Consider the following 57,671-nt stretch of genomic DNA (forward strand, 5'->3'; position numbering starts at 1 on the left):
TGGATAGTCAGCAATGACTAATGAGCTTCCTTGGTGTGGAATATGTTGCCAGATCTCTTCTGTAACGAATGGCATGATTGGATGCAATAGTCGCAAAATTTGATCCAATGTATGCACTAAGATACTTTTCGTTGTTTGTTTCGAAACTGCATCATCTCCATATAAGATTTCTTTACTCATTTCAATGTACCAGTCACAGAAATCATCCCAAATGAAGTTGTACAATTGACGTCCTGCTTCGCCAAATTCAAAATGATCGAACAAATCTGTTACTTTAGACACTGTTTCATTCAGACGAGTTAAGATCCAACGATCAGCCACCGTCTTTTCACCAGTTAGATCAATATCTTCTACAGTCATGCCTTCGATATTCATAATGACGAAACGAGAAGCATTCCAAATTTTATTAATGAAGTTCCATGAAGCATCCATTTTTTCATAACTAAAACGAACATCTTGACCAGGTGCTGACCCATTTGACAAGAACCAGCGTAAGGCATCTGCACCATATTTTTCGATTACTTCCATCGGATCGATCCCGTTACCTAGAGATTTACTCATCTTACGCCCTTGTTCATCGCGGATCAGTCCGTGGATCAACACATTGTCAAATGGACGACGATCGGTAAATTCTAAACTTTGGAAAATCATTCGGCTAACCCAGAAGAAGATGATGTCATACCCAGTAACTAATGTGCTTGTTGGGAAATAACGTTGGTAATCTTCACTTGTCTCGTCTGGCCATCCCATAGTTGAAAAAGGCCATAAAGCAGAGCTGAACCACGTATCTAAAACATCTGGATCTTGTTGCCAATTCTCGCTATCTGCTGGTGCTTCCATCCCAACATACATTTCACCGGTTTCTTTATGGTACCATGCTGGAATTTGGTGTCCCCACCATAATTGACGAGAGATGACCCAATCATGAACATTTTCCATCCAACGTAAAAACGTCTGGTTGAAACGTGGTGGGAAAAATTCTACAGCATCTTCTGTTTCTTGATTTTTCATCGCTTTTTCAGCTAACGGTGCCATTTTAACGAACCATTGCGTTGATAGTCGTGGTTCCACAACTACGCCTGTACGTTCTGAATGACCAACGCTATGGATCATTTTCTCGATTTTGATCAGACGACCGATTTCTTTTAGATCAGAGACGATTGCTTTACGTGCTTCAAAACGATCCATTCCTTGATACTTACCAGCTAGTTCATTCATCGTACCGTCTTCATTCATGACGTTGATCCGTGGCAGATCATGACGATTACCTACCTCAAAGTCATTCGGATCATGGGCAGGTGTGATTTTTACGACCCCTGTTCCAAATTCCATATCTACGTATTCATCCGCAACGATCGGGATTTCTTTATTTACTAAAGGTAAAATAACCTTTTTACCAATCAGTTCTTGGTATCGTTCATCCTCTGGGTGAACGGCGATCGCAGTATCTCCAAGCATCGTTTCTGGACGAGTCGTCGCAATCTCAACCACACCAGAACCATCAGCAAGTTCATAACTCATGTGGTAAAACGCACCTTCGATATCTTTATGGATAACTTCGATATCTGATAAAGCAGTACGTGCTTGAGGGTCCCAGTTGATGATGTATTCACCACGATAGATCAAATCTTTTTCATAAAGAGACACAAATACTTTACGTACAGCTTCTGATAACCCGTCATCTAGAGTAAACCGTTCGCGGCTATAATCTAAAGATAAGCCCATTTTAGCCCATTGTTCACGAATATGGCTTGCGTATTCTTCTTTCCATTCCCAGACTTGTTCAACAAATTTTTCACGTCCTAGATCATAACGAGAAATACCTTGCTGACGAAGTTTTTCTTCCACTTTTGCCTGTGTGGCAATTCCTGCATGGTCCATTCCTGGTAACCAAAGAGTATCATAACCTTGCATGCGTTTTTGGCGAATCAGCATGTCTTGCAAGGTCGTATCCCACGCATGTCCTAAGTGAAGTTTCCCAGTTACGTTTGGCGGCGGGATCACGATTGAATAAGGTTTTGCTTTCTTGTCGCCACTTGGTTTGAACAAATCTTGGTCCAACCAGTTTTGATAACGGCCAGCTTCAACTTCTTGCGGATTGTATTTTGTTGATAAATTTTTTTCTTCCGTCATACTGATTTCCTCCTTAAAAATAAAAAAAGTCCTAAAATACTTTCGTATTTTAGGACGTATTGATTTACGCGGTACCACCTAATTTGTAATAGTTTCTCCTATTACCTCTCCATGTGAGTTAACGATCACGACTCGTTTATCCCTACTAAAAGATTCAAGATAAAAACTCCCAAGCTACCTTCACCAGCTGCTACTAAGAACGTCCCACCCATTCGTTCTCTCTCTAAAAGTACCTAAACCAGCTACTCCTCTTGTTCAACGTTATGCTTCATTTTACAATGGTTAGAAATTAAAGTCAATAAAAGGTCGTGAGCAAAGCGTTTAGATTTGAGCAGTAGTGATGAAAAAGAGAAAACAGTTCCCCATGTTTTTCTTTTTCAGAGCTAGTGTTGAAAATCTGCTTTGCGAACGCCGTCTATCAGGTCGAAGAAAGCCTTTAATTTGAGCAGTAGTGATGAAAAAGAGAAAACAGTTCCCCATATTTGGCACTAGTATTAAAAATTATTCGCGGACATCATAGCTAAAGGTTTAAGATAGCGCTTTATTTTTATTGGATAAAGCAACGCGTCTGTTAGGCAAATACTTCTGAATATTTTTCATCAAAATAGATAAGTGTTTGCAATTCTGTCGTTAAATCAATGTATTGGATATTTACGTGTTCGGGAACTTTTACTCGATCTGGTGCAAAATTCAAAATTGCTGATACTCCGCCCTGAACAATTTGATCAATTGCAGATTGTGAATATTTGCTTGGCACCGTCGATATTGCGACTGTCACATTTTTTTCTTTTGCTATTTCCGCAAAACGATCGATCGGATAAATCATTTCCTCATCAATCACTTGTCCAACAATCTCTGGATCATTATCAAACACACAGACGATATTCAAATTTTCATTTCTTCTAAAATTATTGTGTTTCAATGCTTTACCAAGATTTCCGTATCCTACCAAAGCAATCCGTTTTTCCTCATCGGTATTTAAAATACGATCAAATACCTCAATAAGATAAGGGACATCGTACCCATAACCACTGCGCCCTAATTCTCCTAAATACGAAAAATCTCTGCGGATCGTTGCAGAGGGTACTTGCGTGATTTTACTGAATTCATTTGATTTGATACGGCCAACGCCAGAATCATTAAGCATATTCAAATAACGCAAGTACAAAGGCAGTCTTTTAGCTGTCGCTTTTGGCAACGTTTCTGATTTTTCTCCCATAGTCAAAGCTCCTTGTTAATTTATTCACATACTCAGTTTAGCATTTATTCGCTGTGTGAGCAACATTTGCAAAAAAATAAACGTTCTCTTCCTTATGACAAGGTTAACTAAAAGAAAGAATGTGGAAAAAATCTAAAAAATCAGGTTTGCTGCAGATTCTAATTTCCAATATACGGCGTCCAAAAGTCAGGTTTTTCGGAAATAAAAAAAACGAGCGTGAGACAAAAGTGAGAAACACTTTTGTCTCGACCTCATTCTAAAATCAAATTTTATTTATTGAAAACTGATTGCTTTTTTACTTGTGATTATTCTTCGCCTATTAGCTTTTTACTATAGTAAATCAGAAAATTCTTCCGCTGCTTTTTCTGTCGTTTCCGTATGGATCGTTTCGATTTTCAATCCAGCTAATGCTCGCTCGATCATTTCATCGATTGCTAAACGTTCTTCATACTGATGGACTTTATCCAAACGAGGACGTGTTTTAGGTTGTGGTGGTGCAAAAATCGTACAGCAATCTTCAAATGGTTGGATCGATAATTCAAATGTATCGATACGTTCAGCCACTTCAATGATCTCTAGTTTGTCCATAGTTGCTACCGGACGAATGATCGGTGTATTCGTGACTTCATTGATTGCTACCATACTCTGCAAAGTTTGAGACGCTACTTGGCCAAGTGATTCGCCATTCAGGATAATCAAACCTTGGCGAATGCGTCGGACTTCATCTGTTAAACGTAACATCATCCTACGCGTAATCGTCATCCAATAACCTTGTGGTACACTTCTCTTGATTTCTTCTTGGATCTCCGTAAAAGGTACTTCAATAAAAACGATTTTTCCAACATATGGAGTCAGTTTTCCAGTTAGATCTTTTGCTTTTTGTAAAGCTTGCTCACTTGTGTATGGTGGACTAGCAAAGTGGACAGCCTCGATTTCCACGCCACGTTTCATCGCAAAGTAACCAGCAACTGGAGAGTCAATACCACCTGAAAGCATCAGCATCCCTTTTCCACTTGTTCCTACTGGTAACCCACCTGCACCTTTGATGGTCTCATAAGATAAATAGGCGCCATCACGGCGTATCTCTACACGTAAGGGAATATCTGGTTTACGCATTTGTACTTGGATATCTGGAAAAATATCAAAGACAGCATTTCCTAGAGTTTGATTCAATTCGTTACTTGTCAATACAAAGTCATGATCACTACGTTTTGCAATGATTTTAAATGTTTCGTTGCCTGTGTAGATTTCCTTCATGATTTCTTGAACAGCTGCTTTTAGTTGTTCCACATCTTTTTCGATCCGGATACTCGGTGAAAAATTTTGGATACCAAAAATCTTTGCTAATTTAGGAATAACTAATTCACTATCTGCACCATTCAATAATAAATGCATTCGATCTCGGTCAGCATGGATCTTGATCTCTGGAAAATCACCAAGGGCTTGACGTACATTCTGTGCTAATTGCATGATAAAACTTTTTCGGTTTTTCCCTTTTGTTGACAGTTCACCATAGCGGACCATGATTTCACTATATTTCACAAAAACACTCCTCAAGAATTAATTGATTGTTGAAAACTTTTTATATAATTGTTTGAATATGATCATAAATTGTTCAACTTCTGCCATCGAATTACTTTCGTCTAAACTGATACGTACTGCTGAAGTCGCTAAATCATTTGGAACATGCATGGCATGCAACGTACTGCTTGCCATATGTTTGCGGGAAGAACAAGCACTAGTTGTTGAAATGAAGATCTGTTTTTCTTCTAACGCGTGTACCAGTACTTCTCCACGAATGCCTTTTAACGAAAAGCATAGAATATGTGGTGCGTAATCTTCTCCTTCGGAATAGATCGTGACCTTTTCATATGTTCCTAGAGCATCAATCAATGCATGCTTTAAATTTTTTGTGTGATCTGGCTTTTGTGCTTTGATATCTAAAGCAAGTCTCAATGCTTTGGACATTGCAACGATAGCTGGTACATTCTCTGTGCCGCTTCGCTGATTTTTTTCTTGGCCACCTCCGGTCAAAAGCGGTGCTAAACGCCGACCTTTTTTCCAATAAATAAAGCCTATTCCTCGTGGTCCATGAAATTTATGTGCGGAGAAAGTGGCAAAATCAACACGGTCTGTCAACCAAGTGGAAAGTGGTACTTTACCGATTGCTTGCACTGCATCCACATGAAAATGAATCTTAGGATGATCTTTCAGTAATTCGCTGATCTCCATGATAGGTTGAATAGAACCCACTTCATTATTGACAGCCATGATGGAAATCAGTACAGTCTCTTTGCGGATCAATTTCTTTAATTCTTCTACAATCACAAAACCTTTTTTATCAACTGGAGCCACACTAACTTCTACTCCTAAAGATTTTAACTGTTCAGCAGTTTCACTTACTGCTGGATGTTCGATTCCTGAAATGATCATATGGTTTCCATACTCACGCTTTTCGATCATTGTTCCTTTAAGTACCCAGTTATCTCCTTCTGTTCCGCCAGAAGTAAAATAGATTTCATCGGGTGTTACTTCAATCAACTCAGCAATTTGTTTTCTTGCTTGCTGTAATAAACGATTGGCTTGATTACCTAAATCATGTAAACTTGACGGATTCCCAATTATCCGCTGACTTGTTTTTACGTAGGCATCTAAACTTTGCGGAAAGATTGGGGTTGTTGCACTATTATCAAAATATATCATAAGAAACCCCTCTTTTTTGAAATTCTCATCTATTATAACGGTTGTCTTATCTGCTTTCAAGAGTGGGATGAGATTTCATTTTTTTGAAACTTACTAAAAAAGCAACATCAGCTTATCCGCTGACGTTGCTTTCATTGTTTATTCGTTGATTCTGATTAGACTAGATCAGGATGATTGAAATAAAAATCTTCAATTCGTTTAAATGCACCAGGTTCAACACGTTCCAATGCTGTACCGATCTCATCTAGGGCTTCTTGGTAATGGTATTCTTTATTAAACATAAAGTAGCTCTTATCAATTGCTTCTTTCACTTCTTCATGAGTATGGCGGTAACGGTTGGCATATTGCAACATTTGTTCAGTTAGCGCAGCAGCATCGACTAAATCATGTGTCTTTTTATCTAGTAATTCTAAGTCTTCTTCACATAAAGCAACTAAACGATTGACTTCTTCCATGTTCACTCTGATTTTATTCAGTACCACACTTAGTTCTTCAATACGTTCTGTCGCCACAAAGAAAAATTCTAGATAATCATTTGGTAAGCCGGGTAAACGTTGTTTTTCAACAAAACGTTTCAGACTACGCAATTTAAATTCAAATGTATCAATTTTTTCTTGCGCTTCTTTTTCACCTTTTCTTAGTTCATGTAAAGAGTCATCGATTTCTACTTGTTGATTCTCAATATCTTCTAAGATTTTGAAAACTTTTTTGTAGAATGTACGTACTTCAGAATAAGGGACCGTGTGTTGTTGGATCTGTGGTTTCATTTGCTCATTTTGTCGTTCAATTTCTTCCACTTCTGTTTGGAACCCTCTTACTCGGCCGATCTCATTATGATTTAGTGCATAACTTTGCGCAGTATGATCTAACTCGATCAGTAGCTGACGATTATTTTTTGTCGCATGTTTGATGTATTGTTCGATCGTTGATTGGTTTGTTGCCACATAATTTTGGGCATCCATCTCACGTTCTAAAATATCATATAATGCGTCGATCATATTCGCAGTTTCGCGGTTTTCGAATTCTACCGTTTCCACTTCGGTCTTTTCAAGGTTCGCTAATGAACCTTGGATCCGATTCCGTACTTTATCAATTTCTCCAACAAGGTCTTCTTCTGGAAAAACATACTGTTCCTGCATTAATTTTTCGTAAGTATCATCGATTTCTTCAAGTTGCTCTGGGAAAGTGGTAGCCAGATCTTCATATAATGGTGGGATTTTTTTCATCAAAGCATCCACTTCATACGTATGTTTTTCTGCTTTATCCAGAACTTCTCGCGCTTCTACGGGATCACCAGAGGTATTCAATGTGACGAATTGAGTAAACTCACTTTCGATCATTTTGACTTGCTTTTGCAACTCTGGGAATGCTGGACCGTATGATTGCTCATCTTCTTTGATCGTTTCCTTCAACTCTTCGTAGATATCAAGCGCTTGTTGGACAGCTAATGAATTGCGTTCTTCTGTTTCACGAAGTTCTTTTAATCCTTCACGGATCTCAGATACTTCTTTTTCCATTTGATTCATCGTATTCTCTGCTTCAACAACAGCTTTTTTACCTTTTAGGAATCGGAAACTTTCATTTAGATTCTCAACTTCAAAAATTTGACTTTCTAACTCAGCAAATGAGGAAGTAGATATGTCATTCCATTTTTGACTCCACTCACGAAAGGTATTTTGGCTTTGCCCAACCAGATGCATTTTTTTGACATCATCGACTTCTTCAATCACAGGCAAGTCAAATAATTCTTCCTTGCGCTTTTCTAAGGCATCCAATCGATCTTGGTTTTTTTTCTTCATCAAGTAACTAACCAAAAAGACGACAATGGCGACTATAATGATTGCAATGACGATCCCGATGATTACATTATTTCCCATTTAAGGTTCCTCCGTTTTCAATATGCATCTATTTTTTATGCTCAGACGAACATCCGCTTCGCATAAAACGAATAAATACGTCTTTCGTGCAAAAGACATCTACCGTAAATTATAACATACTATTTTCAAGCATTCACTAACTTAAGCGAAAATCTTTATTCAGTCATTCGTTTTTTACGAACAAAAAGCAGGATATCTGTTAATTGTTTTCACAGCTATCCACTAACTTTTCTTTTTCGCTTGCTCGATCTGCCGTTGGATCTCTTTTGCTATCTTTGGCTCTGGTGCATAATTTTGTTCCCAATCTGCAGGTTTTAGCACTTTGTTCGTCACTGGATGATAATGTGGTTGGCCATCAGGAAATAATTTCCCCATATTTGCTTGATGAACGATATCAAATATATTGGTTGGATCTACTCCTAATAATGAAAAAGAACCATACGTAAAGTATAAGATGTCTGTTAATGCATCGACTTGTTCGATCAACGGTTCTTTTCCCCAATTCGTTTTTGTATACATTTTTCTTTCTGCTTTATCTAGTGCATCGTGTAGTTCATTGACAGCTTGATGTAATTTTTGGGGATCATTTTCAGCAGTAGCTGCCACCATCTCTACCAATTCTTCAATTTTAAATCCTGCACGGTAGCTCGCTTCTTTACTTGTAAAAGCTGTGGGAGATTCTGGTGATCGTGGATCAAAGATCCGATGAAAATCCTCTACTTTTTGAAATGGTGTTTCTTCCGTCATGATTCTTCTCTTCCTTTTATCTTCATTTTCAATAAATCAGTCCAAAGTGCTTGAGCCCTTCATATATGCCATTTTTCTCGTTTGTTTTGGTCACAAAATCGGCTGCAGCTTTTACTTCATCCTGTGCATTTCCCATCGCAACACCGATCCCTACACCTTTCAACATATCGATATCGTTATAATGATCGCCAAACGCCATGATCTCAGACATCTCAATTCCTTTTTCTTTTGCAAATGTTTTGATACCAGAAAGTTTTGAGCCACCTTTTGGAATGATATCGACTGTATAAGCATTTGAACGTTGGAACGAACACTCAGAGAAATACTTTTCTAGTTTTGCCTGTTCTGACTCTTGACTCAATAAAATACATTGATAGATCGGTTCGTTCAAGATTTCTAGTGTTTCATATCTTTTTTTCTGGCGGTGTGGACTAAATAGTTGCAGCCCTTTCTTCATCAAACGAACAGGAAATTTCTTAGGTAAAAAACTAACGATGCGCTTGATCAGCAGGGATTGTCCTAATAGCATCGTCGTCGAACCTGCTAGCTGATACCGCCCTCCAAAAATAATCTGTCGATGATTCTTATCTGCAAATCGTACAATCTTCTTTAATGTGGATCGATCGAATGGTTGATCCACTATCGTACGATCTGCTGTAAATACTAATTGTCCATTGTAAACAACATACATGTCTAACTCTAATTCATCAATGATTTCTTTAATCCTTATCGGACTACGACCAGTCGCTACACCGCATAATATACCGTTCTTTCGAGCATAATTTATTGCTTTTTTTGTTGACTCTAGTGCTTTAGACTGGTTGTTGACCAAGGTACCATCAATATCAAAAAAAATCGCTTTGATCATCTAATGCCCCTTTTCTAAAATAGATCCATTTGTTTTGGATTCAATCCTTGTGGTTTTATCTTCAATATTTTTTGTAGAGCCAATGCATTTTCCGCCGCATCGCCACCTGAATTATTATTAAAAATAATGCCGATGTCCTTCGTCTGCTGCTCAGCTGATCGAATAGCAGAAGCTAATTCGATCAATTCTTCTTCAGAATAACGATAAAGCGTACGCTTTTTTCGCCAATCTTTGTCATTCGCTTGCCAACCTTGACTATTTCTTCCGTGAAACCGAAAAAGTGTAAACTGAGCGTTGGTTACATAAGGATCGAATGGCACAGTAGTTTGAAGTAATTGCGGTTCATCAATGATTGCTAATGAAAAATCAGCGCGTGTCATAAAACTTCTGGTACGTTCAACTAGTGCTTGACTATACCAAGAATAATCACGTAGTTCGATAGCAATGGGGTAGTCATTGAACCACTTTCTAAGTTTACGCAGATACTGGACACTTTCTTTGGTACATTTGAACGACGCCGGAAACTGTACCAAAAAACAAAATAACTTTCCACTGTCATACATCGGTTGCATGGTATCTAAAAATTTCTCTACCATTTCTTCTTCTGTTTGGTAATATTCCTGCCAATCGCTTTGCCCACTGATTCCTTGATAAACTTTTACGACAAAACGGAAACTTTCTGGTACTTCTTCGACCCACTTCTCAACTGAAGTTTTCCGTGGAATCCCATAATAAGCGGTATCTAATTCCACTAAAGGCAAGAAACCTGCATACTCATAAAGTGTATTATTTTTCTTACCTGTTAATTTATCATGTTCTTTGAACGAAGTTAGTCCAATACGTATCATTTCAAGCCATCCTTCTTCTAAGTTTCATTCAACGTTCTTATGTATCACTACGTAATAAAGCCTATTGTTCTTAACTTAACACCTTGATAGCAAAACTCTTTTATATAGTATACAATAAGCTTTAAAGCCTATGCAAAATTATTCGTAAGGAAGTCCATAAATATGAAAAAAATACTTATTTTACACACTGGTGGAACCATTGCTATGAAAGAAAACATCTTGACAGGGGGTGTGAGTCCAGATGTTGTTAATCCCTTATTGGATGCAGAAATCACTGTACCAGAAAATGTCGATCTCGTGATGGAAGATATTTTTAATCTTCCTTCGCCGCATATCATGCCAAAACACATGCTGATCTTAAAGAAACGGATCATGGAAGCCATTGATTCAGATATTAGGGGTGTTGTTATTACCCACGGAACAGATACCTTGGAGGAAACAGCCTTTTTCTTGGATACGACAATCGGAGACCAGATTCCTATCGTGGTCACAGGAGCCATGCGGTCTAGTAATGAACTTGGAAGTGATGGTCTGTATAACTTCGAAAGTGCCATACGCGTAGCAAGTTGCGATGAAGCAGTTGAAAAAGGAGTCTTAGTGGTCATGAACGATGAAATCCATTCTGCTCGCTATGTCACAAAGACTCATACAACCAATGTGGCTACTTTTAGAACACCGACTTTAGGACCCATCGGTTTAGTGACCAAACACCGTATTTTATTCATGCAAGAACTGTTAGACTCTACACGACTCGATATTTCTTCGGTCAATGGAACGATTCCTATCGTTAAAGCCTATGCTGGCATGCAGGGGGATCTTTTAGAAGCACTTGCTCATGCCAAAGTAGATGGCTTAGTGATCGAAGCTTTAGGCGCTGGTAACTTGCCACCTCAAGCACTGACGGCATTGAAAAAATTATTGATACAAAAAATCCCTGTCATCCTTGTTTCACGTTGTTTCAACGGGATTGCAGAACCCGTTTACGACTACGAAGGCGGCGGTAAAGAATTAGCCGATATGGGTGTCATTTTCTGTAACAGCATCAATAGCCAAAAAGCCCGATTAAAGTTACTGATTGCGCTAAATTATGGTTTGAAAGAACAAAAGTTAGCGGATTTTATCACTAACTAACCACTTTACAGCAAAAACTCTGAAGGATTGTACATAATAAAGTACGTCCTTTCAGAGTTTTTATCCATTAAAAATATAAATATTATGCCTCTTTGTTTCTCCACGTAATATTAGCTTCACAATACACTTGATCTTGCATCCGAATCTCGTGTCTTGTTTGGACACCATCTTCTAGAGCAATCTGTTCATAATGACTTTCGATCTCATTACCGTATTCAACTTCTTTATCAAAACGGATCAATACTTTTTCAGGAATATGCGTAGTTAAAAAATCATAACCTAAAACATCAATGATCCAATTGAAGTACATCGCATTGTTCACATGCTGATTGCTATCGATATCATAAAAACGAACACGATAAGGTAACATAAAGCCAGCCTCTACTTTTTCAATTTTCTCTTGACGTTTGATTTTCTTGATTTTTTCACTTTCAAATGGTGCAATGATTTCTTCATTTACACTACTCATTTTACGGTTAACAAAATCCATCAATACGAAAACAGATTCGATCTTAACCAGTTCTTCTCCTTGTTCATCATGAATCCAAAAATTACGATAACAAAAGAATTTATTGTATTCCATTGCCTGAGTAGTTACAGAAATGATTTCGCCAACTTTTGGGAGTCTATTGATCATGATCGAATAATTCGTGATGACCCAAGTAAGTCCAAAACTCTTGACGAAGTCACTTCCTCGGCCTAATGCATCACTTTGATCTTCAGACGTTTTGATTACTACTCCAAGCATTGACGGAAACGTCATTGTTTGATTTATATCGCATTCATAATATGAAACTTCATGTTTTTTTGTGTATCTCTTTGCCAAAAAAACACCCTCCTCTTATCTTTTATCGAGTAATTGTTCTACTTGTGAGCCATAGGTTTCTCCAAACATATTTAGATGAGCTAATAAATAATACAACTGATAGACAGGTAAGCGTTTTTCCCAGCACTCTTCCAAAGGATAAGTGAATTGATAACTTTCTAAAAATTCTGGACGAAAACCGCCAAATAACTGACTCATTGCAATATCTTGCTCACGATCACCATAAGATACTGCAGGATCAATGAAAACCGGTGTTCCTTGCTGATCAAAGAACACATTACCACTCCACAAGTCTCCATGCAATAGGCTAGGCACAATCTTTTTGTTCGCTAAACTTTCAAGTACATATTGTTTGAAGACTAAAAATTTTTGTTGCCGTACTTGATTCCATCGATTATTTTTTTGTGCCAAAGCAATTTGACTCTCTAATCGGTTTTTGAAAAAAAACGTCCACCAATCTTCCTCAAACGTATTTATTTGGGGCAATATACCTAAATAGTTGTTCTTTCGATAACCGAATTGCGGTGCAGTTACCTTATGCAGGTTGGCTAAAGTAGCTGCCAGTTCTTCCTGGCTACCTTCTCCTGGTTCGATCCATTCCATCAACAGGTAGGCGCCATCTTGTATTTCTCCTAGCATGTAAGTTTCTGGTACACGTACATAAGGTGCTAATTCTTTTAATCCAGCTGCTTCAACTTCAAAAAATTCTTTACCGATGTTCGGATGAATTTTTAAAAAATAAGAACATTGCCCCTCAATCCGATAAGTTTGATTGACATCACCACCAGTTATTGGGATGATTTTTCCTTCTAACTTGATTTCTGACAAGACCGATCGTACATCCATTTCTACTCCTCCTTACATGCTTAGGAAAACAGACTTCTGCTTTTATATATGCTATATGAATTATACCATAGACGATTAGAAAAGAAGGAAATCAGCATGTAGTCAGCTAGTTCTAGAAAAAATGATCCACTCAAAAAACACACTGCTTTTTTAGCTCTTTTAGAAGGAAACCCACTAAAAAAGGAGAAGGAATCTACATTTTTCCCTCTCCTGTTGAATCTATTGGAATTTAAGCTAGTGCGCCCATTGGATCCCATGGAGCCAAGACAGTTGGTTCTTCATTAAATGCAGCTAGTTGTTCTTTTGTCAATAAATCTTTACGAACGACGATTTGATAAGTGTATTCGTCCATCCATTCATCACTCATCACAAAGAAGCCATTCGTTCCGACTTTTTCACCCCAGCTATTTTCAACTTTCCATTTTGTTGATTGTCCATCAACAATGTCGACCCCTGTCAATACCATCGCATGAGTCATTAAACTTTCTCCATAATCAAGTCTTTCTGCTTTTGTCATTGTAAAGTCAATATCAAATAGGTCATCCATGCTATAAACATCTAATGCCATGATTCCACTATCTCTTGTAGAAGATTGACCCACATCACAACCAAACCAAACTGACTCTCCTTGTTCCAGTTGACTGATCGCCAATTTTTTAAATGTTTCCATATCAACGTTCAAGTATTTTACTTCTGTTCCGTCAACGACATTTCCTAACATTTCAACTGTGTAAGAGCGATTGAATGGTTTGTCTTTGGTAGGTGCATTGATGATACTTACATAGTCTTCCAATTTTACACCAATGTATTTGTCATAGAATGTTTGTGGTGTAAGATTTTGATCGATGTGGTAATTTTTGTCTTCATCACGGTACTCAAAATCGAATTCTTTTGGAGGTGTACCTAAAGAAGTTGCCAAGAAATTATAGACATTTTCTAGCATTTTTTCTTTTTTAGCTTGAATCGTTTCTTTTGTTTCTCCATCAGCAATCATTTTGCGCAAAGCAACTGCATCTTTACGTAATATCTTGTTTAGATAATTATTCAATTCACGAGAATTAGAGCTATTTGCACTCTCTGGCATCACTGATTTAGGAACAACGCCATATTTTTGGAATAGTGAAACGATCATATCCCATTGTCCGCCATCTTGCTGAGGTGTAGTAAGTAAAAAGGCAACTTTTCGACTATCCAGTGCTTCTTTTCCAGTAGCAATGATATTTTCATAGAAATAGTTTGCTTTTTCATATTTATCCCAGAAAAATGTGTAGTTTTGAGATAATTCAAAATCTTTTAAATTGAACTGATTCAATAATTTATGACGGAATGTATTTAATGCTGCAAACATCCAGCAGCGTCCTGATTGCTTTTGATTCGCAACTTTTCCTGTTGCTAGATCAATAGAAAATACAGGTGTATTTGTCACATGTGCAGAAACATTCTCTGCAGAAGCAGTGATTCCGTTTTTTACCACAGCTCTTTGTAATGCTTGTTTCTTGTTGCTTGCTTGAAACTGTTGTTCAAATTTTTTTGTCATATCCGAAGTAATAGCTTTCATCCAATCATCCTTCCAATCCAAAATGTACTTATCATTCTACTCTTAAGTTCTTTGAATTACAATGTCCTCTCAACTCATTTTCTTCAAAGAATTTTCATTCATCGGCACAAAGAATACTACTGTGAACAAAGAGGTCGAGACAAAAGTGTTTCTTACTTCTGACCCAACCTCTTTTTGAAATTTCCGAAAAATCTGACCTTTGGACGCCGTTTATTTGAGAGAGGCTGGGACAGAAGTGTTTAACTCTGAGAAATAAGAAGAAATGAACGAAAATGCTTTTCAAATTTTTGTGAACTTCGGCTTATTTCCGAAGGAGTTGCTTCTGCTCCCGCCGTTTATTCGAGAGTCTGTAGCAAAACCGATTTTTAGATTTGTCCCACATTCCCTCATTACAAAAGTATTCTTTAACACAGGTTCATGCTCATAGATATGTAGCAGAAGTTATATGACTAGAACGTTGGACACCTTTTTCTGCTTCCTAAAATGGACCATTTGGCTGATAACGATACTGCAACCCAGACTAGCGATAGCCTATTATTTTACCGTAAGGAGTTAGTTTATGAAGCTAGATTTTCATTAACATAGTAACGCTATTTTTCTATTGTGATTATTTTACATTTCCGTTGGAATCCAGAAAAAAGCTGAGAAAAAATATTCATCCTTCATCAGCTTTTTTACTGGATCATCTTAAAAACTTTTTCTGACTTGAATTCATTCCTCATATTCAATCAACTCAGCAATTTTCATTGTTCAATTTAGTCCGATTTCAACCTAAGTATTCCTGTAAAAAATTCAGCGTATTCGCAAAAACTTCATCGGCATAACCCTCTCCATGTTGGCTACCAGCAATAAGTTTGCTTTCACTAGGAACCTTTTGTTCAGCCAAACTTTGTTGCAATTTGTACACACCACTCAACGGTACCAATTCTTCTAAAGAATTGGCCAAAAAGATCGGCCCACTCTCAGCTGAGACCCGTTGCAATGGATCTGCTTGCTGTAGCAAAACTTGATCCTGACCGACATAATTTAATATAAACCACTTATAAAAAACATCGTTGGTTCCCCCTTGATCGATCTGACGACTTTCCTGTTGATCAAAATTGGGGTTTTGGTTCATTTCAGCTACGACATCTGGATGTTTTGCCACCCAATCCACTAAATCAATAATCCCTGACCAAGAAGCCGCAGCAATTCCCTTTTGTAAAGCCAGTTCGATTGCTAAATTACCACCAGCAGAAGATCCTAAAGCGGCAATTTTTCCCTTTTCCACTGGCAAATCACTTGCTAGCAACCAATCATAAACCTTCAACACATCGTTCAAGGCAGCTGGATAAAGATAGTTGGGTGCCAAACGATAATTAGGAGCGATAACCAAATAACCAATTGTCCTCAGCTGTTCAGCTAAGGCTGATTCTTTTTGCTTATCTCCTCGAAACCATCCACCACCGTGAATCAGAATAATCGTTCCTTTGGTCACGTTGGGTTGATACACGTCGCATGCCAGTTGATTTTCCACATCGTAAATCATTTCTTGGACCATCTTGGATCTCCTCCTAAATCAAATCATTTTCAGCAGTCACTGGAGGTTGTTGTTGCCTGATTCTTTCTAAAACATCTCTCAAGTGATTTTTCACATGTTCATATTCCGACATTTGTTTACCAAATTGTTGGTTGAACACTGGCAATCCACCTTCTGCAAAAGCATACTCAAACTGATAAACTGCTTGATATGCTTGCGTAAATTCGGATAATAATGCCCCTTCGTTAGCTAGTTGTAACGCCATTTGGATGACCCTAAAATCGGTATAAGCGATTTCAAATTGAATCGCCCAGATTCGAATGAAGTCATGTTGATTTTTGATATGCAGAAAATGGCGCTCAGTTGTTTCTTGTAAATTTTTGATAGAACCAATCACATCAAGCATTCTCCCACCTCACTGTAATTTCAAGAAAATTCCTTTGTCTTGCATTGCTTTAACAAAGACTGGTACAGTTTTTCCTCGATTCCAATCACGTTGCATCTCACAAGCCAGTTGGGCAAACGTCGTCAATTGCGCACCCGCCTGTTCCACACGGCGCAAAGCAGTTTCATGGGCAATCACGCTTGTGCCACCAACTGCATCCACCACCGGATACACTTCATAACCAGCTTGCAAAGCATCTAAGGTCGGAAAAGTTAAACAAGCTTCCGTCCATAATGCGGCAATAATCAATTTTTTTCGACCAGTCGCTTCAACGGCAGCTTTAAACTCTGCATCCTCCCAAGCATTGATTGACGTACGGTCATAGCTAGGTAAATCAGCTAACACATTTTTTAATTGGGGAATCGTTTCCTGATTGCGACCAGTTGCCACATTGACTGTCGAAAGGATGATCGGCACTTGGTACTCTTTCAGCAGATTCGTCACGGCTGTTACATTTTCAATTAATTGATGGCGGTCCATGGAGTTGATGGAATTGACTTGGGTTGGTTGATAATCGATCAACAGAAACACTGAATTTTCCGGAGATAATAATTCATCTTGCGCAGCATCACGTGGTTTTAAACTTGTCATAAAGCATTCGACCTTTCATTTTTGATACCTATAATCTACTCTTTTTTTGAATTTTCTAACAGTAAAAGCTCTCGGTAAAAGAGTACTCTTTTACCGAGAGCTTTTTTCGTCAAACAAACGCTTTTTCGTTCACCATTTTTAGCAAAAAAAATAGGCTCAAGGAATTCCTCCAATGAACCGTTTTTACCTATGGAAATATTATTTTTTCTCTATAAAAAAAAGCCACAGTCAGCGACTGTGGTCAAATTACTCCGGCAGTAGGACTCGAACCTACGACATCATGATTAACAGTCATGCGCTACTACCAACTGAGCTATGCCGGAATCAAGTACATGTATATAATAGCAAGTTACGATAAATAACGCAATACTTTTTTTGAAAATTTCTATTATTTTTTTATGGAAAATTTTTTTAAAAATACGTTATTTAAAAACAGTATTTTGTCCCTTATTTCCAAACATAAAATAGCTGTTTTCTCTAATTAAATATTGACAAATCCACCTATATTAGTTATCCTAATATCTGTAAGATTTTTGCCGCTTTAGCTCAGCTGGTAGAGCGCTTCCATGGTAAGGAAGAGGTCGCCGGTTCAAACCCGGCAAGTGGCTTATCTATACAGCGTAACATGTTGTTTTACCAGCGTGTTCACGCTGTTTTTTTGTTGTTCTCTGCTAGAAAAATCACTAATATTTTTTTATTTTATTTCTCTTTGTTTTCATACTATCCACTTGTAGATTTAGTGATTAGCTGCATGAAGAAAATCTTTTCACTGATACTTGTTTCTCACCAATCTCAAGATATTATTTACTGACTTAAGATTCAGTGGATAGGTTTTACGTTCGTTTGTTTTACATTCTAAAAAAGCTAGAATATCGTCAGGACTTTTATCCAATATTCTAACTTTTTATCTCTTATGGTCGCAGATCAACTAATTGTACATGACTATCTAATGTTCCACTTGGACTTTCAAGTTTAAATACACCTAATCGCGGATCAAGTGTCAAAGTCATTGCTTCATCCATATACATTTTTGAATAGTCTTTGATATAGACTTCACCTATGTCACTATCTACAGTGAGCGGATAATCATTTTTTTCTTGTTTCTTATCTAACAGGAGTAAACGGAAACTAGTATCCAATGAGCAAACACCCATCTTTGAATATTTTCCTACACCATCATCCAAATCAAGGATGATCGTGGCACCCTCATCAGTATACTTCTGTAGTCTTTCTTGTGCTTTTTCAGAAATTTTTAGATACATCTATCAATTACCTCCTTCAATGTATTACAAGTTGATGCTAGCACATTTAAATTTTTTTAGCGAAAATTCTGCTTTTGTTCCGTTTAATTACGTTTTTAGGCTCTATATTTTTTGAAGTTAGCGAATTTCACCAATATCATTTAACAGTGAGCTTTTAAAAATTATATTTTCTTGTAATACAAAAAAACACAATAGATTACTCTATTGTGCTTTAACTACTCCGGCAGTAGGACTCGAACCTACGACATCATGATTAACAGTCATGCGCTACTACCAACTGAGCTATGCCGGAATATTACCAGCGTGGCGACGTCCTACTCTCACAAGGGGCAACCCCTCACTACAATCGGCGCTAAGAAGCTTAACTTCTGTGTTCGGCATGGTTACAGGTGTATCCTTCTCGCTATCGCCACCACACTGTGGTGTTATCTTTTTATTGAGTTTGCATTTTGCTCACTCAAAACTGGATTTGAAGTTTAAGTAATGTCCGAGTTCTTTTCTTTTAACCATTTGGTTAAGTCCTCGATCGATTAGTATCAGTCCGCTCCAACCATCACTGGCCTTCCACTCCTGACCTATCTACCTGATCATCTCTCAGGGATCTTACTTTCTTAAAGAAATGGGAAATCTCATCTTGAGGTGGGCTTCACACTTAGATGCTTTCAGCGTTTATCCCTTCCCTACATAGCTACCCAGCAATGCCCTTGGCAGAACAACTGGTACACCAGCGGTAAGTCCATCCCGGTCCTCTCGTACTAAGGACAGCTCCTCTCAAATTTCCAACGCCCGCGACGGATAGGGACCGAACTGTCTCACGACGTTCTGAACCCAGCTCGCGTGCCGCTTTAATGGGCGAACAGCCCAACCCTTGGGACCGACTACAGCCCCAGGATGCGACGAGCCGACATCGAGGTGCCAAACCTCCCCGTCGATGTGGACTCTTGGGGGAGATAAGCCTGTTATCCCCAGGGTAGCTTTTATCCGTTGAGCGATGGCCCTTCCATGCGGAACCACCGGATCACTAAGCCCGACTTTCGTCCCTGCTCGACTTGTTGGTCTCGCAGTCAAGCTCCCTTCTGCCTTTACACTCTTCGAATGATTTCCAACCATTCTGAGGGAACCTTTGGGCGCCTCCGTTACCTTTTAGGAGGCGACCGCCCCAGTCAAACTGCCCATCTGACACTGTCTCCCACCACGATCAGTGGTGCGGGTTAGAGTGGCCATAACGCAGGGGTAGTATCCCACCAGCGCCTCCATCGAAACTAGCGTTCCGATTTCTACGGCTCCTACCTATCCTGTACATGCGGTACAGACACTCAATATCAAACTACAGTAAAGCTCCATGGGGTCTTTCCGTCCTGTCGCGGGTAACCTGCATCTTCACAGGTACTAAAATTTCACCGAGTCTCTCGTTGAGACAGTGCCCAAATCGTTACGCCTTTCGTGCGGGTCGGAACTTACCCGACAAGGAATTTCGCTACCTTAGGACCGTTATAGTTACGGCCGCCGTTTACTGGGGCTTCAATTCGTACCTTCGCTTACGCTAAGCACTCCTCTTAACCTTCCAGCACCGGGCAGGCGTCAGCCCCTATACTTCATCTTACGATTTTGCAGAGACCTGTGTTTTTGATAAACAGTCGCTTGGGCCTATTCACTGCGGCTGATCGAAGATCAGCACCCCTTCTCCCGAAGTTACGGGGTCATTTTGCCGAGTTCCTTAACGAGAGTTCTCTCGCTCACCTTAGGATTCTCTCCTCGACTACCTGTGTCGGTTTGCGGTACGGGTCATTGTTTTCTCACTAGAAGCTTTTCTTGGCAGTGTGACATCAGGAACTTCGGTACTATTATTTCCCTCCCCATCACAGCTTATCCGTGTAGACAGAAGCATTTGACTCCTATCAAGACTTACTGCTTGGACAGACATTTCCGATCGTCTGCATTCCTTAGCCTCCTGCGTCCCTCCATTGCTCAAACAAAAACAACGAGTACAGGAATATCAACCTGTTGTCCATCGCCTACGCCTGTCGGCCTCGGCTTAGGTCCCGACTAACCCTGGGCGGACGAGCCTTCCCCAGGAAACCTTAGTCATTCGGTGGACAGGATTCTCACCTGTCTTTCGCTACTCATACCGGCATTCTCACTTCTAAGCGCTCCAGCAGTCCTCACGATCTGCCTTCAACGCCCTTAGAACGCTCTCCTACCAATACACCTCATGGTGTACTCCACAGCTTCGGTAATATGTTTAGCCCCGGTACATTTTCGGCGCAGGGTCACTCGACTAGTGAGCTATTACGCACTCTTTAAATGGTGGCTGCTTCTGAGCCAACATCCTAGTTGTCTGTGCAACCCCACATCCTTTTCCACTTAACATATATTTTGGGACCTTAGCTGGTGGTCTGGGCTGTTTCCCTTTCGACTATGGATCTTATCACTCACAGTCTGACTCCCGGATATGAATGAATGGCATTCGGAGTTTATCTGAATTCGGTAACCCGAGATGGGCCCCTAGTCCAAACAGTGCTCTACCTCCATCATTCTCAAATCCGAGGCTAGCCCTAAAGCTATTTCGGAGAGAACCAGCTATCTCCAAGTTCGTTTGGAATTTCTCCGCTACCCACACCTCATCCCCGCACTTTTCAACGTACGTGGGTTCGGTCCTCCAGTGCGTTTTACCGCACCTTCAACCTGGACATGGGTAGATCACATGGTTTCGGGTCTACGACTACATACTCAAACGCCCTATTCAGACTCGCTTTCGCTGCGGCTCCGTCTCTTCGACTTAACCTCGCATGCAATCGTAACTCGCCGGTTCATTCTACAAAAGGCACGCCATCACCCATTAACGGGCTTTGACTTGTTGTAGGCACACGGTTTCAGGTTCTATTTCACTCCCCTTCCGGGGTGCTTTTCACCTTTCCCTCACGGTACTGGTTCACTATCGGTCACTAGGGAGTATTTAGCCTTGGGAGATGGTCCTCCCGGATTCCGACGGAATTCCTCGTGTTCCGCCGTACTCAGGATCCTCCTAGGTGCCTTCCAAATTTCATCTACGGGGTTTTTACCCTCTTTGACTGACTTTTCCAAGTCATTCGATTATCTGAAAGAACTACCATATTGGAGTCCTACAACCCCAATGAGCAAGCTCATTGGTTTGGGCTTTTCCCGTTTCGCTCGCCGCTACTCAGGGAATCGAATTTTCTTTCTCTTCCTGCAGGTACTTAGATGTTTCAGTTCTCTGCGTCTACCTCGAATGCGCTATGTATTCACGCAAACGTAACATCCTATAAAAGATGTTGGGTTTCCCCATTCGGAAATCTCTGGATCATAGCTTACGTACAGCTCCCCAAAGCATATCGGTGTTAGTCCCGTCCTTCATCGGCTCCTAGTGCCAAGGCATCCACCGTGCGCCCTTATTCACTTAACCTTATCAACCTTACGGTTGGGTTTTGATCTTTCTTCTAGCGATAGAAGTCCGATCAAGAAAATAAGCAATTGAACTTATTAAAAAACTCATTCAACGCGGTGTTCTCGGTTTGTATTACTTAATTTACTTCAAATATCCAGTTTTCAATGAACAAAGTATTCTCTTGAGAGTATCCTCTAATGTCAAAGTCATAACCTGACTCTTCAATTATTGAGTAGACCTCTCAAAACTGAACAAAGTATGAAACAACCAGTGTAGTCTCCGTAATATTCCTTAGAAAGGAGGTGATCCAGCCGCACCTTCCGATACGGCTACCTTGTTACGACTTCACCCCAATCATCTATCCCACCTTAGGCGGCTGGCTCCAAAAGGTTACCTCACCGACTTCGGGTGTTACAAACTCTCGTGGTGTGACGGGCGGTGTGTACAAGGCCCGGGAACGTATTCACCGCGGCGTGCTGATCCGCGATTACTAGCGATTCCGGCTTCATGTAGGCGAGTTGCAGCCTACAATCCGAACTGAGAGAAGCTTTAAGAGATTAGCTTAGCCTCGCGACTTCGCGACTCGTTGTACTTCCCATTGTAGCACGTGTGTAGCCCAGGTCATAAGGGGCATGATGATTTGACGTCATCCCCACCTTCCTCCGGTTTGTCACCGGCAGTCTTGCTAGAGTGCCCAACTGAATGATGGCAACTAACAATAAGGGTTGCGCTCGTTGCGGGACTTAACCCAACATCTCACGACACGAGCTGACGACAACCATGCACCACCTGTCACTTTGCCCCCGAAGGGGAAGCTCTATCTCTAGAGTGGTCAAAGGATGTCAAGACCTGGTAAGGTTCTTCGCGTTGCTTCGAATTAAACCACATGCTCCACCGCTTGTGCGGGCCCCCGTCAATTCCTTTGAGTTTCAACCTTGCGGTCGTACTCCCCAGGCGGAGTGCTTAATGCGTTAGCTGCAGCACTGAAGGGCGGAAACCCTCCAACACTTAGCACTCATCGTTTACGGCGTGGACTACCAGGGTATCTAATCCTGTTTGCTCCCCACGCTTTCGAGCCTCAGCGTCAGTTACAGACCAGAGAGCCGCCTTCGCCACTGGTGTTCCTCCATATATCTACGCATTTCACCGCTACACATGGAATTCCACTCTCCTCTTCTGCACTCAAGTCTCCCAGTTTCCAATGACCCTCCCCGGTTGAGCCGGGGGCTTTCACATCAGACTTAAGAAACCGCCTGCGCTCGCTTTACGCCCAATAAATCCGGACAACGCTTGCCACCTACGTATTACCGCGGCTGCTGGCACGTAGTTAGCCGTGGCTTTCTGGTTAGATACCGTCAAGGGATGAACAGTTACTCTCATCCTTGTTCTTCTCTAACAACAGAGTTTTACGATCCGAAAACCTTCTTCACTCACGCGGCGTTGCTCGGTCAGACTTTCGTCCATTGCCGAAGATTCCCTACTGCTGCCTCCCGTAGGAGTTTGGGCCGTGTCTCAGTCCCAATGTGGCCGATCACCCTCTCAGGTCGGCTATGCATCGTGGCCTTGGTGAGCCGTTACCTCACCAACTAGCTAATGCACCGCGGGTCCATCCATCAGCGACACCCGAAAGCGCCTTTCAAATCAAAACCATGCGGTTTCGATTGTTATACGGTATTAGCACCTGTTTCCAAGTGTTATCCCCTTCTGATGGGCAGGTTACCCACGTGTTACTCACCCGTTCGCCACTCTTCTTTTTCCGGTGGAGCAAGCTCCGGTGGAAAAAGAAGCGTACGACTTGCATGTATTAGGCACGCCGCCAGCGTTCGTCCTGAGCCAGGATCAAACTCTCATAATAAAAGTTAGAACAATCTTGCGATTGTTAAGCTCAATTTGTTTGCTAGCATATTGCTTGCTTGTTAAAAATGTTTGTTGTCTTGAATCAATCAAGACGCCCTACACATTTGGTTTGTCTTACTTTGTTCAGTTTTCAAAGGTCTACTTGAATTGCCGTAGCAACTTTTATATCATATCAGAGTGACAAGTGAATGTCAACTGCTTTTTAAAAGTTATTTTCGATTTCATTTTTTAGAAATCTTTCAGCAACTCGTATATCATAACTTATCTTTCGTTATTCGTCAAGAACTTTTTTTGAAGTTTTTCTTGATTAGATCAAGCTTTTCAATAGGTTCTTTTAAAACGACTTAGTTATCTTATCATGCGGTCACCCACACGTCAAGAATTTTTTTTAAAGTTTCTTTTAGAAAATAATCAAAGCCATTTTTCTCAAATCAACGTTGTTAAATTTACCATGTAAGACAGCAAGCGTCAATAGTAATTTTTAGTCTAATTTTGTCCCAGATGGTCGGTTCAAAAAGCAATTATTCGTCTTTTACACAAAAGTACTGGCGCTATCTGATATATTTCCAGAAAACAACAAGAATTTACTTAACATTCATGCCAATCCAGCCTAAAATGAGTAGAAAAAAGAAACTTGAAATAAATTCGGCTCTATACTTTTTGATGTTGGTGAACTTCGCCAACATCTTTTTTGTATAAAAAAATATAGAAAAGACACCCTGAAATCCTTTAGAATTAATTTGGCTACCAATTCATAGGAGGATTCAAGATGTCTCATACTCAGCTTATCAAAGATACCCTAAATATTCTAGACCTAAATATCTATTTCGAGGAAAATTGTTTAACTAAAGAAAAATATAAAGGGCAAATTTGCTTGATTTACAAAGGAACTCTTCTGTACAAGCCAGAAGAGTGTCCCCATTGTCTTTGTGTCGTCCCCTCTAGGATCATTCGTTGGGGGACGACAACCGTTCGGTTGTTACTGAATGATGTGTCTGAGTATCGCACTTATCTGGAGTTGAAGAAACAACGATTTAAATGTAAGTCTTGCCAAAGAACATTCGTAGCGGATACCTCTGTTGCTGAAAAACACTGTTTCATTACTCAAAAAGTTCGTTGGTCTGTTATTGCTCGCTTAAAAGAGAATACTTCCATGACGGAAATCGCTCGTCAGAAAAATATTTCCACTTCTTCGGTCTATCGTGTCATGAAGCGATTCTACCGCCCATTGAATCCTTTCAAACAGACTTTGCCAAAGGTCTTATGCTTTGATGAATTCAAATCGGTTCGAAGTGTTGCCAGTGCAATGAGTTTTATCATGATGGACGGACAAAGCCATGCATTATTGGATATTGTCGAAAATCGACGCTTGCCTTATTTAGAACGCTATTTTTCTCGGTTTTCATTAGCGACTCGTGAAGCCGTTCAATTGATTGTTATTGATATGTATGCGCCTTATGTTTCGTTGGTGAAAAAGCTTTTCCCGAATGCTCAGTTGATCATCGACCGTTTCCACATCGTCCAACATATTGGCAGAACTTTCTTGAATCACCGAGTGAAAGAAACCACTGTACGACTTAAAGGATCTTCTCAGTCTCAACGAGGACTAGGGAAAAAAATGAAACGTTATTGGAAACTCCTACAAAAAGAAGAAGCAAAGTTAAACTATGAAAAACGGGTTTGGCGTGCCAGTTTTAAAGATTATTTGACTGAAAGTGAGATTGTCGATCGACTGTTAGCTGCTTGTCCCAACTTACGCCAAGGCTATCAGTTATACCAAGACATTCTTTATGCGGTAAAGAAAAGAGATCAGTCACTATTTGAGGATTGTTTAACTAGAGACATTAGCGGTCTGCCTGAAACCTATACAACCACTTTACGAACGTTTAAAAATTTTCTGCCACAGATCCAAAATGCGCTTCACTACAGCTATTCAAACGGACCATTAGAATGTTTAAACAACCACATCAAAGTATTAAAACGCAATGCGTACGGCTTTCGCAACTTTTACAATTTCAAACTACGGATCATGATTCGTCATGGCAAAACATTTTTAACCAAATAAACAGAACAGAAAGAGGGTTTCTTCTTTCTGTTCTGTCCAAATTATTCTAAGATTTCTCTTTACCAACATCATTTGACAAAGAGCCATAAATTCAAGTTTCTTTTAGTTTCAACTATTACATCAAAAGAAAGGAACCCCTTCAACTTCGTAAGTTCCAAGAACAGAACGCATTTGACCTGAGTCTTCCCAAAGATATCCTTCGCCTAATTTTTCACTTTGGCTCTTTTGCTCTGTTTCAAAAACAAATAATGGGATATTCTCATGGTTAATATGTGTATTCGTCAACTCCATCAAGTCAATCTTACTAACATCAATATGAACAATTTCTTTCAAAAAGCTAAGTATGTTTGCTAAACCAGTCTTTTCCTCTGAAAGTTCTGCTAACGCAAACTCCAGTTTATCATCAACTGAATGGACTAAAAACTTTTTCGATCCATCCTCCAAATGCAACATGATTGTTCCAGCGACTCTTTTGCTTGCCAAAATTTCCACCTCGATCAATTTGTTCTATGGCTTACGTAAAAATTCTAGCACATTTTCAGAAAAAATACACTTTTTATTTCTTATTTTCTTTCTGTTCTAATTCCACCAAAGCTTCACTTACCCAGATAGGAAGTTGCTCTGCAATGGTCGCAAACCCAATTTTTTTGTTTTTATTTGTAAAATATCTCTTTCTTCGATACGGAATCACGGGGCTTTTTTTCTCTAATGTACGCAATGACAAACTGATTTTTTTTGAATATTCATCAATATCAATGATCTGAACCGTTACTGGTTGGCCGACTTTTAACAAGCTATGAATACTTTTTGTATAACCTGACTGTACTTCTGAAACGTGGATCAACCCTTGCGTTTCTTCGTCTAAAGACACAAATGCGCCATAAGGCTGTATTCCAGTTATTTTTCCTTTGATTATTTGTCCAATTTTATATGTCATGTACTTCCCTCTCTTCGCATTTATCATTATACTGTAAATGTTAGAAAAAAAGAAGTTCTGAGAAGAATCAAAAAATGGGGGCCATCAAATGAATGAATTTGATAAAAAAATTGCAAGAAGAAATACGGAAAGCGTCAAATGGGATTCGATAGCGCAAACTTATCATGCGAACGATCTGTTACCATTATGGGTTGCAGACATGGACTTTTTGTCTCCTACCAGTGTAAAACAGGCATTTGAAAAGTACGTTTCACATGGTCTTTTCGGGTATTCGATCATCAGCGACGAATTGTATCAAGCTGTGATTGATTGGGAGAAAGAGCAGCACGATGTCTCTTTAGCCAAAGAAAATATTACCTTCACTAGTGGGGTATTAGCTAGTTTAGCGGTTGCTATCCAGACATTTACTGAAGTAGGCGATCGTATCTTGATCCACGATCCCGTCTATCCTCCATTTGCATCTATTGTGGAAAATAACCAACGACAACTCGTACGGAGTAAATTGATAGAAAAAGACCATAAATTTATGATGGATTTTGAGGATATGGAAGAAAAAATGATTACCGAAAACGTGAAAGTAATGATCCTTTGCAATCCACATAACCCCGGTGGTCGCGTATGGACGAGAGAAGAATTGATTAAAGTAGCCGCTCTTTGCTTAAAACATGATGTTCTGCTTTTTAGCGATGAAATCCATCAAGATTTAGTTTTTGCTCCTCATACATTTACTTCAATGCTTACTATTGATGAATCTTTAAATGATTCTTTGGTCGTTTTCACTTCTGCTACAAAAACATTTAACTTAGCAGCGATCAAAAATTCAATGGTATTTATAAAAAATCCAACGTTAAAAGCAGCGTTTGAAAAGAAACTCGTGATGAATCAACAGCATGAGGTGAATACATTCGGCTTGATCGGTACCAAGGCAGCTTACGATACTGGTTCGGATTGGCTAAGCAAACTTCTCCCTTATTTAAAAAACAATGCAGAATTAGCCCAAGATTATTTCAAAGAAAACTTGCCTGGAGTACGCGTGATGATACCTGAAGGAACCTATTTGATGTGGTTGGATTTTTCTGCTTATGAAGAGGACGACCAAACTCTAGAACAGTTACTGGTAACAAAAGGAAAAGTAGTATTGAACCCTGGAATTACTTTTGGACCTGCTGGCCACTCGCATATGCGTTTAAATCTTGCATGCCCTAAAGAAGTGTTGTTGGATGGATTGGAACGAATCAAAAAAACATTTGCCTAATAAAAAAGTCGAAGCAGCGTAACGCTGCTTCGACTTTTTATTCTTATTCTGAAATCTCAATTGTTTCAATTACAACATCGTGAACAGGTCGATCTTGTGGGCCACGTTGCGCATTTGCGATTTCATCCACTGTGTTCATGCCGTCAACGACATGTCCAAAAACAGTATGACGGAAATCAAGCCATGGTGTACCACCTTTTTTATACGCTTCGATGATTTCAGCAGGGAAACCTGCCCCTTCTAATTGACCAAGCATATTTGCAGGTACATTTTCATTATTTACGATAAAGAATTGACTACCGTTCGTATTTGGTCCTGAGTTTGCCATAGATAAAGCGCCACGTAGATTGAATAGCTCGCGGCTGAATTCATCCTCGAAACTTTCACCATAGATACTTTCGCCACCCATGCCTGTTCCAGTTGGATCGCCACCTTGGATCATAAAGTCTGGAATAACACGGTGGAAGATTACACCGTCATAGTATCCTTTTTTAGCTAATTCGATAAAGTTTTTGACAGTTTTTGGTGCTAATTCAGGAAATAATTGTACCGTGATTTCTCCTCGATTGGTTTTAATAACTGCTTTTGGACCCTTCTCATTTGCTAGATTCAATTGTGGGAATGCCATAGTATTTTCCTCCTAATGTTTATTACTACAAATGCAATAATAACATATTCTATCTAGTCACTGTTAAATGAAACACAAGAAAAATCAAAAGACTAGATTCCATAGTTTAAAACGATTATATACCTTTTCCTGAAATGTGGATACTTATCTGCTATTTGCTTATAAGCGGGTCTTATCCTCGAAACAAGTATCATACTCGAAGCACTAGTATTCGTAAATATCACATCTCTAACTGAACGAATAATTCTCTCAATAAGCGAGAAAAATTTTTATTGCTGTTTTCAAATTCATTTATTTTTAACGGTTAATCTATTTGAGAAGAATTCTCAATTAAATTCTGCTATAGTGTGACTATGGGGAGGAATCATTTTATGGAAATCTACGATATTACAATTATTGGTGCTGGTCCAGTAGGTATGTTTGCAGCCTTCTACGCAGGTATGCGACAAGCGAAAACAAAGATTATTGATAGTTTACCTCAATTAGGAGGGCAATTATCGACACTTTACCCTGAAAAATATATCTATGACATTCCTGGGTACCCGGCAATCAAAGCGAGTGAACTGGTAGGAAATCTTGAAAAGCAATTGACAACGTTCAATCATACCTTTCAATTAAATGAAGAAGTTCTTTCAATCACGAAGGATGAAGATATCATTGAAATTACTACAACAAAAGGAATCCATTATTCTAAAGCAGTAATTTTAACTTTGGGGAATGGCTCTTTTCAACCTAGAAAATTGAATTTACCTGATGCAGCCACTTATGAAAACCATGGCATTGATTATTTTGTAAATGATTTGATGAAATATGCAGGAAAAAAAGTCGCAATTGCTGGTGGCGGCGACTCCGCAATTGACTGGGCTTTGATGCTTGAACCCATCGCAAGTGAAGTTTATTTGATCCATCGGCGTCCAGAATTTAGAGGCCATGAACATAGTGTGAACCTATTAAAGTCTTCTTCTGTCAATCTATTGACTCCCTATCTTATCGAGAGTTTGTCTGGCGAAAATGGTGAATTAACAGATATCCGTTTGCAGATGGTCAAGAGTGATGAAACAATCGATTTGATGGTTGATTCCTTAATTGTTAATTACGGATTTACATCGAATCTCGAACATCTCGCTACGTGGGGGCTCGAAAGCTCAAGAAATGCTATTGCTGTAAATTCCGATATGTCTACTTCTGTTCCCGGTATCTATGCGGCGGGAGATATCTGCTCTTATGATGGGAAAGTAAAGTTGATTGCGACTGGTTTTGGTGAAGCTCCAACTGCTGTTAACAATGCGCTACATTTCATCAATCCTAAAGAGCGGGCACAACCTGGGCATAGTACAAGTCTATATGACAACACGATGCGAAGAAAATAACTATTTTTCAGATGATATGAGTACAACCTGACAGGGCTATCTCAAATGATCATTTTTTACTTTTTCATCCGAATGAGCTACCATTAACTCGATAGAAAATGGTAAAAAAGGAGGAACAACATGGTTATAAAAACTGAAACTTTAGAAGAAAAAGCACGGGATCTATTGAAAGAGCGTGGCGTAGAAACAGCTGACATTGCAGAATTAGTGATGTTTTTACAAAAAGATTATATCTCTGATCTTACTTTGGCGGATTGCATCGAAAGCATCAATGCTGTTTTAACGAAACGGGAAGTGCATAACGCGATTATCACAGGTGTTCAATTGGATATCTTAGCTGAAGAAAACAAATTGATGGCTCCTTTACAACATATTATTGAAGATGATGAAGGACTGTATGGGATAGATGAAATATTAGCGTTATCGATCGTGAATGTCTACGGAACGATTGGTTTTACGAACTATGGCTACATCGACAAAGTAAAACCTGGTATCCTAAAAAAATTAAACAGTCATGATGGAAAAAACGTGCATACATTTTTAGATGATATCGTGGGAGCGATTGCTGCTTCTGCTGCTAGTCGTCTCGCGCATCAAGAACCAGAAAAGCGGAGCCGATTAACTCAATAATACAAATCTATACGAAATAAATGAAAGCTGAAACTTGATCGAAAAAAGGAAGGAACTCTACTAACGTCTATACGTTGTGTGAGTCCTTCCTTTTTATTTTTCTTTTTTTAATTCTCTTTTTCCAATAAAAATGAACAATGCAAAAAACAGTTCAATTAAAACAAAAAACAAAATAAAACTATGCATAAAAAACTGTTCTGGCAATACATTGATGATTGGATCAGTAGCTGGATTGAATAGCCAGTCTTCATTATTAAAAATGGTTTCATGAAAAAGAATGAAGAAACGATCGAATCCTATCGCCATGAAAAAACCTAAGACGATCGGTATGAACATGCCAATCTGGAATGGGCGGATCAAACGCCAAAATCGTTTATTTTTCTTCAAGTAAACAAGAAAATAAATACTAGGTATCAACGTAACGGCCAAGACAAGATAATCGATCAGAAAAAGCCGTTTGACTTCGAAAAAGTGATGCGCACCACTTGCTGATACTGGAAAATCAGGTAATCTTAATCCTTTTTCAAACGGATTATTCAAATATCCCATCAAATGATCAAAGTTCTTTAACAATGTATCCTGATCAAGCGTTGTATATCTTAGGATATTCAAATGATCGATATCAAACACATACAATGGGCGAAAGTTGATGGTTATAGCAATAGCTAAACTGATCAACAGGAGGAACAAGCTGATTATTCCAGCATATTCTCCCCAGATCCATCTCTTATTTTTCATATTAGAAACTCCAGTCGTCTAAAGAATCCAAGACATGCGTAGCCGGAATCGGCAAATTGGGAATATCCTCTTTCTTCGTAAAACCAGATAACACTAATAGCGTATCGATACCATTACGGATACCTGCTTGAATATCTGTTTCATAATTATCCCCAACCATGACTACTTCTTCTTTTTTCAGTCCCAACTGCTCCACTGCTTTATCCATGATAATCGCTTCAGGTTTGCCAATGTAAATGGGTGGTGTCTGTGTAGCTGTTTCAACAAAAGAGATCACAGAACCAGCTCCCGGTAGCAACCCGCGTTCTGTTGGGATATTTTTATCTGGATTCGTTCCAATAAAAGTCGCACCCTTTTGAATAGCTAAAGTTGCTTTCACAACCTTCTCATAAGTTAAATAATTATCTAGACCAACAACAACATAATCCGGATCTGCTTCCTCCCACTCGAAACCTGATTCTAAAATCAAATCGATCAGACCAGCTTCGCCGATCACATATACTTTATTGCCCTTGTTGTCAGCTTTCATATAATCGATTGTCGCAAGTGTAGCTGTATAAACAGTTTTTGGTTCAACGTGGATATCAAATTCATTTGCTAATCGGTTGGCGACTGTTTCTGGGCTCTTAGTTGTATTGTTGGTCACAAAAATAAACGGTAGGTTTCTTTTTTGCAACTCTTCCACAAAACGTTTACCTGCTGGGATCGGCTCTGTTCCGCGATAAATTGTTCCATCTAAATCAATCAAGTATCCTTTATAACTCATCTCTTCACTACTCTTCCCTTTGTCTTATCGTAAAGTTCGTATTTGATTTTGGTTTTGGTGTATTCACTTTTGGTTTTACTGTTTCTTTGTTTGTTTGGTTTGTATTTCTTTTTTTGATGACTGGTTTTTTGTGATTTGAAGCTACGGGTACTTTCTTCTCATCAATATACGCCCGACCTTGGTTTTTCTTTTTTCTGCGACGTTGTGTACTTTTTTCTTTTTTGCCACCGATTCGCTCGATAACAAAATAAGCACAACCAAAATTGCAATATTCATACAAATAATCTTCTAGAGAGTCAATTCGTTGTTCTGGATGAGCACGCCTATTGTCTTCACGGAAAAAACCTTTTAATCTTAACTGTTCATAGCCCCAGTCACCAACGATATAATCATACCTAGATAATACATCACTGTATCTTTCACCTAATTTTTCAGAATCAAACCCTTCACGATAATTCGTTACAAGTCGATACTGTCTTTCACCAATCAAAAAATTGGTTTCATCTAAAAAAGTAATTATTTCTCCTTTTACTTTTTCTGGTTTTGGTTCCTCAATGATTTCTTCTATGACTGCCGTAATCTCTTCTGTCACAGTCTTATCTTCACTAGTTTCTGTTATGTTTTTTTCTTTTCTTTCGGATTCAACGTTTTGTTGCTTTTTTTGTTTAGCCGACATGCTTTCACCACCTATCTTTCACATTATACCTTGTTTTTATTTTATTGGATAGTAAGCATTTAGGTAATTGCCTACGACACTTCGAATAAATTCTGGAAATAAGAACTCATTTTCTCCTGCAATTTCAATTGTTGGGAAAAAAGGAATGAACATGAAATGATCAACCGTAGTAAACGTGTACTTTTTTTCCAAGTCTATTGGTTTATTCAGCCAATAGACTTGATGATTTATCGCATCATATGAAATACCGCTATAAACGATCTGACCAAATATCTTACCTCGAAATCCCATTCCTTTCATAGGAAAGTTCCGTAAAAAAGCTCGATTTTTTTCAATTTCTAATACTAAACGTATCAGATCACTTCCTTTGAGCGTAACATTCAACAGATGCATTGGATGAGGTAATGCCGTGTGGAGTTGATCTTGGTCTACGATGCCCTCTGGGATACTGGTTAAAAACAACCCACTGTTTAAGATAGCACCCTCCGTTTTCCCTCTATATTTAATTGCTTCTAGTGCTTCATGGATAAACGAATATTCGTCATAGATATCTAGTGATAATTCAAAAGGGATCTCTGCCACTTTTTTCTCTGCTAACAACTGATGGCCTCTGTTCAAATATTCCTCGATTTCTTGTTCATCTTCGGCAAAAGACGTCATTGAATCAGTAGGTATCGCTTTAGCAGAGTGAGCAATGATCTTTTTCTCTTCATCGATCGTTAAATGTACTTCACCAACATATTGTCCATACTTGCCTGCCGCAGCCAGTTGAACAGTATTGATTACTCGCCCCTCTTTAAATAAATGATGGGTATGTGACCCTAAGATAACATCAATAGCAGGTAAATCCATCGCAATTTGACTATCGTCTTGAATCCCTAAATGACTCATCAAAACCAAAACGTCCACAGTTGATCGTAACTCTTCAACAAGTTCTGGCAAGATGTCATAGGGATTACGGATATCCCAACCATTCGGACTATAAGTCAGAGGAAAAGGTGCAGTAAATGCAATCAATCCGATTTTGGTATGCCCGGGCGTTTCGATCACTTTGAAACGTTTTGCCCATTTTGGTGGCTGTAACGTGTTTTTATCAAATAAATTATCTAACAAAATATCAAAGTTCGCTTGATCGTATAGGTGATTCAATTCTTTCTTAGCATTTCCCACACCTTCATTGTTTCCTATCGTCGCCGCGTCATAACCCACTTCATTCATCAGTTCAACATTTGCTTGACCATTTGTTGCTTCTGATAATGGATGCCAACGATCAGTAAAGTCACCGAGATCAACTGTGATCGTCGTTATCCCTTTCTTTTCGTTTTCTCGCTTTTTTTGATCGATGAACCGTCTGATTTTTGGCCAATTTTCTAAATGTGAATGTAAGTCATTGGTATGTAAAAGAACTATATTTTCCATTTTATTTATTCGCCTCGCTTTACTTAATAATACCATAGGGGATTTGAATGTTCACTTTGAAGGGATTCCTTTAGCCAAGTCTCTCTTTCATTTATCAGCTGATTCGACATACATAAAAAAGAGCTGGCCCAATGAATGGGACAACTCTTTCAACTTTTCGAATAAATGGCTGCTATTAATGGATGTGCGGTGGACTCAATCGAGCATGTACCACGCTCGCTACTTATTGGTCCCAGTTACCTGGCATAACTACATTCTCTTATCCACTATGTATAAAATACAGATAAATTGCAAAAAAAAAATACGGATAAATCAACTGATTTATCACGCTTACGATCAATCTATTCAATCAGACACATGGCGGATCCTGCTTAGTGCTGCTTCCTTCCAGATCTGACACGCTTCACAAGCCCACCATTGTCCTAGCCTTTCGGCAAAGATTATTATAACTCATTTTCAGTAATTTGACCAGACTTTTTTGCTTTCTTTTTTCTTGCACGAAGTTCTCGGAAAAAATCTGTTAAGAGTTTCCCGCAGTCCTCTTCTAAAATACCGCCTTCGACAAAAGCTTGATGGTTAAAACGTTCGTCTTCAAGAAGGTTCATCAATGTACCCGCAGTACCACCTTTTGGATCAAACGCACCAAAATAAACTTCTTTTACACGTGAAAGAATCATTGCCCCACTGCACATCGGACAAGGTTCTAAGGTGACATATAGCTGTGCTTCTTCTAATCTCCAGCTTCCGACCTTTTGACACGCTTCTCTGATAGCAATCATTTCTGCATGAGTCGTAGCATCCTGTGTTGTTTCTCGTAAGTTGTATCCTCGCCCGATAACCTCATTGTCTAGTACAACGATTGCCCCGATCGGCACTTCTTCTAATTCATGTGCTTTTTTCGCTTCTTCTATAGCCAAACGCATCCAATATTCTTTTTCTTGCACTTTTTGTTCGTCCACTTTTAAAATTCCTCTGCTTTTTATTTCTTGATTAACTGTAGCATATGTCAAAAAGGTTGTAACTAGCTTTTTTTCTTATGGTAAACTATAGGAGAGGTGAATCCCATGAATATGACCAAACTGATTGAACTTTATCCCAATGCGCAAAGAAAGAAACATCCCGCTTCTGATGAAAAGATTCTTTCTTTGTTGATAGAAAATGAGTTCTTATGGATTGAAAAAAACTCTTTGTCTTCTCAGGAATTAAATCTTTTGGAAGCGCTATTCCCTAATACGATCAACGCAGCTACTCATGTATGGTATCAGTTTCTCTTTGAAAACAAGCCTATTTCTCTAGATAACAGTTACCGTATCATTCAATTACACGTTACACCTAGAACTGGCTTTCTCAAAAAAGAGTGGCAAGAAACTATCCGCGAAATGTTCTTTTCTCTCGAAGATTTTTTCTTTTATACTGAGACAGATGCACTGATTATTGAAAAAAAAACAAACGGGCTATCTTGATGTTACTGAGCTTAATGGGATTTTTCTTTCGCTTGATACTGACTTTGATATAACCACACAAGCATTCGTTGGAACATTTCATTTACCTACACAAGATCTTCCTGATTTGTTTTTTGAAGAGCGAAAGATTTTCTTACAGGAAAAGCAACATTTGGGTGCCTACAATCGTACCACTACATTGTCAGAAATCGCTCTCCAACATTACACAAGAGAAACAATCAAAAAGAGTTCCTTGATGCATAGCTATCGAGAAGTACTAAAACAAGCAGAAATGGAAGGAATCATCTTGGAGCTTTGGCGAAATCTAGGAAATATCAGCTCTACCGCTAAAGCGTTGTTTCTCCATCGAAACACGTTGAAATATAAAATCGAGAAGTTCCAAGAACAAACCGGATTCAATTTAAAAGAAGCAAATGATCTCCTTTTTTGCTATCTTATTCTGTTGCAAAACTGATTTCTAAAACATACTAAGATTAGAGGGTAAATTCATCGACGGATGAAATTACCCTCTAACGCTCTTTTAAGCGTATAGTTGGTTGTGAAAGAAAGACCGACCACACTTTCTTGGACTACGAGTCCCAAACAAAAAATGGTCTTCTTCACTGTCATTTTAAAACCTGGTTTAAGTATGTTGGGGCTTCGAGCCCGTGTAAAGGAAATTAGGAACGAAATGAAGCAGTGAAGAATCTTTCAACACTTCTTAGGAGATGAAAATTATGTATGTACTTGCTTTAGATGTCTCAATGGGAAAAAGTTATGTCGTTATTTATCATGAAAATACTTGTCTTTTTGAACAAGAAATTCTTCACGATAAAACACATTTCAATGCACTTCTTCAAGAAATTTATGCTCTTCCAGAACGACCACAAATCGTTTTTGAAGCAACGGGGGTTTATTCAAGAGTCATTGAAACTTTTTGTCAAAAGAATCATTTCGCCTATTGTTTATTAAACCCTTTAGAAGCGAAAAGACAACTGAATATTGACTTACGTTCAGTCAAAACGGATAAACGAGATGCCCATCGACTGGCACAAACACACGGTCAATTTTTGCGGAAACAAAAACAATCTCAAACAGAAGTCTATAAACAAACACGCGATTTTGCACGCTTTTATCAACAAATTGAAAGGGACATTAAACGCACGAGAATGAACCTGCATACCGCTTTACAATTGACTTTCCCAGAATTGGAAACACTTTTCACGAACAGGTTATCAAAACTCGCCTTGAATCTTGTCGAACTTTTCCCCCACCCTGATTACTTGGCACACTTAAGCCAAACTAAGGTAAAAAATGTGTTAAAGAAAAATACGGATAAAAAAATCTCCGATCAAAAAGCCTTGGCTAAAGCACAAACCTTACTTTCACTTGCGCAAAATTCTTATCCAGCTGAATCTGGACAAAGTATTTCTGTTCAAAAAGTCGTGTATTATGCCCAACAATTGAAACAATTGCTTGTAACAAAAGAACAACTCGCCAAACAGCTAGTTGACATTGCGAAACAAACAATAGAATTTGATTTCTATCAAAGTATCCCTGGAATTGGTGAACTTTCTGCAGGACTCATTATTGGTGAATTAGGGGATATTCGGCGTTTTTCTTCTCATAAGCAATTGAATGCTTTCGTCGGTGTTGATACCAGAAGATATCAATCTGGAAAATATACAGCCAAAGAACACATGAATAAACATGGGAATCCGAAGGCCCGAAAAAATTTGTATTTTATTATGATGAACATGATTCGACAACAAGCGGCGGGGCCCAATCATCTTGTGGACTATTACTATAAACTAAAAACGCAACCTTCGCCCAAAAAGCATAAGGTTGCGCTCGTCGCCTGCATCAACAAGCTCTTGAAATGTCTCCATTCGATGGTACGACATTCAAGTCCGTATGATTACTCATACACGGCCTCTAACGACCAATAAGGAATATATCCTTACCTAGAATTATAGCATACCTAATAAAAAAATTTCTAATTTATTAGGCTTATTTCGTATACTTTTTTCTTGATAAAAACCAATAGAAAAAAGTACTTGACTAAACGTAGGAATAAGAACGTGGGACAAAAGTAAGAAACACTTCTGTCCCAACCTTTTTTTCTCCAATTTCTCAAACCTAAACGACTTTTGTCTCGATCTCTTCTTTTTATTTTTGGGGCATTGCCCCAATCCCTGTTTCTAACTTTTTATTAGCCATTGCTCTCATCACTTTTCATCTCTTTAAAAGCCTCAGATAGAGCTAGCAACATAGCTGAAAAAGCAAACGTTGCTAACAAACTAAATATAATGGTTTTGAAGCCTTTAAAATTATGATGGACGTAAATTGAAGTTAAGTTCCACACAATAAAAGGTGTGAGCCAATAAATCACCCATGAAATACTCGTTCGTAAATTAAGTTTTAAAACACCAAGAATTAACAAGGCATACCCCCCATAATAAAGAATAATTAACCAATCGAAAGAAGTATGAAAGAGTACCGATAATATCCAGTAAAACACAGCTGATAAACCGAGTGTAAATAATACACGACCAACGATATTTAGTTTCTTATACCACTTTGTAAAAGTATTCAATTTGTCATTCTCCTTTATATTGTAGTTACGCTTAGATAGCTTAATTTTTTTTGCAATACGCATAAGAGTATAGTACAAAAATATGTAAACATAAGACACGGTATCCAAATGTTCGATTTACTTTCCCTCAAAATAAAAACGTTTGCAAAACAAATTAATAGATTATAACTACCACTAAAACGAATTATGGGTAGCATTAAAAATCTAATAATATCCTACTATAATTTTTCTAAATCTATTTATGCCTGATAATTTTTACAAACCAAAATTACTAAAATACATCAACAGTAATCCAAACACTAAAAATACACCACATCCTAATAAAACAAAAATTGGTCAAAAAACTGCTAACCAACCAGAATCAATTTTACCTTTAATTTTTAACAGTACTGATACTATAGTTATTACCACTGAAATAGCTATGAATAAGGATATTATAGTAAAAATACTGTCATCAACATAACATACCTTTCTATTTTTACTAAAACAGCACACTATTCTTTACAAAGTTCTCTGTAATACTATTATCGGTTAATGATATTAACGTAATTATAACATCATTACACTTCTAGTAATATTTTTCTTTGTATGGATAACTAAAATTTTCCGCTAGCCCATCCATCTTGAGCCCTCATTGGACAGACGAACAAGGTCGATGGAAATTTCTATACCGGATTTTGGTTTAAAAACACCCTGGATGAAACACCAGTATAATGTCTGCTTCATAACGTTGATTCACAAATTGCTGTTTTTTAGTTTTCTTTGGCTAATTCGTCCCAAAAATTCTTGATAATTTTTAGGCGAATTAGTTCTTCTGACACGATGCCAAGCCACGGAAGTTCCCAATGAGTTGCTCCAGCGAAAAAAGTGCGTTGAGTCCAATACCGAAAACCAACTACCGCGAACTCACAAAAAGCTAAGAACTAAGGTATTTAGACTATTTCCTCAGCGCCTAGCTTTTTGACTATTCTGACTTACTACCAATATCATCTGATCAACTTAAGGCTAACATCCGTTCAAGGGCCTTTAAAGCTAATTTTGTGGTTCTTTCATCGACTGTGATCTGGTTGACGACTTCACCTTTCACCAATTGTTCCAAAGACCAAGCTAAATGAGGCAAACGGATGCGGTTCATCGTCAAGCAGGCACAGGAACGAGGATTCAAAAAACTGATTTTTTTATCGATAAAGGTGTCCTTCATTCGACCGACAAGATTATTATCAGTTCCAATCGCCCAATGACTACCCGCCGGAGCCGCCGACACCACCTGCAAGATTTTATTGGTGGAGCCATACTCGTCGGCCAACGCCACTACTTCCTGAGGACATTCAGGGTGGACGATTATGTTAATCTCAGGGTCAGCTTGCTTCAAGGCTTTGATCTGACCTGAGGTAAATTGTTGGTGCACCGAACACCAGCCATCCCAGAGAATCACTCTTGGGTCAGTTTCAGCGGAGGCAATCAGTTCATTTTTACGGGGATTCCACAGGGCCATGTCTGATAAAGGAATGCCCATCCCAAAAGCTGTATTGCGGCCTAAATGTTGATCCGGTAAAAAAAAGATTCGCTTCTTCTGCTTGAATGCCCATTTCAACACCTGGGTCGCATTACTGGAAGTCACGGTAACTCCCCCGTGTTCCCCAACAAAAGCTTTCACTGCAGCAGTCGAATTAATATAGGTAATCGGTAAAATTTCAGCAGGATATTTCTCCTGTAGCTGCTCCCAAGCGGCCTGTAGTTGATAACGATCCGCCATATCTGCCATCGTGCAACCCGCAGTCAAATCTGGCAAAATTACTTGCTGATTGGCTTCTGTCAACATATCAGCTGTTTCCGCCATAAAATGGACGCCACAAAAAACGATATATTCCGCCGTTTTATTTTTGGCGGCAAGCTGAGCCAATTGTAAAGAATCCCCTACCTCATCGGCCAAGGCCACAATCTCATCTTTTTGATAGTGATGAGCCAAGATTAATAGCCGCGAACCGAATTGTTTTTTTGCTGCCAGAATTTTTTCTGTTAGCTGACTTGCTGAAGCATCAAAATAATCCTGCGTGATGCGTTGCCCTTGAAATTCTGTCAAAATGCTCATCCTTTTACTCCTTCCTTACTATTAAAACTGATATCTAAAGCTGTTACTGAGTGGGTCAGAAAGCCTAGAGAAATACAATCAGCCCCCGTTCCTTGATAGTTCGCGATATTTTCTAATGTAATCCCACCAGAAATTTCAGTGGTGATACCGGCGGGGACCAGCTGCTGAAATTCCTTGACTTCAGTGGGCGTACGGTTATCGAACATAATCACATCCACCTGAGCCTCAATCGCCGCCTGCAATTCTTCTTTTGTTTCCACTTCCACTTCGATCTTTACCATGTGGCCTAATTGTTGGCGGGCTTTTTTAACGGCGGTTGGTATCCCACCGGCAAAGGAGATATGATTATCCTTTAACATCACCCCATCGTCTAAACCAAAACGATGATTAAACCCACCACCTTGTGTCACCGCGTACTTGTCAAACAATCGTAGCCCTGGCGCCGTCTTGCGGGTGTCGCAGATTTTGATACTTGGGTCAGCGAGACGCTCACAAGCAATCCTAGTCGCGGTGGCAATTCCTCCCATTCGCTGCCATAGATTCAAGATTGTCCGTTCGCCGGTTAACAGTGTGCGAATCGGTCCGGTGACTTTTGCCAAAATAGTTCCTGCCGATTGATAACTTCCTTCTGCCACTAGCGGCGTAAATTCCACCTGTCCTCCTAATAATTCATAGACTAACGGGGCAATGAATAAACCACAAACCACTCCATCAGCTTTTAGAAGAAAGGTTCCTTCCCCTTGAGCTTCGACGGGAAAGATTGTTTCACTGGAAAGATCACCAAAACCGAGATCTTCATTGAGAAATAAGTGTAATGCGTCTTTTACTGCAATCTGATTCATCTTAATTTTCCCTCCAGGCATGGGCCCCTAAATTTTCTTTGCGTGCCAAGGCTGCTTGAGCAATTGCTTCAGCCACTAAGCACAAATTTGCTGTTTCTAATTCATTTAAACTATAGTGGGCTGGTAAAGATTGAAAATCAAACTGGGCCAGCCAAGTTAAAAATTCCTCGATTTCTGTTGGACTTCGTTGGATTCCCAGCGCTGCCCAAGCCCGAGTTTGCAATACTGCTTTATCCGGTAAAGTAAATTTATCGGCTAGTTTTTGAGAAATAGGTGTTGTCGCTTTTGTTTCGTCGGGTAAATCCGCAATCCCTTGGGCTACTTGGTGACTAAAGACAACGCACTCCAATAAGGAATTACTGGCTAAGCGATTCGCGCCATGAACTCCGGTACAAGCGGCCTCTCCGACTGCATACAATCCTGGCAAGCTAGTAGCACCAGTTTGATCCGTAGCAATTCCCCCCATCATAAAATGTGCCCCTGGTCGAACCGGAATCAAATTGTTTTGCCGAAATGGAATTTGATGGCGATCGATTAATTGGGTAATCTGGGGGAAATGTGTTTCAAAATCTTGTACTTCCCTCAGATCCAAGAAAATTTGATGACCGGCTTGATATTCTGCGGTCAATGCCCGTGCCACGATGTCGCGTGGAGCTAGGTCTTGCATTGGATGGACCTCCTTCATCACTAGGCGACCATGCTCATCAACTAAATGGGCCCCCGCTCCCCGGACAGCTTCGGAAATCAAGCCGTAACACTTTCCATCCTGGGTTAATAATGTCGGATGAAATTGAACAAATTCCATATCCGCTAAGCTTACTCCCGCTCGGATAGCTAAAGCCGCTCCATCGCCGGTGATGGTTTCGTCATTAGTGGTCAAAGGATACAACCCGCCGATGCCCCCAGTTGCTAAAATGACAGCATCCCCATAAAGTTGTGTAGGTTCTCGGGTTTCACTCAGATATTCCACCCCGATACAGCGTCCCTCCCCTAAGAGCAAACGAGTCACCGGCTGATTTTCTTTGATTTCCACTTGCGCCAAATGTTCATGGGCAAAGCGGGTCAGATATTTACCGGTCTGATCTCCATGACAATGTAAAATTCGAGGAGAACTATGGGCTCCTTCCAAACCAAATTGCCAATTTCCTTGCTCATCTTGATCAAAAGCCATTCCTTGTTGAATCATCTTCTCGATCGCTGTGACCCCATTTTTGACTAATAGGCTCGTTGCCGCCGGATCATTATGAAAAACACCGGCTTTGAGAGTATCTTGATAGTGGGCCTGCCAATTATCATCTGGTGACATAGCAACAGCAATTCCCCCTTGTGCTAGCATCGAATTGCAATCGGTCAATTTTTTTTGGTAAACAATGTCACTTTACATTGCTCCTGTAAGCTAGTGGCAGTCAAACTACCGGCTAGGCCTCCACCAACAATAATTACTGTTTTTGTTTTCATCTTAAATCGATCCCCAATATGTTTGTGTCTTGACAATAATATGCACCTATTCTACCATACATGTCAAGACAGTTTAGAAAGGAGTTTCTATGAACTATTTTGATTATGCGGCAACTACACCAATGTCAGCGATTGCATTAAAAGTTTACCTTGAAACAGCGGAAAAATATTATGGGAATCCCTCCAGCAACCACCCCATTGGACAGGCTGCTCAACAATTATTGAGCCATTGCCGGCAAGTCTTTAGCGAACTGGTTGAGAAACCAACCGAAAGTTTGATTTTCACCAGTGGCGGAACCGAAAGTAATCAATTGGCTTTAGCTTTGAGTTTAAAACTACTTCCAAAAGAAAGACGGGAAGTGTTGGTCAGCCCGATTGAACATCCCTCATTACTTTATGCTTTGGCCGCTGATCCAACGATTCGGGTAACAAAACTGCCCCTTGATCAGCAAGGAAAAATTTCACCGGCTGTTTTCGCTGAAGCACTAACAGATCAGACGGGACTGGTGGTTATCCAACAACTCAATTCGGTGACTGGAATCCAACAACCGATTGATGCCTTGGCCAAGATAGCTCGCCAACACAAAATCCTGTTTCACTGCGATTGTGTCCAGAGTTTTGGTAAACAGCCTTTACCAAAAGGTATCAGCTCTTTTAGTGCCGCCAGTCATAAGCTCGCTGGTCCCAAAGGCTGTGGCTTACTGTATCTTGATTCAACAGTCGCTTTTCGCCCCCTCAGTCCTGGAACGACGCAGGAACAAGGTTTTCGTGGTGGGACACAAGATTTGCCGGCCATTGCGGCTTTTACTCAGGCGGCTAGTGAAGCCTTTAAGGAAATGTTGCAAAATCTGACTTATTTTCGGAGGCTTCAACAGGCTTTGATCAATGATTTGCCTGATTGGGAGTTCGTTGCGGGGGATTTTCCAGGAATCCTCGGATTATTTTCCCCCTCCCTTGGCGCCAGCGATCTTGTGACGGCGATGGCGGAAAGAGATTTCGCCTTATCGACGACTGCGGCTTGCAACAGTCGTGAGTTAGTCGATCCCAGCTTAGCCGCATTAGGACTGGACAAAAATCAAGCAGATCACTTTTTTCGAGTCTCATTCAGTTCAGCGACGACCCTTGAGCAAGTCCACCAGTTGGCACAAACGTTAAGGGAAATCACGGATGCTGCCTCCTAACAAAATTTATAATGTATGAACTAGATCATAAAAACTTCCTGATGATGGCTGTAGGCTAAACCAACTTTGATCAGTCGACCACAGCATATTAGGTCTGAAGACAATAATAAAAAAAGCTTAAAAGACTAGTCAAACGGTCTTTGGAAAATTCCTTTTCCTTGCTCGTTGACTAGTCTTTTAAGCTTAACTCGATAGTGTCTCACATCATATTATCGATAAAATGCAACAGACGATCTTTTACATCTTCCGTTGATCCTTTTAGTGAATCACCATAAACTGAAATTTTCTTTTTTCCAGATTTGATCTTTTTTAATATCCCCATCAAAGAGTCCAAGTCGTTATCCGATAAATGATCGACGATATCTAATAATTTTTCATTGCCATCAAATTTATCGTTCACGAATTTTTTTACTTTTGATCGAGTCGTTAGATGATGAATCTTTTCAATCACTTTACCTGAAACAATAACAGTAGTTGCCACACTAGCAGCAGCTGCGACAGTTAATCCGATCGTTACTTTTGTTGATGTTTTCATAATTATCAGCTCCTTTTATCTAACTTAATCATAGCATAGACAAAAGAATAAACGTACTATTTAACCCCGTTGCCTGAGTAAAAAAAACAAAGAAATTTAGACTAAAATCATTTTCTGTCTCTCATCTACTAGGCAAGTACTGGATATTGGTCAAAACTTCTGGTAAGTTTTCTTCCAACTCCGCCAGCTTGTTCCAGATCAATGTCATCGTTTCGAAAAATTCATGGGAAGACTTGTCCGAATTCAAACTACCCAAAGCATTTAACCACAATAGTTCTAATAAGTAAGGTTCTTTGATTCCGGTTTGTTCTTGTATGTACTCAAAAAATGCACGTTTGAATAAGGAAGCCATATCTAATTCAGATTTGATCACCACACCCTTGATACTTTCATGGATCGAAAAGAATTCTTTTAATAAATGAACAATACTGAAAAAATCATCTACGACATACTCCGTCAAGTAACGATCGAAACAAATCGTGATCTCCTCAAGTATTTTTTCTTTTAGTATACGTATCGATTTAAAATGCGCATAGATTGGATAAGTAGAGCAACCACAAAAAGAAGCTAAGCTTCTCGCTGTTATCATCGATATCCCGTTTTCTTCAGCATACACCATACTTTTAAAGAGTAAATACTCTTTACTAAAATTTGTTACTCTTCCCACGGACTCATCCGTCCTTTCATTTGGATTTTATTGACTGATCCTATTCTTGTGTATTCGTTTCCTCATCGATAAAAATAACAAACATAACAGAAATTTGTGCAAGCTTTCCCACAAGGTATAACTGAACACTGATTTGTTCATGACTCATCATACACATTGCTGTTAAAACATAACACTTAAGGCTTAATATCAACATAAAAACAAATTTTTTATTTTATACCATCCGTTATAGCTTGACAAATCAAGCAAAGAAATAAACAATAGGATAAATGAATCAATGATGCTTTTTAAATAACGATTATAAAAATAATATTCTAGTATAATGTGAGAATAACATACATTGAAAACACTTTCCACTCACATTTTTTGTCTCGTTCTGGACAACAATAAGATTAAAAAGGAGGACTTCATGTTAATCGATGCTAGAAAAAAAGAATTACTTGTTCTCTATACGATCATTCAAAAAGAGACATGTACGCTACAAGAATTAGCGACTACTTTGTCGATTCCCAAAAGAACCATCAAAGAAATCATACGAAAGCTGAATGGAACGATTTTCCAATATTTAAAAATCGCCAACTTTATCCAGTCTACAGCGAAAGGAACGATCCAAACGATCGAGCCAAGTTTAAATGATAAAATGACTATTTTCTATAGGGTAAAGTTATTCTATCTTCAAGAATCAAATCGATTCAAATTCTTATTATTGCTTTTTAATTATCCGGACACTCATGTCCCTAAAAAAGTCTTACTCGAGCAGCTATATATTTCACCTTCTTATCTTGAGAAACTAAAGAGGCAATTGAATAAAGTATTAGGTCGTTTCCAATTACAACTTGTTTCACGCCAAAATTGCTATATGATCACAGGAAATGAACTTTTTTTAAGAGTCTTTATGTATCATTTTTTCTCAGAATCTTTCCAAGGTATTCAATGGCCTCTAAAAAGTCTGAGATATTCTTCGGTAAAAAAAGAGAAGTTGCTGTCACATGAACTATTAACAAAAACAGCGATCAAACAATATGAAAACAGATTCTTGCTGATGGCCATTTTTATGATTCGATCGAAGCTGCAACATCTGGACGATCCTACAATGCTATCCACCTATGAAATAATGAGGATCATCTATCAAACAAAAGATTTTTCTGGAGAGTTCAAACAGCACTTTTTTTCAATCTTTCCGCAAAATATCGCAATGAATGAAATCATCATATTTAATTTCCTGCTGTGCTACTTTTTTCCTAATCTAGTTTCGGATCAGCAAAAAACACTTTTTGGTTATGAATTATCTAAAAGTAACCATCCAATTTGCCGAAAAACTTCGCTCTTAGTAAAAAAACTTGCTGATTCCTTTCCTTTTATTCGTACACCAGAAAAAAAATATTATTACGGGTATTTCATCATCATGATGACGTCGTTCATTTTATTGCTAGAAACGAACGTAGAAGATTTCCAGCCACTTTTTTTTCCAAAAAAGTCGCCAAGTAAAGCAATTGAAGATAGCCAACTGGAGAAAATAAAAGCACTTATCGAATGTGTCTACTTACATTCCCCCCACAAAGAAATACTTACTGGAAAACTTAGTCAGTTGATCCATACACTTTTACACGCAGAAGAAAAAAAAGAACTCTTTATTCATTTTCAAATAAACAAACCATTGACCGGTAATTATTACATAAAAAGTCGATTGAAAAATCTCTTTAATGAGCAATTCCTACATATTACTGAAACTCCAGAAAAGGCAGATTTGATCATCACCGATGAATTTGAGATATCCCAGCAAAATGCTGAAATCTTTTATCTTGATCCACACGATGAGAATGAATCATGGTCCAAACTGATCAACTTGATCAAAAAAATGTATCTCAATTGATATTTTTTGACTAAATACTAATTGGATTTATTTACGCATGGAGAAGTACTGCATCCAATAGAGCAAGAACAGAGAATACAAAAAAGCTGTCGATCACAAGAATTCGTAGTTCAAATTCTATGATCGACAGCCCACTTCACTGTCGGTTTTGAATGAAAGAAAAGTAAAAAATGATTCTTTTTGTTCCTAATCTCTTCTGTTTCCACCAAAAATCAGGATCAAACGTAACAACTGTAAAAAAGTAGATAAAGCAGCTGCTACATAAGTCAATGCGGCTGCAAACAATACGTGTCTGGCCATCGGTACTTCATCTTCTGCCAAAAGACCGCCTTCACTTAAGATACGGATTGCTCGTCTTGATGCATTGAATTCCACCGGTAATGTGACTAATTGAAACAATAAAGCTAACGAAAAAGCAAATATTCCAATATTGATCAAGGTATCATTCCAGCTTAAAAGTACCCCTACCAAAATCAGTGGAAATGAGATCATTGAGCCAAAGTTCGCAACCGGAACTAATGCCGCTCTGATTTTCAGCGGTGCATAACCGACTGCGTCTTGGACAGCGTGTCCACATTCATGAGCTGCTACACCGATTGCTGCAACAGATGTCGACTGAGCAGTTGCCTGAGATAAACTCAACATCTTATTCCCAGAATTGTAGTTATCTGTTAAATTCCCTGCAATTTGTTGCACTCCAACATCATTGATCTGTTGACTTTGTAAAATGAATTGAGCTGCTTGCGTACCTGTCACATGGTTTTTACTTTGTATTTGATCATATTTTCGAAACGTACTATTGACGTAAGCCGAAGCAATTCCTGATATGATCAGACCAGCTATGACTAATATAAATGTTGGATCAAAGAAACCATACATTCCATATCCATACATGTTGATTTCACTCCTTTTTACTTTACCTTATTTTACCATGAGTAATACGAAAAGAATGTGAAAATAACTTGAGCTTTTTATAGCTTTTTAACATATTCTGATTTTAACTTCATCGGACCGAAGCCATCGACTTTACAGTCAATGTTATGATCGCCTTCAACTAAACGAATATTTTTGACTTTCGTGCCTTGTTTGATTGCTCCTGTAGCGCCTTTGACTTTTAAATCTTTGATCACTGTGACGCTATCCCCTTCTGCCAAACGATTCCCGTTTGCATCAAGTACAACCAATCCTTCTTCTTGTTGATTCGTTTCTTCACTGCTCCATTCATTTGCACATTCTGGACAAATATAAAGCCCTCGATCTTCATAGGTATATTCAGATCCGCATTGCGGACAATTTGGTAATGTCATCTTCTTTCTCCTTTAAAAATAGCGTTAATCCATATTGTAACGGATAGCCCGCCATTTGAAAAGACACATTTGTGATTTTTAACACAATAATGATTTCCTTTACGATTATTGCATGTATCTTCTTATCATTCAGAAGCTTTGGGCAAAATTATTTGTTGAATGCCCGACACATTTCTTGTATTTCTTGATAGATTTCTGCTACTTCAGTGAGATCTTTCGCATTGGCTCCACTTGCTAATGGATGTCCACCGCCGTGATGACGCTTCGCCAGTTCATTGATAACAGGGCCTTTCGAACGTAGGCGTACACGATAATAGCCTTCTGGTTGTTGGACAAAGATCCCCCATGCTAATACCTCATCGATCACTCCTGGCAATGAGACGATTGCAGCTGTCTCGGAGTCATCAATCGCGTACTTCGAAAGGATTTCTTGGGATAAGATCACCTTGCCAGCGCCATGTTCATCAACTTCGATATTTTGATAGATATACCCTGAAAGTTTCGCTACCTTCATAGGCATTTGTTCGATTTCTCGGTTTAGCGCACTTGCATCAAACGGATAGCTCATTAGGATTGCAGCAATCTCTAGCGTTCTTGAGGTAGTAGCTGGATATAAGAAACGTCCAGTATCCCCTACGATCCCTGCATAAAGAAGACGGGCTGCTTGCGCATTGATTTTTAGCTCATCTGGGAATAGCAACGCAAACTCAGCAATCATTTCACTGCAACTGCTTGCATCCGTATTGACCCAGACCAAATCTCCGTAAGGCTCATCATTTGGATGATGATCGATCTTTATCAGTTTATCGCCAAGATCATAGCGTTTATCACTGATTCTAGGGGAATTTGCTGTATCTGTCACGATCACCAATGCATTTTGATACACCTGATTTTCTATCGTCTCCATCTCTGCTAAAAAACGAAGCCCCTCAACTGTTTCACCCACTTGATAAATCTCTTTGGTTGGAAAGCTTTCTCGTAAAATTTCTGCTAACCCAACTTGAGAGCCTAAAGCATCTGGGTCAGGGCGTTGATGCCGATGGATGATGATTCGATCATATTTTTTTATTTCTGTTATTATTTCTGATTGGATAGACATTTTTTTCCTGCTTTCTAAGAACGTTCCATTACTTGACACACCACAATAGCTTTTGAAACGATCGTATTTTCAATGTATACTTCGATATCTAGTTTGGCAGATCTTCTGCCTATTTCTAATACTCGAGGACGTATATCTAGCTCGCTTTCTAATTGGATCAAACGTAGGTAATGCAGATTTACTTGTTCGATCAAAATGTTTCTTCGCTGATTCATCACCATTGTTTTTTGTGCGACATCTGCAAGGATCTCACTCAAAACACCAAAGGAAATCGTACCGACGCCGTTGACCATTTGTGGGGTCACGACAAACTTGAATTTAGGATTCTCTAAACGATTTCCTTCTTTATCCACATCGATTGTTTGGATGCTGCCAGAAATCTGATCAGAGATCGTATCTGCGATTTGCGGCTGTCTTTGGACGAGCTGCATAGCTTTCATTACATCCTGACGAGTGATTACTCCTTCAAGAGTCAAATCATCTGACACTACTGGCATCACTTCCAAGCCATCCCAGATCATTTGATGGCTGACTGAAGCGACACTCATCGTTTTTTTGACACTGATCGGTTCTTTCGTCATGACACGATCAATAAATTGAGTAGCTGATTTTCCTAACACATCTTTTGCTGTGATGATCCCCATCAGACGCATATGACGATTCACTACAGGAAATCGTGAATGCTGTGTTTCTTCTGATAATTTCTGATAATCAGCAATTGTATCTGTTTGAAATAAGTAGTGTGTTTTTTCTGCTGACATATAAATATCACTGACTAGCATGATATCTTTTTTGATTAACTGATCACTCAATGCACGGTTGATCATTGTCGCAACTGTAAACGTGTCATAACTTGTTCGCAGGATCGGCATGGCTAATTCATCTGCTAACTGTGCGATTTCAGGAGTTGTATCAAAACCACCTGTGATGAGTACTGCTGCACCATCCTCTAAAGCAAGCTTTTGCACTTCTGCTCTGTTCCCTACGATCATCAACGATCCGGGAGTGATATAGCGTTCCATTGCATGCTTTGTCATTGCGCCGATCACAAATTTGTTCAGTACTTTATCAAGCCCAGAGGCACCGCCTAACACATCTCCTTCAATGATCCGTACAACTTCACCAAACGTCAAACGCTCGATATGTTTTTTTAATTTCCGCTCGATCCGAATCGTACCAACGCGTTGGATGGTCGAGACTAAACCAACATTTTCCGCATCTTTGATTGCTCGATAGGCAGTACCTTCGCTGACACTCAGTTCTTTTGCAATACTTCTTACTGAAATACGATTTCCTACTGGCAAACTTTCAATATATTCTAAAATTAAATCATGCTTCGTCGCCATAACTACCCCTACACTTCTAGCGTTTCAGATACGCTCATTATTTTTCCTTCGTTTTCCGTCAATAAATCGATAAATACTTGTGGATCTTGTTCGATCACTGGGAATGTATTGTAGTGGATAGGTACGACCAATTTAGCACCGATCCGTTTAGCTGCTCTCGCCGCATCTTCCGGCCCCATCGTGTAGTTATCTCCAATCGGCAAAAATGCAACATCAATCGAAAATTGTTCTTTTAGCAACGCAAGGTCACTGAAATCAGCTGTATCTCCAGCATGATAGATCATTTTTCCTTCAGCTTGGATAACAATTCCGCTAGGTTCTCCCATATATTGCAGAATACCATCAACTTCATAGCTCGAACTATGTTGTGCAGGTACGAATTTTACTGTACCAAAGGGAAACGTGTATTTACCGCCGATATTCATCCCATGTCCTTTTACCCCACGACTTTGTGCATAATCTGCGATTTCAACAATACTTATGATCGTGGCATCGTTTTTCTCAGCAATCGGGATCATATCTCCTATATGGTCACTATGTCCATGAGTAACTAAGATCCAATCTGTGTTAACTTTTTCCACTGTTAAATCCGTCTTGCTGTTTCCTGTAATAAAAGGATCGATGATCAGCCGTTGTCCGTCAGCCATTTCTACGGTTAGGCAAGAATGGCCGTGATAAGTAATTTTCATTTTTTCCACTCCCAACACTTTTTATTATGAATAGTAAAACGATTTCACTTTCAGAAATCTATCTAAATAATAGTACAGTATATACGAAATCATTGTAACAGATAATACAGGTTGCACCAAGTCCAAAGTCAGTTTCAGCCGCTAAAAACAATTTAAACCAGATCTGCATAGATTGGTTGGACGATTGTTTCGAAGTCTTTTCTAGCAATTTTGATGCTTCTACCGATTTCACCACTCGACATGACTAACTCATTTTGTTCTTTCAATGTGTTGTCCGCCAGAAAAAGATAGTCTGGATGCTCTTTATGGATGCCGATTGGCGTATTTGCTCCGTGAGGATAGCCAGTATAAGCCATCACGTAGTCCATACCGGGAAAACCAACTTTGTGATCTTTAGACACTTTTCTCGTTTTTTTATAATCCAAGTGTGCAGCTAAAGGAACAATTGCAATGATCACACCTGTTTTATCACCTTTTAAAACCAATGTCTTGCAGACAAGCTTTGGGTCGATCTTTTGAGCTTGTAATACCGCCTCAAAATTTTCTAAATCTTCTTTTCTAAAATCAATAGGTTGATAGCCTACTCCTAAGTCATCTAAATAGTTTTCTACTTTTGTTTTTTCCATTTACTTTTTCTCTCCTATCTCTTTAAGTAACTTCATTCTCATCTTATCATCAACTATAAAAATAAACGGTATGGAAAATCCTTCTCACTGTGGAGAAAAATTTCCATACCATTATTGATTATGCTTATTTTTTACCTCTACGTTGAGTAGCTTCCATGATCACTGGCAAGATGACAGGACGTCGTTTTGTTTGTTCAAACAAATAGCGTCCAAGCTGATCTCTAATATCTTGTTTGAGTTTACTCCATTCAAAATCATTGCTTTCTAAATGTTTCCCAACGATTTCTTCGATCATATTGCTGCTTTCTTTCATCAAATCACGACTCGCTTTCACATAGACAAACCCACGTGATGTAATTTGCGGTTTTGAGATGATTTTCTTCTCACGGCGACTGATCGTAACGACTGCCACGAAAATTCCATCTTCTGACAGGATCTTTCGATCACGTAATACGATATTTCCGATATCACCAATACCTAGTCCATCGATCATGACATTCTCAGCGCTGATTGTCCCAGCAACACTCATCCGCTTATTTTTATATTCTAAGACATCGCCACGCCCTGTAATATAAATATTTTTATACGGGATTCCAACAGCGTGGGCTAAATCAGCATGTGCAGCCAATTCACGATATTCTCCTTGAACGGGAATAAAATAAGTTGGCTTCATAAAGTTCAGCATCAGCTGCAAGTCGTTAGGATTCGCATGGCCAGATACCCGCATATTCTCAGAAATAAGTTTCACCGATCCGCCAGCTCGATAGATCATATCTTCCGTTTTAGCGACCATTGTTTCCATTGCGATGCTAGGAGTGGTTGTAATATAGACCAAATCGCCTTCTTCGATCTTGATGTTACGGTGCGTACCGTTTGCCATTTTTTGTAAAGACTTGATAGGTTCACCCATGCGACCTGTTTCTAGGATGATCAGCTCTTCTGGTTTATATTTTTTCATATCTTTCAACGTAACAAGTAGATCTTCACTAGGAAGTTGGAGTTTTTCTAAGCGCATCGCTGTCCGAATGATCCGTTCAAAATCTTGACCAGTCAACACCACTTTTCGTTGCGCTTTTTCTGCTGCATCCAACACTTGTTGAACTCTTTGCAAGTTACTTGCTACGCAAGCGACAATAATTCTGCCTTCCCAATACTTGATCGTATCGAACACTTCATCTGCAATCTGCAATTCAGATGCAACCGGTACTGGGTTTTCTGCATTTGCTGACTCACTAAGCAAAGCAAGAACCCCTTCTTTACCAATCTCAGCTAGACGGGCATAATCTGTTTGATACATCGGGATCGCTGTCTGATCGAATTTGAAATCCCCTGTGTAGACGATGCTGCCTTCTTTTGTTTTCAAGTTGATACCTATTGAATCAGGGATCGTGTGTGTTGTACGGAAGAAACTGACGATTGTTTCACCAAAATCGATTTCTGTGTGTTCATCTACTACATGAAAATCTTTGAATCCTTTTGCGGCATCATTCCGACTGACACTCAATTTTGCTAACTCGATCGTTAGCTCTGTACCAAAAACAGGAACAGATAACTTCGATAATAAATAAGGTAGTGCTCCGATTGCGTCCGCATGTCCATGTGTCAAAAAGACACCAGCTACACGATCGATATTTTCTTCCAAATACGTAAAATCAGGAATGACGACATCGATTCCTAACAATTCGTTTTCAGGATATTTTAGACCGCAGTCTAATACAAAAATGTCTTCTCCCACTTCAGCGATATACATGTTTTTTCCATTTTCACGTACGCCGCCTAAAGGGATAATTTTAATGGTACTCACAAATTTCACCTCTTCTTATGATGTCCAAGTTTAAAGACATCGATTCTCTTCTTTAACTAAATACGTGATTCATTTTAATGAAATACTTGCAAAATTTTTTGCTCTTCATACTAGCAATTAGCTGACAGCTGACTCGTTTTGATCCCTGCCACTTTTTTGAACAAGTTCCATCGAATAAATGAATCTTTTATATTTGTAAACACAAAAGCTGATCTTATCCTCATCAGCTATTCCCCATTATTATACAACAATTTACTCAAATCGCTAGTATCAGCCATTTTGTTTAATGTGAACCATTTGTTGCTCCTTTGATTGGGGGTAGAAAGAAGATAATAGGCTGAACCTTCTTGGTCTCCTTTCCCACATCATCCGTTACGAATATACTCCGTCCATTTTAACATATTTTCGGAAATAACTATAGTCAGATTTTCTAAGTTGTAAAAATCACTGCATAGAATAACAAAAGGGTTTAAGTTCTATTTAAGGTGACTTTCCTACACTCGTTCTTGTAACTATTAGGAGGGATACATACGATGAATTTTATGAAACGCGCATTAAAAAGTACCAAAGTAAAATGGGGACGTTCTTTATTGTTATTCGCAGTCTTTACTGCCATTCTTATTTTTGTACTGGCAGGTTTGACGATTCGAAGTGCGGCTGAACAAGCAGCAAAACAAGCACAAAAAGATGTTGGTGCGACTGTCACATTAAGCGCCAATCGTCAGTCAGCTTTCCAAAAACAAGAGGAGAATTCTACGAGTGATTCCTCATCAAGTGAGCGTCCAGATCCTGGCAGTTTTTCACTCACTCCTGTTTCATTGAGTGACGCAGAAAAAATAGCCAAACTCAGTAATGTGAAAAGCTACTCTTTTGAAAGTTCTGCTTCTGCCCTTGCCAAGAGCGGGATCACCGCTATTTCCAGCTCTGAGTCTTCAAGTGATTCACAAAGTACTGATTCAAACAATACAAACGCTCCTGGCGGCATGGGTGGCGGACCACAAATGATGCAAGCAGATTTTCAGATCAGCGGTGTATCAGCTACTAGTCAAAATAGTAATTTTACAGATGGAACAGCAAAAATCACAGACGGTGAAGGAATAACCGCAAGTGATAAAGGAACGAACAATGTTGTCCTTGATTCCACATTAGCTGAGGCAAATGATCTATCTGTTGGAGATACCTTTAAAATCACCAGTTCCAAAGATGAAGACACTGTATATGAAATGACGGTTAAAGGAATCTACGAATCGACTGCTACAACTAGTAGTATGGGAATGAATTTTAGTTTTATGAATCCCTCCAATACACTTTATACCTCTTATACATTTGCGAATGAACTAAACGGTACCACAGATGATGATACAGTTGACTCAGCTGTTTACACTTTGACTGATCCGGATGAAATGGCTGATTTTATTTCAGAGGCAAAAAAATTGATCGACACAGATACGTTCAGTCTACAATCCAATGATGCGTTATATCAATCCATGCTTGAACCGTTGAACAATGTTGCAAGTTTCTCTAAAAATGTTGTCTTGCTAGTAGCCGTTGCAGGTGTCATCATCTTGACATTAATTATTATGATCACGATTCGCGAGCGCCGACACGAATTAGGTGTCTTGCTCTCTTTGGGAGAATCACGAACGAAGATCATCCTACAATTGTTTATTGAAGTAGCGTTATGTATGATCCTAGCCCTCGGTGTGGCTTCGATCAGTGGTAATGTTGTAGCCAATGCAGTAGGTCAGCAACTTTTAGAACAACAGACAGAAAATACCTCTCAAAATCAGGGTCAAACAGCCCCTGGTCAAATGCCCGATGGTAATGCCCAAGCTCCTGATGGACAGAGAAACAGAAGCAACAATAATCCGTTTGAAGTTTCCCAACAAGTAAAAGAACTCGAAATCAGTGTTCAGCCTGCACAATTAGGCCTTCTCGCCGGTGTAGCATTCGGTATCAGCTTACTCTCTGTTTTTCTTGCATCAATCGGAATTTTGCGATTAAATCCAAGAAAGATTTTACTAAACTAAAGGAGGAATTCGATGTTACGAACAGAACAATTAGGTTTTTGGTATCAAAATCCAGAGGAAGCACTTTATAAAGATGTCAATTTATCATTTGAAACAGGAAAGATGTACGCTATTTTAGGTGCGAGCGGTTCTGGAAAAACGACCTTTCTCTCTTTGATTTCAGGACTCGATCAACCGAAAGAAGGAAAAGTATACTACGAAGAACAATCATTAGCGAAAATCGGCTTACGGAATTACCGCAAAAATGATGTATCAATTATTTTTCAAGCCTATAACTTATTGCCGTATCTTTCAGCCGTTGATAATGTGATCGTCGCTATGGAAATCTCAAATGCCAAACATAAAGAGTATCGCCGAATAGCTTTGGAACGTTTAGCGAGAGTAGGTATCGATGAAACTCTTGCAAAAAAACAAGTAACGAAATTATCTGGCGGTCAGCAACAGCGTGTGGCAATCGTCCGTGCTATCTGTTGCGAGCATCAATTGATCGTCGCCGATGAGCCTACTGGAAACCTTGATGAAGTATCTTCGCAAGAGATTGTCCACTTATTCCAAGAAATCGCTCATGAACAAAATCGCTGTATCATCATTGTGACTCATGAATTAGAAGTTGCAAAAAGCTGTGATGAAATCTATGAATTAAAAAATAAAGAATTTGCTAAAATCACCCTTGATTCGCCAGAATAACTTTTTGATCCGACACACCAAAAAGAGGCTGTGACAGAAGTGTTTAACTCCGAGAAATAAGAAAAAATCAACGAAAATTGCTTTTCAAATTTTTGTGAATTTCGGCTTATTTAAGAAGGAGTTGCTTCTGCTCACACCGTTTATTCGTTTTTTAAGAATAAAACAAAAGTATTCCTTACTTTTGTCTCACGCTCTGAAGGTAACTAAATGAATGTGGGATAAATCTAACAATCAGGTTTGCTACAGACTCTCGAATAAACGGCATCCAAAAGTCAATTTTTTGGGAAATTTCAAACCAAAACGACTTTTGTCTCGACCTCACACTCTGAAGGCAAATAAACGGTTGGAACAGGAGTTGCTCCTGTTCCAACCGTTCTTTGCGCTTACTGAATTGGGTATCATTTTATCATCGTGTACTATTGGGAACTCTACACGATAAACATCGATACTTATTTGCGGTGATCATCTTTTTTGGAGAATTTTTCTTTGACATCTTCAAAGCCTTCTTTGATGTCATCGCCGAGGTCACGTGCTTTTCCTTTGATATCGGCACCTAAAGATTGAGCTTTGCCTTCTGTTTCTTTGCTTTTATCATTAGTAGCTTTACCGTATGCTTCTTTTCCTTCACCGACTACTTTATCTTTTGTATCTTCTGTACGACCTTTTAAATCTGCCATTCTAATTCCTCCCTTGATTTTCATCTCTTACTATTATCAGAGTATCATCAACTATAGAAACAGACAAACAGAATGCTTGGACACCCTAGATCGTTTTTTCAAATGTCCCCCAAACTTTGACTTCCTGCTCTTTCACCATTATCTGTCCTTTGGCGATCACTGAATCAATCGTTAGTGTTTCCTTATCAAGGATACATAGATCAGCATCATTTCCGACTTGTATTTGCCCTTTGCCTTCAAGCTTTAGAATGCGCGCTGGGTTAGTTGTGATAGCTCGAAGTGCGATTTCCAATGGAATATTTTCCTTTTGGACGGCTTCTTTGATACCAACTAATAATGATTTTGCACTACCAACACCCATCCCGATAAAATGGTTATTTTCATCAAAATAAGGCAGGCT

General features: G+C 39.1%; 50 protein-coding genes, 3 tRNA genes, 3 rRNA genes, 1 other RNA gene, 3 pseudogenes and 1 other annotated feature (2 of these 61 cut by a window edge). Of the genes and pseudogenes, 15 read left to right on the forward strand and 45 right to left on the reverse strand.

Annotated elements, in window-relative coordinates:
• The 8 genes from CJZ72_RS02000 to CJZ72_RS02035 form a co-directional block, all read right to left on the reverse strand.
• On the reverse strand, positions 1 to 2,133 hold the 5' portion of the coding sequence (locus CJZ72_RS02000) for a valine--tRNA ligase (protein WP_081135322.1). 513 nt of this gene lie to the left of the window's left edge; 2,133 of the gene's 2,646 nt are visible here — the first part of the coding sequence; its start codon is at positions 2,131 to 2,133; the stop codon falls past the left edge of the window.
• A 47-nt stretch (positions 2,134 to 2,180) separates the two neighbouring features.
• Positions 2,181 to 2,401 (reverse strand) — a binding site (T-box leader).
• 303 nt (positions 2,402 to 2,704) lie between these two features.
• A complete protein-coding gene (locus tag CJZ72_RS02005) occupies positions 2,705 to 3,352 on the reverse strand; it encodes a redox-sensing transcriptional repressor Rex (protein ID WP_081135324.1) in 648 nt (215 codons plus the stop codon).
• A gap of 330 nt (positions 3,353 to 3,682) precedes the next feature.
• Entirely contained in the window at positions 3,683 to 4,894 is a 1,212-nt protein-coding gene (gene thiI / locus CJZ72_RS02010) for a tRNA uracil 4-sulfurtransferase ThiI (RefSeq protein ID WP_081135326.1), read from the reverse strand.
• Between the two features lie 18 nt (positions 4,895 to 4,912).
• Positions 4,913 to 6,055 carry a cysteine desulfurase family protein gene (locus tag CJZ72_RS02015; RefSeq protein WP_081135329.1) on the reverse strand — a complete coding sequence of 381 codons (1,143 nt, stop codon included), beginning with the start codon at positions 6,053 to 6,055 and terminating at the stop codon, positions 4,913 to 4,915.
• A gap of 155 nt (positions 6,056 to 6,210) precedes the next feature.
• Positions 6,211 to 7,932 carry a septation ring formation regulator EzrA gene (locus tag CJZ72_RS02020; RefSeq protein WP_005879615.1) on the reverse strand — a complete coding sequence of 574 codons (1,722 nt, stop codon included), beginning with the start codon at positions 7,930 to 7,932 and terminating at the stop codon, positions 6,211 to 6,213.
• Between the two features lie 222 nt (positions 7,933 to 8,154).
• Complete coding sequence (locus CJZ72_RS02025) at positions 8,155 to 8,679, reverse strand: pyrophosphohydrolase domain-containing protein (protein WP_005879617.1); 525 nt, start codon at positions 8,677 to 8,679, stop codon at positions 8,155 to 8,157.
• Positions 8,680 to 8,707: 28 nt separating this feature from the next.
• A complete protein-coding gene (locus tag CJZ72_RS02030) occupies positions 8,708 to 9,547 on the reverse strand; it encodes a Cof-type HAD-IIB family hydrolase (protein ID WP_095443579.1) in 840 nt (279 codons plus the stop codon).
• Between the two features lie 14 nt (positions 9,548 to 9,561).
• Positions 9,562 to 10,395 carry a DUF72 domain-containing protein gene (locus CJZ72_RS02035; RefSeq protein ID WP_005879621.1) on the reverse strand — a complete coding sequence of 278 codons (834 nt, stop codon included), beginning with the start codon at positions 10,393 to 10,395 and terminating at the stop codon, positions 9,562 to 9,564.
• Positions 10,396 to 10,557: 162 nt separating this feature from the next.
• Here CJZ72_RS02035 and CJZ72_RS02040 point away from each other — a divergent pair, with 162 nt between their 5' ends.
• The gene (locus CJZ72_RS02040; protein ID WP_081135334.1) at positions 10,558 to 11,526 is read left to right on the forward strand and encodes an asparaginase; all 969 of its coding nucleotides are present in this window, start codon (positions 10,558 to 10,560) and stop codon (positions 11,524 to 11,526) included.
• An 82-nt stretch (positions 11,527 to 11,608) separates the two neighbouring features.
• Here CJZ72_RS02040 and CJZ72_RS02045 read toward each other — a convergent pair whose 3' ends face one another.
• From CJZ72_RS02045 to CJZ72_RS02055, 3 genes are all read right to left on the reverse strand, one after another.
• Positions 11,609 to 12,352: an acyl-ACP thioesterase domain-containing protein gene (locus CJZ72_RS02045; protein WP_081135337.1), complete on the reverse strand. Its 744-nt coding sequence runs from the start codon at positions 12,350 to 12,352 to the stop codon at positions 11,609 to 11,611.
• A gap of 15 nt (positions 12,353 to 12,367) precedes the next feature.
• On the reverse strand, positions 12,368 to 13,198 hold the full coding sequence (locus CJZ72_RS02050; RefSeq protein ID WP_095443580.1) for a fructosamine kinase family protein: 831 nt from the start codon (positions 13,196 to 13,198) through the stop codon (positions 12,368 to 12,370).
• Positions 13,199 to 13,427: 229 nt separating this feature from the next.
• Positions 13,428 to 14,756 carry a C1 family peptidase gene (locus tag CJZ72_RS02055; protein ID WP_095443581.1) on the reverse strand — a complete coding sequence of 443 codons (1,329 nt, stop codon included), beginning with the start codon at positions 14,754 to 14,756 and terminating at the stop codon, positions 13,428 to 13,430.
• Positions 14,757 to 14,980: 224 nt separating this feature from the next.
• Between CJZ72_RS02055 and CJZ72_RS15195 the strand changes: the two are divergent.
• Positions 14,981 to 15,099: pseudogene (locus CJZ72_RS15195) on the forward strand (DUF3788 family protein); the annotation flags it as partial.
• A gap of 423 nt (positions 15,100 to 15,522) precedes the next feature.
• Here CJZ72_RS15195 and CJZ72_RS02065 read toward each other — a convergent pair.
• The 4 genes from CJZ72_RS02065 to CJZ72_RS02080 form a co-directional block, all read right to left on the reverse strand.
• Entirely contained in the window at positions 15,523 to 16,296 is a 774-nt protein-coding gene (locus tag CJZ72_RS02065) for an alpha/beta hydrolase (RefSeq protein ID WP_081135345.1), read from the reverse strand.
• Between the two features lie 13 nt (positions 16,297 to 16,309).
• Positions 16,310 to 16,681 carry a hypothetical protein gene (locus tag CJZ72_RS02070; protein ID WP_081135347.1) on the reverse strand — a complete coding sequence of 124 codons (372 nt, stop codon included), beginning with the start codon at positions 16,679 to 16,681 and terminating at the stop codon, positions 16,310 to 16,312.
• 9 nt (positions 16,682 to 16,690) lie between these two features.
• Positions 16,691 to 17,311, reverse strand: coding sequence for a hydrolase (locus tag CJZ72_RS02075; protein WP_081135350.1), 621 nt, complete (start codon positions 17,309 to 17,311; stop codon positions 16,691 to 16,693).
• Between the two features lie 249 nt (positions 17,312 to 17,560).
• Positions 17,561 to 17,634 (reverse strand) — tRNA-Asn (locus CJZ72_RS02080).
• Between the two features lie 212 nt (positions 17,635 to 17,846).
• Between CJZ72_RS02080 and CJZ72_RS02085 the strand changes: the two genes are divergently transcribed.
• Positions 17,847 to 17,919: transfer RNA gene (locus tag CJZ72_RS02085), tRNA-Thr, on the forward strand.
• Positions 17,920 to 18,222: 303 nt separating this feature from the next.
• Here the strand turns inward: CJZ72_RS02085 and CJZ72_RS02090 are convergent.
• From CJZ72_RS02090 to CJZ72_RS02110, 5 genes are all read right to left on the reverse strand, one after another.
• Positions 18,223 to 18,573 carry an iron-sulfur cluster biosynthesis family protein gene (locus tag CJZ72_RS02090; RefSeq protein ID WP_005880598.1) on the reverse strand — a complete coding sequence of 117 codons (351 nt, stop codon included), beginning with the start codon at positions 18,571 to 18,573 and terminating at the stop codon, positions 18,223 to 18,225.
• 218 nt (positions 18,574 to 18,791) lie between these two features.
• Positions 18,792 to 18,865: transfer RNA gene (locus tag CJZ72_RS02095), tRNA-Asn, on the reverse strand.
• A 9-nt stretch (positions 18,866 to 18,874) separates the two neighbouring features.
• Positions 18,875 to 18,990 (reverse strand): 5S ribosomal RNA (rrf, locus tag CJZ72_RS02100).
• Positions 18,991 to 19,083: 93 nt separating this feature from the next.
• Positions 19,084 to 21,997 (reverse strand): 23S ribosomal RNA (locus CJZ72_RS02105).
• Between the two features lie 277 nt (positions 21,998 to 22,274).
• Positions 22,275 to 23,834: ribosomal RNA gene (locus CJZ72_RS02110) — 16S ribosomal RNA — on the reverse strand.
• The 16S, 23S and 5S rRNA genes sit together here with 1 tRNA gene alongside, the layout of an rRNA operon.
• A gap of 771 nt (positions 23,835 to 24,605) precedes the next feature.
• Between CJZ72_RS02110 and CJZ72_RS02115 the strand changes: the two genes are divergently transcribed.
• Positions 24,606 to 25,901, forward strand: coding sequence for an ISL3 family transposase (locus tag CJZ72_RS02115; RefSeq protein ID WP_095443582.1), 1,296 nt, complete (start codon positions 24,606 to 24,608; stop codon positions 25,899 to 25,901).
• Between the two features lie 120 nt (positions 25,902 to 26,021).
• Here the strand turns inward: CJZ72_RS02115 and CJZ72_RS02120 are convergent, their stop codons facing one another.
• Positions 26,022 to 26,384: a hypothetical protein gene (locus CJZ72_RS02120; RefSeq protein ID WP_005876724.1), complete on the reverse strand. Its 363-nt coding sequence runs from the start codon at positions 26,382 to 26,384 to the stop codon at positions 26,022 to 26,024.
• 73 nt (positions 26,385 to 26,457) lie between these two features.
• A complete protein-coding gene (locus tag CJZ72_RS02125; RefSeq protein WP_081135787.1) occupies positions 26,458 to 26,838 on the reverse strand; it encodes a CvfD/Ygs/GSP13 family RNA-binding post-transcriptional regulator in 381 nt (126 codons plus the stop codon).
• A gap of 88 nt (positions 26,839 to 26,926) precedes the next feature.
• Between CJZ72_RS02125 and CJZ72_RS02130 the strand changes: the two genes are divergently transcribed.
• Complete coding sequence (locus CJZ72_RS02130; protein WP_005876720.1) at positions 26,927 to 28,093, forward strand: MalY/PatB family protein; 1,167 nt, start codon at positions 26,927 to 26,929, stop codon at positions 28,091 to 28,093.
• 43 nt (positions 28,094 to 28,136) lie between these two features.
• On the opposite strand, the gene CJZ72_RS02135 is transcribed toward CJZ72_RS02130, so the two are convergent.
• Positions 28,137 to 28,721: a peptidylprolyl isomerase gene (locus CJZ72_RS02135; RefSeq protein ID WP_005876718.1), complete on the reverse strand. Its 585-nt coding sequence runs from the start codon at positions 28,719 to 28,721 to the stop codon at positions 28,137 to 28,139.
• Positions 28,722 to 29,092: 371 nt separating this feature from the next.
• Between CJZ72_RS02135 and CJZ72_RS02140 the strand changes: the two genes are divergently transcribed.
• Together CJZ72_RS02140 and CJZ72_RS02145 are read left to right on the forward strand one after the other, a co-directional pair.
• Positions 29,093 to 30,091, forward strand: coding sequence for an NAD(P)/FAD-dependent oxidoreductase (locus CJZ72_RS02140; RefSeq protein WP_081135785.1), 999 nt, complete (start codon positions 29,093 to 29,095; stop codon positions 30,089 to 30,091).
• A gap of 120 nt (positions 30,092 to 30,211) precedes the next feature.
• Positions 30,212 to 30,721 carry a phosphatidylglycerophosphatase A family protein gene (locus CJZ72_RS02145; RefSeq protein WP_005876714.1) on the forward strand — a complete coding sequence of 170 codons (510 nt, stop codon included), beginning with the start codon at positions 30,212 to 30,214 and terminating at the stop codon, positions 30,719 to 30,721.
• Between the two features lie 93 nt (positions 30,722 to 30,814).
• On the opposite strand, the gene CJZ72_RS02150 is transcribed toward CJZ72_RS02145, so the two are convergent.
• The 6 genes from CJZ72_RS02150 to tadA form a co-directional block, all read right to left on the reverse strand.
• Entirely contained in the window at positions 30,815 to 31,459 is a 645-nt protein-coding gene (locus tag CJZ72_RS02150; RefSeq protein WP_081135782.1) for a TIGR01906 family membrane protein, read from the reverse strand.
• 1 nt (position 31,460) lies between these two features.
• Positions 31,461 to 32,225 carry a TIGR01457 family HAD-type hydrolase gene (locus tag CJZ72_RS02155; protein ID WP_081135779.1) on the reverse strand — a complete coding sequence of 255 codons (765 nt, stop codon included), beginning with the start codon at positions 32,223 to 32,225 and terminating at the stop codon, positions 31,461 to 31,463.
• 7 nt (positions 32,226 to 32,232) lie between these two features.
• Positions 32,233 to 32,901, reverse strand: a complete 669-nt coding sequence (locus tag CJZ72_RS02160) for a YutD family protein (RefSeq protein WP_081135776.1) — start codon at positions 32,899 to 32,901, stop codon at positions 32,233 to 32,235.
• 36 nt (positions 32,902 to 32,937) lie between these two features.
• Positions 32,938 to 34,320, reverse strand: coding sequence for a bifunctional metallophosphatase/5'-nucleotidase (locus CJZ72_RS02165; RefSeq protein ID WP_081135774.1), 1,383 nt, complete (start codon positions 34,318 to 34,320; stop codon positions 32,938 to 32,940).
• 342 nt (positions 34,321 to 34,662) lie between these two features.
• Positions 34,663 to 34,749: signal recognition particle sRNA small type (gene ffs, locus CJZ72_RS02170), an RNA gene on the reverse strand.
• A gap of 14 nt (positions 34,750 to 34,763) precedes the next feature.
• Positions 34,764 to 35,279 carry a tRNA adenosine(34) deaminase TadA gene (gene tadA / locus CJZ72_RS02175; RefSeq protein ID WP_375813220.1) on the reverse strand — a complete coding sequence of 172 codons (516 nt, stop codon included), beginning with the start codon at positions 35,277 to 35,279 and terminating at the stop codon, positions 34,764 to 34,766.
• Positions 35,280 to 35,384: 105 nt separating this feature from the next.
• Between tadA and CJZ72_RS02180 the strand changes: the two are divergent.
• Together CJZ72_RS02180 and CJZ72_RS02185 are read left to right on the forward strand one after the other, a co-directional pair.
• Positions 35,385 to 36,237 (forward strand): annotated as a pseudogene (locus CJZ72_RS02180) (helix-turn-helix domain-containing protein).
• Positions 36,238 to 36,490: 253 nt separating this feature from the next.
• A complete protein-coding gene (locus tag CJZ72_RS02185) occupies positions 36,491 to 37,711 on the forward strand; it encodes an IS110 family RNA-guided transposase (protein ID WP_095443576.1) in 1,221 nt (406 codons plus the stop codon).
• Between the two features lie 263 nt (positions 37,712 to 37,974).
• On the opposite strand, the gene CJZ72_RS02190 is transcribed toward CJZ72_RS02185, so the two are convergent.
• Positions 37,975 to 38,358, reverse strand: a complete 384-nt coding sequence (locus tag CJZ72_RS02190) for a hypothetical protein (protein ID WP_005876700.1) — start codon at positions 38,356 to 38,358, stop codon at positions 37,975 to 37,977.
• Positions 38,359 to 38,599: 241 nt separating this feature from the next.
• On the opposite strand from CJZ72_RS02190, the gene CJZ72_RS14355 reads away from it, so the two are divergent.
• Positions 38,600 to 38,821 carry a hypothetical protein gene (locus tag CJZ72_RS14355; RefSeq protein ID WP_157728879.1) on the forward strand — a complete coding sequence of 74 codons (222 nt, stop codon included), beginning with the start codon at positions 38,600 to 38,602 and terminating at the stop codon, positions 38,819 to 38,821.
• 531 nt (positions 38,822 to 39,352) lie between these two features.
• Here the strand turns inward: CJZ72_RS14355 and nadA are convergent.
• Genes nadA through CJZ72_RS14360 form a run of 4 tightly spaced genes read right to left on the reverse strand, consistent with a single transcriptional unit; the run spans position 39,353 to position 42,750 of the window.
• Positions 39,353 to 40,450: a quinolinate synthase NadA gene (gene nadA, locus CJZ72_RS02195; protein ID WP_095443583.1), complete on the reverse strand. Its 1,098-nt coding sequence runs from the start codon at positions 40,448 to 40,450 to the stop codon at positions 39,353 to 39,355.
• Entirely contained in the window at positions 40,447 to 41,292 is an 846-nt protein-coding gene (gene nadC, locus CJZ72_RS02200) for a carboxylating nicotinate-nucleotide diphosphorylase (protein WP_005876697.1), read from the reverse strand. Before nadC ends, nadA begins: the two co-directional genes overlap by 4 nt.
• Position 41,293: 1 nt before the next feature.
• Positions 41,294 to 42,628: an FAD-binding protein gene (locus CJZ72_RS02205; protein ID WP_095444026.1), complete on the reverse strand. Its 1,335-nt coding sequence runs from the start codon at positions 42,626 to 42,628 to the stop codon at positions 41,294 to 41,296.
• 14 nt (positions 42,629 to 42,642) lie between these two features.
• Positions 42,643 to 42,750, reverse strand: a complete 108-nt coding sequence (locus CJZ72_RS14360; RefSeq protein WP_157728880.1) for an NAD(P)-binding protein — start codon at positions 42,748 to 42,750, stop codon at positions 42,643 to 42,645.
• An 89-nt stretch (positions 42,751 to 42,839) separates the two neighbouring features.
• On the opposite strand from CJZ72_RS14360, the gene CJZ72_RS02210 reads away from it, so the two are divergent.
• Positions 42,840 to 43,931: a cysteine desulfurase family protein gene (locus tag CJZ72_RS02210; protein WP_081135551.1), complete on the forward strand. Its 1,092-nt coding sequence runs from the start codon at positions 42,840 to 42,842 to the stop codon at positions 43,929 to 43,931.
• A 199-nt stretch (positions 43,932 to 44,130) separates the two neighbouring features.
• Here the strand turns inward: CJZ72_RS02210 and CJZ72_RS02215 are convergent, their stop codons facing one another.
• Complete coding sequence (locus tag CJZ72_RS02215) at positions 44,131 to 44,466, reverse strand: hypothetical protein (RefSeq protein WP_016177727.1); 336 nt, start codon at positions 44,464 to 44,466, stop codon at positions 44,131 to 44,133.
• A 121-nt stretch (positions 44,467 to 44,587) separates the two neighbouring features.
• Complete coding sequence (locus CJZ72_RS02220; protein ID WP_081135554.1) at positions 44,588 to 45,133, reverse strand: hypothetical protein; 546 nt, start codon at positions 45,131 to 45,133, stop codon at positions 44,588 to 44,590.
• Between the two features lie 409 nt (positions 45,134 to 45,542).
• Here CJZ72_RS02220 and CJZ72_RS02225 point away from each other — a divergent pair, with 409 nt between their 5' ends.
• Positions 45,543 to 47,006, forward strand: coding sequence for a helix-turn-helix domain-containing protein (locus CJZ72_RS02225; RefSeq protein WP_227260171.1), 1,464 nt, complete (start codon positions 45,543 to 45,545; stop codon positions 47,004 to 47,006).
• Between the two features lie 186 nt (positions 47,007 to 47,192).
• Here CJZ72_RS02225 and CJZ72_RS02235 read toward each other — a convergent pair whose 3' ends face one another.
• The 7 genes from CJZ72_RS02235 to CJZ72_RS02265 form a co-directional block, all read right to left on the reverse strand.
• Positions 47,193 to 47,900: a zinc metallopeptidase gene (locus CJZ72_RS02235; protein WP_005876685.1), complete on the reverse strand. Its 708-nt coding sequence runs from the start codon at positions 47,898 to 47,900 to the stop codon at positions 47,193 to 47,195.
• A 77-nt stretch (positions 47,901 to 47,977) separates the two neighbouring features.
• Positions 47,978 to 48,313 (reverse strand): zinc ribbon domain-containing protein YjdM, encoded by a 336-nt coding sequence (locus CJZ72_RS02240; RefSeq protein ID WP_081135559.1) that lies wholly within the window; start codon positions 48,311 to 48,313, stop codon positions 47,978 to 47,980.
• A gap of 148 nt (positions 48,314 to 48,461) precedes the next feature.
• Complete coding sequence (locus tag CJZ72_RS02245) at positions 48,462 to 49,412, reverse strand: DHH family phosphoesterase (RefSeq protein WP_081135562.1); 951 nt, start codon at positions 49,410 to 49,412, stop codon at positions 48,462 to 48,464.
• A 14-nt stretch (positions 49,413 to 49,426) separates the two neighbouring features.
• Positions 49,427 to 50,758 (reverse strand): DRTGG domain-containing protein, encoded by a 1,332-nt coding sequence (locus CJZ72_RS02250; RefSeq protein WP_005876680.1) that lies wholly within the window; start codon positions 50,756 to 50,758, stop codon positions 49,427 to 49,429.
• Between the two features lie 8 nt (positions 50,759 to 50,766).
• The gene (locus CJZ72_RS02255) at positions 50,767 to 51,447 is read right to left on the reverse strand and encodes a metal-dependent hydrolase (protein ID WP_081135565.1); all 681 of its coding nucleotides are present in this window, start codon (positions 51,445 to 51,447) and stop codon (positions 50,767 to 50,769) included.
• Positions 51,448 to 51,599: 152 nt separating this feature from the next.
• A complete protein-coding gene (locus CJZ72_RS02260) occupies positions 51,600 to 52,073 on the reverse strand; it encodes a YbaK/EbsC family protein (RefSeq protein ID WP_081135567.1) in 474 nt (157 codons plus the stop codon).
• Positions 52,074 to 52,197: 124 nt separating this feature from the next.
• A complete protein-coding gene (locus CJZ72_RS02265) occupies positions 52,198 to 53,877 on the reverse strand; it encodes a ribonuclease J (RefSeq protein WP_005876674.1) in 1,680 nt (559 codons plus the stop codon).
• Positions 53,878 to 54,410: 533 nt separating this feature from the next.
• Between CJZ72_RS02265 and CJZ72_RS02270 the strand changes: the two genes are divergently transcribed.
• The 3 genes and pseudogenes from CJZ72_RS02270 to CJZ72_RS15200 all read left to right on the forward strand — a co-directional run.
• Entirely contained in the window at positions 54,411 to 55,907 is a 1,497-nt protein-coding gene (locus tag CJZ72_RS02270; RefSeq protein ID WP_081135570.1) for an ABC transporter permease, read from the forward strand.
• Between the two features lie 12 nt (positions 55,908 to 55,919).
• Positions 55,920 to 56,594, forward strand: coding sequence for an ABC transporter ATP-binding protein (locus CJZ72_RS02275; RefSeq protein WP_081135572.1), 675 nt, complete (start codon positions 55,920 to 55,922; stop codon positions 56,592 to 56,594).
• Between the two features lie 34 nt (positions 56,595 to 56,628).
• Positions 56,629 to 56,742, forward strand: a pseudogene (locus CJZ72_RS15200) (DUF3788 family protein); the annotation flags it as partial.
• A 301-nt stretch (positions 56,743 to 57,043) separates the two neighbouring features.
• Here CJZ72_RS15200 and CJZ72_RS02285 read toward each other — a convergent pair.
• Both CJZ72_RS02285 and iadA read right to left on the reverse strand, forming a co-directional pair.
• Positions 57,044 to 57,271, reverse strand: coding sequence for a CsbD family protein (locus tag CJZ72_RS02285; RefSeq protein WP_005876667.1), 228 nt, complete (start codon positions 57,269 to 57,271; stop codon positions 57,044 to 57,046).
• Between the two features lie 85 nt (positions 57,272 to 57,356).
• Positions 57,357 to 57,671: the 3' portion of a beta-aspartyl-peptidase gene (iadA, locus tag CJZ72_RS02290; protein WP_005876664.1), read on the reverse strand. The gene runs 870 nt beyond the window's last position; only the last 315 of its 1,185 coding nucleotides appear in the window; its start codon lies off the right edge, out of view; its stop codon occupies positions 57,357 to 57,359.

This window comes from Enterococcus durans (genome assembly GCF_002277935.1).
Classification (GTDB): Bacteria; Bacillota; Bacilli; order Lactobacillales; family Enterococcaceae; genus Enterococcus_B; species Enterococcus_B durans.

What these genes read in the sequence shown, in the direction of transcription:
- CJZ72_RS02185 (WP_095443576.1), top strand. Translation starts at nt 36,491, where the DNA reads ATGAAAATTATGTATGTACTTGCTTTAGATGTCTCAATGGGAAAAAGT.
- CJZ72_RS02125 (WP_081135787.1), bottom strand. Translation starts at nt 26,838, where the DNA reads ATGACATATAAAATTGGACAAATAATCAAAGGAAAAATAACTGGAATA.
- CJZ72_RS02245 (WP_081135562.1), bottom strand. Translation starts at nt 49,412, where the DNA reads ATGTCTATCCAATCAGAAATAATAACAGAAATAAAAAAATATGATCGA.
- nadC (WP_005876697.1), bottom strand. Translation starts at nt 41,292, where the DNA reads ATGAATCAGATTGCAGTAAAAGACGCATTACACTTATTTCTCAATGAA.
- CJZ72_RS02275 (WP_081135572.1), top strand. Translation starts at nt 55,920, where the DNA reads ATGTTACGAACAGAACAATTAGGTTTTTGGTATCAAAATCCAGAGGAA.
- CJZ72_RS02240 (WP_081135559.1), bottom strand. Translation starts at nt 48,313, where the DNA reads ATGACATTACCAAATTGTCCGCAATGCGGATCTGAATATACCTATGAA.
- CJZ72_RS02005 (WP_081135324.1), bottom strand. Translation starts at nt 3,352, where the DNA reads ATGGGAGAAAAATCAGAAACGTTGCCAAAAGCGACAGCTAAAAGACTG.
- CJZ72_RS02215 (WP_016177727.1), bottom strand. Translation starts at nt 44,466, where the DNA reads ATGAAAACATCAACAAAAGTAACGATCGGATTAACTGTCGCAGCTGCT.
- CJZ72_RS02235 (WP_005876685.1), bottom strand. Translation starts at nt 47,900, where the DNA reads ATGTATGGATATGGAATGTATGGTTTCTTTGATCCAACATTTATATTA.
- CJZ72_RS02155 (WP_081135779.1), bottom strand. Translation starts at nt 32,225, where the DNA reads ATGAGTTATAAAGGATACTTGATTGATTTAGATGGAACAATTTATCGC.
- CJZ72_RS02205 (WP_095444026.1), bottom strand. Translation starts at nt 42,628, where the DNA reads ATGCTAGCACAAGGGGGAATTGCTGTTGCTATGTCACCAGATGATAAT.
- CJZ72_RS02020 (WP_005879615.1), bottom strand. Translation starts at nt 7,932, where the DNA reads ATGGGAAATAATGTAATCATCGGGATCGTCATTGCAATCATTATAGTC.
- CJZ72_RS02145 (WP_005876714.1), top strand. Translation starts at nt 30,212, where the DNA reads ATGGTTATAAAAACTGAAACTTTAGAAGAAAAAGCACGGGATCTATTG.
- nadA (WP_095443583.1), bottom strand. Translation starts at nt 40,450, where the DNA reads ATGAGCATTTTGACAGAATTTCAAGGGCAACGCATCACGCAGGATTAT.
- CJZ72_RS02115 (WP_095443582.1), top strand. Translation starts at nt 24,606, where the DNA reads ATGTCTCATACTCAGCTTATCAAAGATACCCTAAATATTCTAGACCTA.
- CJZ72_RS02160 (WP_081135776.1), bottom strand. Translation starts at nt 32,901, where the DNA reads ATGTCGGCTAAACAAAAAAAGCAACAAAACGTTGAATCCGAAAGAAAA.
- CJZ72_RS02035 (WP_005879621.1), bottom strand. Translation starts at nt 10,395, where the DNA reads ATGATACGTATTGGACTAACTTCGTTCAAAGAACATGATAAATTAACA.
- CJZ72_RS02260 (WP_081135567.1), bottom strand. Translation starts at nt 52,073, where the DNA reads ATGGAAAAAACAAAAGTAGAAAACTATTTAGATGACTTAGGAGTAGGC.
- CJZ72_RS02165 (WP_081135774.1), bottom strand. Translation starts at nt 34,320, where the DNA reads ATGGAAAATATAGTTCTTTTACATACCAATGACTTACATTCACATTTA.
- CJZ72_RS02225 (WP_227260171.1), top strand. Translation starts at nt 45,543, where the DNA reads ATGTTAATCGATGCTAGAAAAAAAGAATTACTTGTTCTCTATACGATC.
- CJZ72_RS02015 (WP_081135329.1), bottom strand. Translation starts at nt 6,055, where the DNA reads ATGATATATTTTGATAATAGTGCAACAACCCCAATCTTTCCGCAAAGT.
- CJZ72_RS02285 (WP_005876667.1), bottom strand. Translation starts at nt 57,271, where the DNA reads ATGGCAGATTTAAAAGGTCGTACAGAAGATACAAAAGATAAAGTAGTC.
- CJZ72_RS02065 (WP_081135345.1), bottom strand. Translation starts at nt 16,296, where the DNA reads ATGGTCCAAGAAATGATTTACGATGTGGAAAATCAACTGGCATGCGAC.
- CJZ72_RS14360 (WP_157728880.1), bottom strand. Translation starts at nt 42,750, where the DNA reads ATGAAAACAAAAACAGTAATTATTGTTGGTGGAGGCCTAGCCGGTAGT.
- CJZ72_RS02130 (WP_005876720.1), top strand. Translation starts at nt 26,927, where the DNA reads ATGAATGAATTTGATAAAAAAATTGCAAGAAGAAATACGGAAAGCGTC.
- CJZ72_RS02050 (WP_095443580.1), bottom strand. Translation starts at nt 13,198, where the DNA reads ATGGATGTACGATCGGTCTTGTCAGAAATCAAGTTAGAAGGAAAAATC.
- CJZ72_RS14355 (WP_157728879.1), top strand. Translation starts at nt 38,600, where the DNA reads ATGCCTGATAATTTTTACAAACCAAAATTACTAAAATACATCAACAGT.
- CJZ72_RS02270 (WP_081135570.1), top strand. Translation starts at nt 54,411, where the DNA reads ATGAATTTTATGAAACGCGCATTAAAAAGTACCAAAGTAAAATGGGGA.
- CJZ72_RS02150 (WP_081135782.1), bottom strand. Translation starts at nt 31,459, where the DNA reads ATGAAAAATAAGAGATGGATCTGGGGAGAATATGCTGGAATAATCAGC.
- CJZ72_RS02250 (WP_005876680.1), bottom strand. Translation starts at nt 50,758, where the DNA reads ATGGCGACGAAGCATGATTTAATTTTAGAATATATTGAAAGTTTGCCA.
- CJZ72_RS02090 (WP_005880598.1), bottom strand. Translation starts at nt 18,573, where the DNA reads ATGTATCTAAAAATTTCTGAAAAAGCACAAGAAAGACTACAGAAGTAT.
- CJZ72_RS02040 (WP_081135334.1), top strand. Translation starts at nt 10,558, where the DNA reads ATGAAAAAAATACTTATTTTACACACTGGTGGAACCATTGCTATGAAA.
- CJZ72_RS02070 (WP_081135347.1), bottom strand. Translation starts at nt 16,681, where the DNA reads ATGCTTGATGTGATTGGTTCTATCAAAAATTTACAAGAAACAACTGAG.
- CJZ72_RS02075 (WP_081135350.1), bottom strand. Translation starts at nt 17,311, where the DNA reads ATGACAAGTTTAAAACCACGTGATGCTGCGCAAGATGAATTATTATCT.
- CJZ72_RS02025 (WP_005879617.1), bottom strand. Translation starts at nt 8,679, where the DNA reads ATGACGGAAGAAACACCATTTCAAAAAGTAGAGGATTTTCATCGGATC.
- CJZ72_RS02210 (WP_081135551.1), top strand. Translation starts at nt 42,840, where the DNA reads ATGAACTATTTTGATTATGCGGCAACTACACCAATGTCAGCGATTGCA.
- CJZ72_RS02055 (WP_095443581.1), bottom strand. Translation starts at nt 14,756, where the DNA reads ATGAAAGCTATTACTTCGGATATGACAAAAAAATTTGAACAACAGTTT.
- CJZ72_RS02030 (WP_095443579.1), bottom strand. Translation starts at nt 9,547, where the DNA reads ATGATCAAAGCGATTTTTTTTGATATTGATGGTACCTTGGTCAACAAC.
- CJZ72_RS02140 (WP_081135785.1), top strand. Translation starts at nt 29,093, where the DNA reads ATGGAAATCTACGATATTACAATTATTGGTGCTGGTCCAGTAGGTATG.
- CJZ72_RS02255 (WP_081135565.1), bottom strand. Translation starts at nt 51,447, where the DNA reads ATGAAAATTACTTATCACGGCCATTCTTGCCTAACCGTAGAAATGGCT.
- CJZ72_RS02135 (WP_005876718.1), bottom strand. Translation starts at nt 28,721, where the DNA reads ATGGCATTCCCACAATTGAATCTAGCAAATGAGAAGGGTCCAAAAGCA.